General features: G+C 65.2%; 54 protein-coding genes and 1 riboswitch (2 of these 55 running past the window's edge). Of the genes, 12 read left to right on the forward strand and 42 right to left on the reverse strand.

Features of this window, described 5'->3' with window-relative positions; genetic code table 11:
• Together GRB80_RS06225 and GRB80_RS06230 are read right to left on the reverse strand one after the other, a co-directional pair.
• On the reverse strand, positions 1-768 hold the 5' portion of the coding sequence (locus GRB80_RS06225; RefSeq protein ID WP_161422923.1) for a TauD/TfdA family dioxygenase. It extends 468 nt beyond the left edge of the window; only the first 768 of its 1,236 coding nucleotides appear in the window; the start codon lies at positions 766-768; its stop codon lies beyond the left edge, outside the window.
• 80 nt (positions 769-848) lie between these two features.
• Positions 849-1,817: a GlxA family transcriptional regulator gene (locus tag GRB80_RS06230; protein ID WP_202597172.1), complete on the reverse strand. Its 969-nt coding sequence runs from the start codon at positions 1,815-1,817 to the stop codon at positions 849-851.
• A 294-nt stretch (positions 1,818-2,111) separates the two neighbouring features.
• On the opposite strand from GRB80_RS06230, the gene GRB80_RS16465 reads away from it, so the two are divergent.
• Positions 2,112-2,474 carry a GreA/GreB family elongation factor gene (locus GRB80_RS16465; RefSeq protein ID WP_161422924.1) on the forward strand — a complete coding sequence of 121 codons (363 nt, stop codon included), beginning with the start codon at positions 2,112-2,114 and terminating at the stop codon, positions 2,472-2,474.
• A gap of 237 nt (positions 2,475-2,711) precedes the next feature.
• On the opposite strand, the gene GRB80_RS06240 is transcribed toward GRB80_RS16465, so the two are convergent.
• Both GRB80_RS06240 and GRB80_RS06245 read right to left on the reverse strand, forming a co-directional pair.
• Entirely contained in the window at positions 2,712-3,386 is a 675-nt protein-coding gene (locus GRB80_RS06240) for a Fe2+-dependent dioxygenase (protein WP_161422925.1), read from the reverse strand.
• A gap of 121 nt (positions 3,387-3,507) precedes the next feature.
• Positions 3,508-4,101 (reverse strand): hypothetical protein, encoded by a 594-nt coding sequence (locus GRB80_RS06245; RefSeq protein WP_161422926.1) that lies wholly within the window; start codon positions 4,099-4,101, stop codon positions 3,508-3,510.
• A 24-nt stretch (positions 4,102-4,125) separates the two neighbouring features.
• On the opposite strand from GRB80_RS06245, the gene GRB80_RS06250 reads away from it, so the two are divergent.
• A complete protein-coding gene (locus tag GRB80_RS06250; protein WP_161422927.1) occupies positions 4,126-4,740 on the forward strand; it encodes a hypothetical protein in 615 nt (204 codons plus the stop codon).
• A gap of 108 nt (positions 4,741-4,848) precedes the next feature.
• Here the strand turns inward: GRB80_RS06250 and GRB80_RS06255 are convergent, their stop codons facing one another.
• From GRB80_RS06255 to GRB80_RS06270, 4 genes are all read right to left on the reverse strand, one after another.
• Positions 4,849-6,456: a BCCT family transporter gene (locus tag GRB80_RS06255; RefSeq protein ID WP_202597173.1), complete on the reverse strand. Its 1,608-nt coding sequence runs from the start codon at positions 6,454-6,456 to the stop codon at positions 4,849-4,851.
• 166 nt (positions 6,457-6,622) lie between these two features.
• Positions 6,623-7,078: a thioesterase family protein gene (locus GRB80_RS06260; RefSeq protein WP_161422928.1), complete on the reverse strand. Its 456-nt coding sequence runs from the start codon at positions 7,076-7,078 to the stop codon at positions 6,623-6,625.
• Entirely contained in the window at positions 7,078-8,034 is a 957-nt protein-coding gene (locus GRB80_RS06265; RefSeq protein WP_161422929.1) for an L-carnitine dehydrogenase, read from the reverse strand. Before GRB80_RS06265 ends, GRB80_RS06260 begins: the two co-directional genes overlap by 1 nt.
• The gene (locus tag GRB80_RS06270) at positions 8,031-8,939 is read right to left on the reverse strand and encodes a beta-keto acid cleavage family enzyme (RefSeq protein WP_161422930.1); all 909 of its coding nucleotides are present in this window, start codon (positions 8,937-8,939) and stop codon (positions 8,031-8,033) included. The genes GRB80_RS06265 and GRB80_RS06270 overlap by 4 nt, the downstream gene beginning before the upstream one ends.
• Positions 8,940-9,138: 199 nt before the next feature.
• Between GRB80_RS06270 and GRB80_RS06275 the strand changes: the two genes are divergently transcribed.
• From GRB80_RS06275 to GRB80_RS06285, 3 genes are all read left to right on the forward strand, one after another.
• A complete protein-coding gene (locus GRB80_RS06275) occupies positions 9,139-9,906 on the forward strand; it encodes a sulfite exporter TauE/SafE family protein (protein ID WP_161422931.1) in 768 nt (255 codons plus the stop codon).
• Positions 9,907-10,020: 114 nt separating this feature from the next.
• On the forward strand, positions 10,021-11,442 hold the full coding sequence (locus GRB80_RS06280) for a serine hydrolase (protein WP_445351970.1): 1,422 nt from the start codon (positions 10,021-10,023) through the stop codon (positions 11,440-11,442).
• A gap of 112 nt (positions 11,443-11,554) precedes the next feature.
• Positions 11,555-12,430: a DMT family transporter gene (locus GRB80_RS06285; protein WP_132041677.1), complete on the forward strand. Its 876-nt coding sequence runs from the start codon at positions 11,555-11,557 to the stop codon at positions 12,428-12,430.
• A 40-nt stretch (positions 12,431-12,470) separates the two neighbouring features.
• Here the strand turns inward: GRB80_RS06285 and thiE are convergent, their stop codons facing one another.
• The 7 genes from thiE to GRB80_RS06320 form a co-directional block, all read right to left on the reverse strand.
• Positions 12,471-13,085: a thiamine phosphate synthase gene (thiE, locus tag GRB80_RS06290; protein ID WP_132041676.1), complete on the reverse strand. Its 615-nt coding sequence runs from the start codon at positions 13,083-13,085 to the stop codon at positions 12,471-12,473.
• Entirely contained in the window at positions 13,075-13,896 is an 822-nt protein-coding gene (thiM, locus tag GRB80_RS06295; RefSeq protein ID WP_161422933.1) for a hydroxyethylthiazole kinase, read from the reverse strand. Before thiM ends, thiE begins: the two co-directional genes overlap by 11 nt.
• Positions 13,897-13,928: 32 nt before the next feature.
• Positions 13,929-14,027, reverse strand: a riboswitch (TPP riboswitch).
• Positions 14,028-14,115: 88 nt separating this feature from the next.
• Positions 14,116-15,501, reverse strand: a complete 1,386-nt coding sequence (gene nhaD, locus GRB80_RS06300) for a sodium:proton antiporter NhaD (RefSeq protein WP_237561928.1) — start codon at positions 15,499-15,501, stop codon at positions 14,116-14,118.
• Between the two features lie 377 nt (positions 15,502-15,878).
• Positions 15,879-17,264 (reverse strand): ATP-binding protein, encoded by a 1,386-nt coding sequence (locus GRB80_RS06305; protein ID WP_161422935.1) that lies wholly within the window; start codon positions 17,262-17,264, stop codon positions 15,879-15,881.
• The gene (locus GRB80_RS06310; protein ID WP_161422936.1) at positions 17,261-17,941 is read right to left on the reverse strand and encodes a response regulator; all 681 of its coding nucleotides are present in this window, start codon (positions 17,939-17,941) and stop codon (positions 17,261-17,263) included. The genes GRB80_RS06305 and GRB80_RS06310 overlap by 4 nt, the downstream gene beginning before the upstream one ends.
• Before the next feature lie 41 nt (positions 17,942-17,982).
• Positions 17,983-18,489 carry a C40 family peptidase gene (locus tag GRB80_RS06315; protein ID WP_132041671.1) on the reverse strand — a complete coding sequence of 169 codons (507 nt, stop codon included), beginning with the start codon at positions 18,487-18,489 and terminating at the stop codon, positions 17,983-17,985.
• 52 nt (positions 18,490-18,541) lie between these two features.
• Positions 18,542-18,886: a hypothetical protein gene (locus GRB80_RS06320; RefSeq protein ID WP_132041670.1), complete on the reverse strand. Its 345-nt coding sequence runs from the start codon at positions 18,884-18,886 to the stop codon at positions 18,542-18,544.
• Positions 18,887-19,153: 267 nt separating this feature from the next.
• Between GRB80_RS06320 and gloA the strand changes: the two genes are divergently transcribed.
• Complete coding sequence (gene gloA, locus GRB80_RS06325) at positions 19,154-19,687, forward strand: lactoylglutathione lyase (protein WP_132041669.1); 534 nt, start codon at positions 19,154-19,156, stop codon at positions 19,685-19,687.
• A gap of 112 nt (positions 19,688-19,799) precedes the next feature.
• Positions 19,800-20,768, forward strand: a complete 969-nt coding sequence (locus GRB80_RS06330; RefSeq protein WP_161422937.1) for a glycine betaine ABC transporter substrate-binding protein — start codon at positions 19,800-19,802, stop codon at positions 20,766-20,768.
• A gap of 149 nt (positions 20,769-20,917) precedes the next feature.
• Here GRB80_RS06330 and GRB80_RS06335 read toward each other — a convergent pair whose 3' ends face one another.
• The 18 genes from GRB80_RS06335 to GRB80_RS06415 form a co-directional block, all read right to left on the reverse strand.
• Positions 20,918-21,598, reverse strand: a complete 681-nt coding sequence (locus GRB80_RS06335; RefSeq protein ID WP_132041667.1) for a Fe2+-dependent dioxygenase — start codon at positions 21,596-21,598, stop codon at positions 20,918-20,920.
• A 112-nt stretch (positions 21,599-21,710) separates the two neighbouring features.
• Positions 21,711-23,924, reverse strand: coding sequence for a TonB-dependent receptor (locus tag GRB80_RS06340; RefSeq protein WP_202597174.1), 2,214 nt, complete (start codon positions 23,922-23,924; stop codon positions 21,711-21,713).
• 139 nt (positions 23,925-24,063) lie between these two features.
• On the reverse strand, positions 24,064-25,263 hold the full coding sequence (locus GRB80_RS06345; RefSeq protein WP_161422939.1) for a lipocalin-like domain-containing protein: 1,200 nt from the start codon (positions 25,261-25,263) through the stop codon (positions 24,064-24,066).
• 121 nt (positions 25,264-25,384) lie between these two features.
• Positions 25,385-25,876 carry a cytochrome c3 family protein gene (locus GRB80_RS06350; protein WP_161422940.1) on the reverse strand — a complete coding sequence of 164 codons (492 nt, stop codon included), beginning with the start codon at positions 25,874-25,876 and terminating at the stop codon, positions 25,385-25,387.
• 15 nt (positions 25,877-25,891) lie between these two features.
• Positions 25,892-27,766: an FAD-dependent oxidoreductase gene (locus GRB80_RS06355; protein ID WP_161422941.1), complete on the reverse strand. Its 1,875-nt coding sequence runs from the start codon at positions 27,764-27,766 to the stop codon at positions 25,892-25,894.
• A gap of 54 nt (positions 27,767-27,820) precedes the next feature.
• On the reverse strand, positions 27,821-28,363 hold the full coding sequence (locus GRB80_RS06360) for a cytochrome C (RefSeq protein WP_202597175.1): 543 nt from the start codon (positions 28,361-28,363) through the stop codon (positions 27,821-27,823).
• An 8-nt stretch (positions 28,364-28,371) separates the two neighbouring features.
• A complete protein-coding gene (locus GRB80_RS06365; protein WP_161422942.1) occupies positions 28,372-28,896 on the reverse strand; it encodes a methylamine dehydrogenase light chain in 525 nt (174 codons plus the stop codon).
• Positions 28,897-28,963: 67 nt separating this feature from the next.
• Positions 28,964-29,551: a methylamine dehydrogenase accessory protein MauD gene (gene mauD / locus GRB80_RS06370; protein WP_237561929.1), complete on the reverse strand. Its 588-nt coding sequence runs from the start codon at positions 29,549-29,551 to the stop codon at positions 28,964-28,966.
• 16 nt (positions 29,552-29,567) lie between these two features.
• Positions 29,568-30,107, reverse strand: a complete 540-nt coding sequence (locus GRB80_RS06375; RefSeq protein ID WP_161422943.1) for a MauE/DoxX family redox-associated membrane protein — start codon at positions 30,105-30,107, stop codon at positions 29,568-29,570.
• A 10-nt stretch (positions 30,108-30,117) separates the two neighbouring features.
• On the reverse strand, positions 30,118-31,260 hold the full coding sequence (locus GRB80_RS06380) for an amine dehydrogenase large subunit (RefSeq protein ID WP_161422944.1): 1,143 nt from the start codon (positions 31,258-31,260) through the stop codon (positions 30,118-30,120).
• 411 nt (positions 31,261-31,671) lie between these two features.
• Positions 31,672-34,182 carry an FtsX-like permease family protein gene (locus GRB80_RS06385; protein ID WP_161422945.1) on the reverse strand — a complete coding sequence of 837 codons (2,511 nt, stop codon included), beginning with the start codon at positions 34,180-34,182 and terminating at the stop codon, positions 31,672-31,674.
• Entirely contained in the window at positions 34,182-34,868 is a 687-nt protein-coding gene (locus GRB80_RS06390) for an ABC transporter ATP-binding protein (RefSeq protein WP_161422946.1), read from the reverse strand. The genes GRB80_RS06385 and GRB80_RS06390 overlap by 1 nt, the downstream gene beginning before the upstream one ends.
• Before the next feature lie 258 nt (positions 34,869-35,126).
• Positions 35,127-36,239 carry a metal ABC transporter solute-binding protein, Zn/Mn family gene (locus tag GRB80_RS06395; protein WP_161422947.1) on the reverse strand — a complete coding sequence of 371 codons (1,113 nt, stop codon included), beginning with the start codon at positions 36,237-36,239 and terminating at the stop codon, positions 35,127-35,129.
• A gap of 20 nt (positions 36,240-36,259) precedes the next feature.
• A complete protein-coding gene (locus GRB80_RS06400; RefSeq protein ID WP_132041641.1) occupies positions 36,260-37,150 on the reverse strand; it encodes a metal ABC transporter permease in 891 nt (296 codons plus the stop codon).
• Entirely contained in the window at positions 37,134-37,868 is a 735-nt protein-coding gene (locus GRB80_RS06405; protein WP_161422948.1) for a metal ABC transporter ATP-binding protein, read from the reverse strand. The genes GRB80_RS06400 and GRB80_RS06405 overlap by 17 nt, the downstream gene beginning before the upstream one ends.
• Positions 37,868-38,017 carry a hypothetical protein gene (locus GRB80_RS16240; protein ID WP_165927470.1) on the reverse strand — a complete coding sequence of 50 codons (150 nt, stop codon included), beginning with the start codon at positions 38,015-38,017 and terminating at the stop codon, positions 37,868-37,870. Before GRB80_RS16240 ends, GRB80_RS06405 begins: the two co-directional genes overlap by 1 nt.
• A gap of 132 nt (positions 38,018-38,149) precedes the next feature.
• Positions 38,150-39,328, reverse strand: coding sequence for an FAD-dependent monooxygenase (locus tag GRB80_RS06410; RefSeq protein WP_161422949.1), 1,179 nt, complete (start codon positions 39,326-39,328; stop codon positions 38,150-38,152).
• 140 nt (positions 39,329-39,468) lie between these two features.
• Positions 39,469-40,470, reverse strand: coding sequence for an aldo/keto reductase (locus GRB80_RS06415; RefSeq protein ID WP_161422950.1), 1,002 nt, complete (start codon positions 40,468-40,470; stop codon positions 39,469-39,471).
• A 217-nt stretch (positions 40,471-40,687) separates the two neighbouring features.
• Between GRB80_RS06415 and GRB80_RS06420 the strand changes: the two genes are divergently transcribed.
• The 3 genes from GRB80_RS06420 (at position 40,688) to GRB80_RS06430 (ending at position 44,512) form a co-directional block, all read left to right on the forward strand.
• On the forward strand, positions 40,688-41,239 hold the full coding sequence (locus GRB80_RS06420) for an outer membrane beta-barrel protein (protein ID WP_161422951.1): 552 nt from the start codon (positions 40,688-40,690) through the stop codon (positions 41,237-41,239).
• An 89-nt stretch (positions 41,240-41,328) separates the two neighbouring features.
• Positions 41,329-42,558: a YbfB/YjiJ family MFS transporter gene (locus GRB80_RS06425; RefSeq protein ID WP_161422952.1), complete on the forward strand. Its 1,230-nt coding sequence runs from the start codon at positions 41,329-41,331 to the stop codon at positions 42,556-42,558.
• Between the two features lie 172 nt (positions 42,559-42,730).
• A complete protein-coding gene (locus tag GRB80_RS06430; RefSeq protein ID WP_161422953.1) occupies positions 42,731-44,512 on the forward strand; it encodes a hypothetical protein in 1,782 nt (593 codons plus the stop codon).
• Here the strand turns inward: GRB80_RS06430 and GRB80_RS06435 are convergent.
• Together GRB80_RS06435 and GRB80_RS06440 are read right to left on the reverse strand one after the other, a co-directional pair.
• Complete coding sequence (locus GRB80_RS06435; protein ID WP_161422954.1) at positions 44,509-44,718, reverse strand: TOBE domain-containing protein; 210 nt, start codon at positions 44,716-44,718, stop codon at positions 44,509-44,511. The genes GRB80_RS06430 and GRB80_RS06435 overlap by 4 nt on opposite strands.
• A 33-nt stretch (positions 44,719-44,751) precedes the next feature.
• Positions 44,752-45,891 carry a molybdate transporter family protein gene (locus GRB80_RS06440; RefSeq protein ID WP_161422955.1) on the reverse strand — a complete coding sequence of 380 codons (1,140 nt, stop codon included), beginning with the start codon at positions 45,889-45,891 and terminating at the stop codon, positions 44,752-44,754.
• Positions 45,892-46,013: 122 nt separating this feature from the next.
• Between GRB80_RS06440 and GRB80_RS06445 the strand changes: the two genes are divergently transcribed.
• Positions 46,014-46,355: a YbjQ family protein gene (locus GRB80_RS06445; protein ID WP_132041632.1), complete on the forward strand. Its 342-nt coding sequence runs from the start codon at positions 46,014-46,016 to the stop codon at positions 46,353-46,355.
• Positions 46,356-46,360: 5 nt separating this feature from the next.
• On the opposite strand, the gene GRB80_RS16245 is transcribed toward GRB80_RS06445, so the two are convergent.
• The 7 genes from GRB80_RS16245 to GRB80_RS06475 all read right to left on the reverse strand — a co-directional run bounded on the left by GRB80_RS16245 (position 46,361) and on the right by GRB80_RS06475 (position 54,608).
• Positions 46,361-46,558 (reverse strand): hypothetical protein, encoded by a 198-nt coding sequence (locus tag GRB80_RS16245; protein ID WP_202597176.1) that lies wholly within the window; start codon positions 46,556-46,558, stop codon positions 46,361-46,363.
• A 121-nt stretch (positions 46,559-46,679) separates the two neighbouring features.
• Complete coding sequence (locus GRB80_RS06450; RefSeq protein WP_202597177.1) at positions 46,680-47,660, reverse strand: Abi family protein; 981 nt, start codon at positions 47,658-47,660, stop codon at positions 46,680-46,682.
• Positions 47,660-49,444, reverse strand: a complete 1,785-nt coding sequence (locus GRB80_RS06455; RefSeq protein ID WP_161422956.1) for a restriction endonuclease subunit S — start codon at positions 49,442-49,444, stop codon at positions 47,660-47,662. The genes GRB80_RS06450 and GRB80_RS06455 overlap by 1 nt, the downstream gene beginning before the upstream one ends.
• Positions 49,441-50,973, reverse strand: a complete 1,533-nt coding sequence (locus tag GRB80_RS06460) for a type I restriction-modification system subunit M (protein WP_161422957.1) — start codon at positions 50,971-50,973, stop codon at positions 49,441-49,443. Before GRB80_RS06460 ends, GRB80_RS06455 begins: the two co-directional genes overlap by 4 nt.
• Positions 50,974-50,976: 3 nt before the next feature.
• A complete protein-coding gene (locus GRB80_RS06465; protein ID WP_132041628.1) occupies positions 50,977-51,789 on the reverse strand; it encodes an HNH endonuclease in 813 nt (270 codons plus the stop codon).
• A 3-nt stretch (positions 51,790-51,792) separates the two neighbouring features.
• The gene (gene hsdR, locus GRB80_RS06470; RefSeq protein WP_161422958.1) at positions 51,793-54,216 is read right to left on the reverse strand and encodes an EcoAI/FtnUII family type I restriction enzme subunit R; all 2,424 of its coding nucleotides are present in this window, start codon (positions 54,214-54,216) and stop codon (positions 51,793-51,795) included.
• A gap of 68 nt (positions 54,217-54,284) precedes the next feature.
• A complete protein-coding gene (locus tag GRB80_RS06475; RefSeq protein WP_161422959.1) occupies positions 54,285-54,608 on the reverse strand; it encodes an antibiotic biosynthesis monooxygenase family protein in 324 nt (107 codons plus the stop codon).
• Between the two features lie 125 nt (positions 54,609-54,733).
• On the opposite strand from GRB80_RS06475, the gene GRB80_RS06480 reads away from it, so the two are divergent.
• Positions 54,734-55,108, forward strand: partial view of a DUF2235 domain-containing protein gene (locus GRB80_RS06480; RefSeq protein ID WP_161422960.1) — the start only. The gene runs 720 nt beyond the window's last position; only the first 375 of its 1,095 coding nucleotides appear in the window; the start codon lies at positions 54,734-54,736; its stop codon lies beyond the right edge, outside the window.

The raw sequence follows: 55,108 nt of genomic DNA on the forward strand, positions 1-55,108 counted from the left end.
GGCGAAACCATCGAGCATAACCGCCTGGCCGCCGGAGACGCTGTTCTCCAGGCAGTGCAGCATCTGCAGGCCCGGATGATACTCGCGAGTCGGCAGGTCGGTGTGCGGTGGCAGGGCGATGGAGGTGTAGGCGTTGGAGTCCGGGTCGGGCTTGGCCTTGACGTCGAACAGCAGGCCGAAGTTGGTGGGACGTACCGGACCGATGCGCCGGGCGATGGCCTCTAGCGAGCCGGGTTCGGTGGGCAGACCGCGCAGGCGCACCATCCCCTTGCCCAGTACGCTCTCCAGGGCTGGTGCGAGGATCGACTCCTCGGTCTCGCTGTCAGGCGTGGTGTCGAGCAGGCCGCTGGCATCGAGGCTGTCCGGAGCCGCCTCGGGGCCGCCATGCCAGAGCTTCACCGTTGCCAGCGGCGCCTCGGGATCCTCGGCATTGTCGTAATCGTGGGCACGCAGCCAGCCTGGGTGAAAGCGCAGGCGCAGTTGCTCCGGGGCAAAGTCCACGCATAGTGCGCCGGCCGCATCGATCTCGGCGCCGGCGACCTCCGGCCATCCGGGCAGGGCGGAGAGGTCGAGGATGCGCTCCCGGGTGGCGGGATTGATGGTGGAGTCGTCGGCGGCATTCTCACGCAGCCAGATGCTGTGGTAGCGGCTCTCGCGGCCATCGCTCCAGCGCACGGTCACCAGGCGTGGTGAGAAGGTTAGCGTCTCGAGATGCGCCTCGATGGGCCAGGCGTCGTAATCGGGTGTCGCTGGAAGTGCGGTGGTCATCTTGGCCTCCTCGGGGGGTTCGTAACGCCGCCTAGAGTGCCAGTGGGGAGGCCGTGACGCCTGGCGGAGTTCGACACCGACTATGCACGATTCGACAGTTCCTGCCGGCGCAGCTCACTGGGAGTGAGGCCATGCTGTCGCCTGAAGGCGCGAGAGAAGCTCGAGGGTGAAGCGAATCCGCAGGCCAGGGCGATCTGCATGACGCTGTGCGGTGTCACGCGCAGCAGGCGGTGGGCATGATCCAGGCGCCGGGCCAGATAGGCTTGCTGGGGAGAGGTCTCCAGGTGACGCGCGAACAGCCGGTCGAGTCGGCGCCAGGAGATATCGAGTTCGTCGGCCAGCTCGCCGATGCCCAAGGGGGTTTCGAGGTTGGCCTCCATCAGTGCGATGGCCCGCTGCAGCAGCGGTTCCTGGAGGACTACGGGGTCGCGCTGGCGGCTGGCAGGCCGACGGCCCTGGTCGTGGACCAGTTGATCTCGTACTCGAGTCGCCAGGTCCTCGCCGTGCCGGCGCCGAATCAGGTCGAGGCTCATATCGATCGCGGCGCTGCCGCCGGCGCACGAGAAGCCCTCGGAGGTCACCTCGTAGATCGACTCAACCGCATCGACCCGGGGAAAGCGGGAGCGGAAGTCGGGCAGGCACTCCCAGTGCAGGGTCACCGTTTGATCATCGAGCAGGCCGGCGGCGGCCAGAACATAGCAACCGGTATCCATGCCCCCCAGCACACAGCCTGTCGCCGCGCGCTCGATAAGCCAGGCAATCAGCTCATCATCGATGGTGTTGTGTGGCTCGAAGCTTGCGCATACCGTCAGACTTGGCAGCGCAGGGGCCTCGTGGAGCGAGTGGCTGACATTCAGGGTCATGCCGTTGGAGGCCACCACCGGTTCCCCATCACGGCTGATCAGGTCCCACTCGAACAGCCTCTCGCCACTGATGCGATTGGCGATGCGCAGCGGTTCGATCGCCGAGAAGAAGGCCACCATGGCGAATCGCGGTAGCAGCAGGAAGCCGATGCGTTCTGGGCGGGTATCGGGGGGCTGAATTCTCATGGTCAGGATGGCCGAGACAAAGACGTGTTGTCGGTGATTCTCTTCTTCAAATATCTTGCTGGCATGGTGCGCGTAGGGAGAATGATACTACCTTATCGGTGCTTTTGGCGATTCTTGCTGTTTTAGAGAGTTTGTAGGCGTTATTGGCCCCCTGTTTTAAACAGCCAGCTTGGCTTGCCTTTTGTTTTATTCAAGGTATGGTCGTGAGCTTTGGAGGAAAGGAGCCCGTTTTCTATAGCTGGCATGGCAATGTTTTTATTATCATGAGGCATGGCAGTGGCTTTGAGATCTAGAGTGATTTATGCAAATCGTTCGGTCGGCAAGATTTTCTCCAAGGGTATGTGTCACCCTTTCTTCTTTCGAGGGCGCCCAGTCGATTACGCATCTGTCGTGGAGAAAATCGAAGAACTGGCGGCCGGTGCGGGAGGGGATCCGAGCGTGGCATCGATTGACAAGATGATACGTATCGTCGACCTGTCGACGGGTGAGCGGCGTACCTATACCTTGACAGAGCCCGGCAAGGCGAATCCGAGACGGGGGCTGGTGTCGATATTCTCGCCTCTCGGTGCGGCGCTGCTCTCCTCGAAAGTGGGAGAAGTGGTAAAAGTGGTAATGATGGGCCTCGAAAAAGAAGTGCGTATTATTGAGGTTCAATAGCTTTTTTGCTTTTTATGAAATCTCACTGTGGTTGATGTTGCACTGTGTGGGAAAGATTAGGTTTTTATTTTTTAAAAAATATATTAAATATTGGCTGGAATGGGTTGGATGATATTTAAGTAAGGTGGTGAGCAAGAGAGAAAAATAAAGTCTGGGGAAGAGATTACAATGCCCGCTAAACAGCGGGCATTTTCTTACTAGGCTCTCAGGTGGCGAGGAGGGCTACGTTGCCGGTGCTCAAATCTCGGCCCACATCCTCAGCAGATTCGCCAGGCTCTTCGATAGCATGTCGAAGGTGCGGGTCTTGCCATTGGCCTCGAACTCCTGGCGACGAGTGCTATCCAGGTCGAAGAGGATCTCGCGTTGCTGGGGGTCACGCACCTGGCTCTGGACCCAGCCTACCACGGCCAGGCGCTCACCGCTGGTGACCGGCACGACCCGGTGCAGGGTGGAGGAGGGGTAGAGGATCAGGGCACCGGCCGGCAGCTTGTAGGTCTGCTCTCCAGCGGTCGAGTCGATCAACAGCTCGCCGCCATCGTAGCTCTCGGGGTCGTTGAGAAACAGCGTGAACGACAGGTCGGTGCGCATCGCCCCCTGTGGGGTGGCCATGATCGCATCGTCGACATGGTTGCCGTAGCTCATGCCTTCCCGGTAACGGCTGAACATTAGCGGTTTCATGCGCCTTGGGCGTGCCGCCATCTGAAACAGCGGATTGGCCTGCAGGCCCTTGGCAATTTCCTTGTGCAGCTCGGCGATGGCCGGATGACGTCCATCCGCCTGCTGGTTGTGCTTCACCGTGCGAGCATGCCAGCCCGCGGTCTCGCGACCGTCGCGGAAGGCGGCATCGGCCAGGGTGGTCCGGACGCGGGAGAGCAGCTCAGGGGAGATGGCCTGATCGATGCAGAGAATCACGGGGGCTCCAGTCGGTCGAGAAATGAACCTCGATTATAAACAACTGGGAATCGTTTGCATTGAGCTTTCCAAGCCGGCACTCTACGCCCGTGCTCCTATCGGCCTGTAGGGCCACCCCCTGTCAAACGTATAAGCTGTCAAATGTATAAATAAGGAGGTCTGCATGACAAACAGCACCCGCACCAAGCTCTGGGTCGGCGTCGGCGCCAGCGTTCTGCTCGGCACCAGCACTGCCGGCTGGGCAGAGGCCGAGCCCGCTGCCGACTATACCCAGGGTCCCGACAGTCTGCTGCTGGCCCAGGCCGATCACGGCGGCGAGGGTGGTGAAGGTGGCGAGGGCGGTGAAGTCGGCCACCACCACGAAGGCGGTGAAGGTGGTGAAGGTGGCGAGGGCGGTGAAGCCGGCCATCACCACGAAGGTGGCGAAGGCGGAGAAGGTGGTGAAGGTGGCGAGGGCGGTGAAGCCGGCCACCACCACGAAGGCGGTGAAGGTGGTGAAGGTGGCGAGGGCGGTGAAGCCGGCCATCACCACGAAGGCGGCGAAGGTGGTGAAGGTGGTGAAGGTGGCGAGGGCGGTGAAGCCGGTGAAGGCGGTGAGGGTAGTGAGCCCTATGCAGTCTTTGATTATCTGAACGCTTCCGCCGGCGGCGAAGGCGGCGAAGGCGGCGAAGGCGGCGAAGGTGGTGAAGGCGGTGAAGGTGGCGAAGGCGGCCATGCCATCGACGTCAGCAACCCTGGCGTGTATTACACCAACCTGGCGATGATGAAAGGCCATCTCACCGTGGCCCGCGAGCTCTATCAGGCCGGTGAGCAGACCGCCGCCCAGCCACACTTCGGTCATCCCATCCACGAGCACTATGGGGTGCTCGAGCCGGCCTTTGAGGCGCGCGGCGTTGAGGGCATCGAGTCGAATCTGAAAGCGTTGGTCGAGACGATGCGCACCGGTGGCGAGTGGGAGAGCAAGACCGATGCCTACGCGACCGCGCTCGAGGCGATCGATGAGGCGATGCAGGACGTGGATGGCGAGCTGCGGGATGACGTCGCCTTCCAGAGCCGCGCCCAGCTGGTCCTGCTGCGTCAGGCACTGCACGAGTACGAGGAAGCGGTGGACGATGGGCAATTCGTCAATATCGTCGAGTACCAGGATAGCCGTGGTTTTGTGCTGACGGCCCAGGCATTGCTCGAGGCACAGGTCGACCTCTACGCGGAGGACACCTACGCTGAGTTGCTCGCGGCCTATGAATCGACTCTCGAGGCATGGCCGTCCGCGGTGGCCCCGGAGACTCCGGTGATGACTCCCGGCGAGCTCTCGGCGCGACTGTTCAAGCTGGAAGCGACGCTCGGCCGCTACTGAGTCGGGAGGCAGGGCACGGCAAACCGCCGTATCGGAAATGACGAGGCCCGCCCCGGAATGTCCGGGGCGGGCCTTATCATTGGCCAGGGTGTCTTGTGCTCCGAGTGGTCAGTCCTGCTTGATGGCCTGCCTGGCTCGACGGGACTCGCGTAGCAGCGAGACCAGCACGCCGACGGTCATCACCAGGATGACGACACTCAGCGGCAGCGCAGCGGCGATCAGTGCCGTCTGCAACGCCGTCAGGCCACCGGCCACCAACAGCACCGCGGCTACCAGGCCAATGACGATGCCCCAGAAAACGCGGAAGCGTGCCGGTGGCTCGTCATCACCCAGCGACAGGATGGTGGTCAGCACCAGGGTGCCGGAGTCGGATGAGGTGACGAACCAGCTCATCAGCAGGAACACCATCAGCGCCGACAGTATCCAGCCAAACACACCGGTACCCACGATGCCATCGGCAGTAGCAAATAGCGCGGCGGGGAGCTTCCAGGCGTTGACCAGCTCGATGATGCCGGCAGTGCCGGCGCCACCGCTGGCGTGGAGTTCCTGATACATGGCGTTGCCACCGAAGATGATCAGCCAGACGAAGATGATCAGGGTCGGCACCAACAGCACGCCGAGCACGAACTCACGCAGGGTACGCCCCTTGGAGATACGCGCGATGAACAGTCCGACGAAGGGGGCCCAGGCCAGCCACCAGCCCCAGTAGAAGATGGTCCAGCCCTGCTGCCACTCCACCGTCGAAGGCTCGTCCGCGAACCACAGCCCCATGGGGATGAAGTTGATCGCATAGTCGAGCAGGGTCTCGCCGAAGGCGGTGATCAGCCACAGCGTAGGGCCGCCGATCAGGAAGACGCCGACCACGAATACCGAGGTCCAGATGTTCATCTCCGAGATGATGCGGATACCGCGACGCACCCCGGTAACGGCAGAAACGATCGATATCACCGAGATCAGGGCGATCAGGATCAGCTGCGTCGGCAGGCCCGAGCCGATACCGACCAGGCGTTCGAGGCCCACGGCCATCTGGCTGACGCCCAGCCCCAGGGAGGTCGCGACGCCGAACACACAGCCCAGCACGCCGAGGATATCGAACAGATGCCCCAGAGGGCCGAAGATCCGCTCACCGATAAAGGGGTAGAGTGCCGAGCGCAGCGCCAGGGGTAGCCCCTTGCGATAGGCGAAGTAGGCCAGTGACATACCGACGATGACGTAGATGGCCCAGCCGTGGAGCCCCCAGTGAAAAACCGTGACACGCAGCGCGTCGATGGCCCGCTCATGGCCGATGGCGGTGGCTCCGGCCATATCGGCGTGGGGGTTGTTGGGGTAGCCGAAGGCGCCGGTATCGTCGAGATAGAAGATCGGCTCGGCGACACCGAAGAACAGGATGCCGATGCCGATGCCGGCGGAAAAAAGCATCGAGAACCAGGCGAAGTTGCTGAACTCCGGTCGGCTATCGTCGGGGCCCAGCCGCACGCTGCCATAGCGACTCAGAACGATAAACGCGCACACCGTCAACAGCAGCATCACCGTGATCAGGTAGTAGCCGCTGAAGGTGCTTTCGATCCAGGCGCGGGTGGCGCCGAACAGCATGCCGGCGGTCTCCGAGCCGAAGCCGGTGAACAGCACAAAGGCCAGCACCAGCAGGGCGGAGGTAATGGTCATGCCGCGATGCATGCCCTGGAAGAATCCACCCTGGGCCAGCTCAGTGACCATGTAGTCGGTGTCGAGCTCTACATAGGGGGACGCATCCTCGGGCGGAGATGAGGGACGAATGGGGGGAGTGTGATTAGCGATGATCTTATCCTCTTTAACCGGGCCACGGGCCGGCGATCCCGTGGTGCCGCCCAGGGGCGGCACCGTCGTCGAACAGCAGCGAGTGTTAGCGCCGAATGCCGATGGTGCGGCCTGCCAGGGCCGGCCAGGCCGAGGCTTCCGCCTGGGGCAGGCTGGCGATGGCCTCTATCACCTCCGGTGGAAAGGGTGACGGTCGGCCGCTCGCCTGGTTCATGCCCATCAGCATCTGCTCGCTGGTCGCCAGCAGGTTACCCTCCTCGTCGTTCAGCTCCAGGAAGACATGCAGGCGCTTGGCATCGCGATCCAGCAGGGTCACGGCGACGTTCAGTGGCTGCCCTTCATGGGCCTCGCGACGATAGCAGAGGTGAGTCTCCAGGGTGTAGATCGTATAGCCATGGCGCTCGCGTCCTGCGGCGTCCAGGCCGATATGATCCATCAGCGCTTCAAGCGCCAGGGAGAACACCCGGGCATACTCGGCATCGTTCATGTGACCGTTGTAGTCGACCCACTCGGGTGCGACACGGCTCTCCAGGATCACCATCAGATGCGTCCCTCGAGGCCTTCGGCCTCGGGCCAGTACTTCTGCACCAGATCGAGCAGCTCGACCAGGAAGTCATCGCGACGGCGGTCGAGCTCGGCGACCGGCCGGCCGGCGGCCTGGTGCTCGCAGCCCTCGACCACCTTGTCGATCAGCTCATCGGTGAGCTCGGGGGCCTCCAGCTTGGTCCACGGCAGCTTCAGCGCCGGGCCGAACTGCTCGAGCATATGCCGCATGCCCTGCTCGCCACCTGCGAGGTGGAAGGTCAGGAAGGTGCCCATCAGCGACCAGCGCAGGCCGCAACCGTAGACCACTGCGGCGTCGATCTCCTCGGTGGTGGCCACGCCGTCGTTGACCAGGTGCAGCGCCTCGCGCCACAGTGCCTCCATCAGACGATCGGCGATATGCCCCTCGATTTCGCGACGCACCACCAGCGGGCGCATCGCCAGCTCCTGGTAGAGTGCCTGGGCGGCCTCGATCTGCGCGGTCTCGGTAGCCTCGCCGCCGACCAGCTCCACCAGCGGCAGCAGGTAGACCGGGTTGAAGGGGTGGGCGACGATCACCCGGCCGGGCGCCTTGGTGCAATCCTGCTGCAGATCGGTCGGCTTGAAGCCCGAAGTGGAAGAGCCGATGATCGTGCCCGGCGCGGCCGCGGCATCCAGGGCGGCGAGGATCTCGCGCTTCAGCTCGAGTCGCTCGGGGACATTCTCCTGGATCAGGTCGGCACCCTCGACGGCTTCTTCCAGGCTTGCGACGAAGCGCAGCCGCTGGGGGCTCGCGCCGTCGGCCAGGCCGAGCTTGTCGAGCGAGCTCCAGGCGTTGTCGACGAAGGCGCGGGTGCGGGTCTCAGCCTCAGGCGCGGGATCGAAGGCGACCACGTCCCAGCCCTGGGCCAGGGCCCGGGCGATCCAGCCATTACCGATGACGCCGGTGCCGATGACGGTCAGCTGCTGGCTCATGCTTCACCTCCCACGACCTTGCCGGTGCTCGGGTCGCGCAGCTTGAGATGCGCGCGGGTCTCGGCCGGGGTCATGACACGCCCGCCGAGGGTCTCGATAAGATTGCCGGCCTTCTCGACCAGGCCGCCGTTGGTGGCCAGCACGCCCTTCTCGAGATAGAGGTTGTCCTCCAGGCCGACCCTGGCGTGGCCACCCAGCATCATCGCCTGAGCCACCATCGGCATCTGGTGACGACCGATGCCGAAGGCAGCCCAGTTGGCGTTTTCGGGCAGCTTGTTGCGCATGGCCAACATGGTCTCGGGGTCGGCCTCGGCGCCCCAGGGGATGCCTAGGCACAGCTGGTAGAGCGGGTCCCCGTCGATCAGCCCCTCCTGCTGCAGCTGGCGGGCGAACCAGACGTGGCCCAGGTCGAAGCACTCCAGCTCCGGCTTGACGCCGGCCGCCTGCACCAGGCGGGCGTGCTCGCGCAGCCAGTCCGCGGTGTTGATATAGACCATATCGCCGAAGTTGAGACTGCCGCAGTCCAGGGTGCACAGCTCGGGGAGCAGCTCGCCCACCGGCTCGTGGCGCTGAGCCGGGGTCTGGATATCGGTACCCGGGCCCCCACGGGTCGGGTCCTCGACATCGGGGATCCAGTCGCCGCCGCCACCGGCGGTGATGTTCATGACGATATCGACGTCGGCCTCGCGGACGCGCTCCATCACCTCGCGGAAGTGATCGAGGGAGTGGCTGATGCTGCCGGTCTCCGGGTCACGCACGTGGATATGCGCAATGCTGGCGCCGGCACGCGCGGCCTCGATGCAGTTATCGGCGATCTGCTGCGGGGTGACCGGCACATTGGGATTCTTGCCGGTGGTGTCGCCGGCCCCGGTGACGGCGCAGGTCAGAATAACGTTGCGGTTCATGCTCCGCTCCCTGTGATGGAGGATTTGACCCGCACAGTGTGACCATCCATTCGCCGGCAGTATTTTCGAAAGGCGACGTCTTATTGATGAAAAGCGTCCTTTTTAGAGAGGGCGTGGAAAACGCGTCCTCGCGTAGAGGTCCCCGAGGTGCTTTCCCGTTACTCTTGATTGTCGTTATGAATCTGCTCTGGAAGCTACGATGTTGCTGCTCGACTCGCTTTCGCCGCTCTCCGCCGGCATCAATCTGCTGCTGGTCGTGATTTCCGTGTTCACCTCTGCCTTCACCGCGGCGGTAGGGGTTGGCGGCGGGTTGCTGCTGATCATGGCCCTGGCCCAGGTGATGCCGGTGGCGGCGCTGATCCCGGTGCACGGCATGGTGCAGACGGGCTCCAATGTCGGACGGGTAGCGCTGACCTGGCGTCATGTCGATCGCCAGGTGATCACGGCCTTCCTGCCCGGGGTGGTACTGGGCGCCCTGGCTGCGGCCTGGCTACTGATACGCTTGCCGGCCGGGTTGCTGGAGCTGTGTATCGCCGCCTTCGTGCTCTACAGCTGCTGGGGGCCGGGCTTGCCCAAGCGTGCCCTCGGGCGTGCCGGGGTGCTGATGGCCGGCGCCCTGACCACGCTGCTCTCCAGCCTGGTGGGAGCCAGTGGGCCCATGGTGGCCGCCTTCATCAAGCAGGGGCAGGTAGACCGCCTGACCAAGGTGGCTACCTTCTCGGCCTGCATGAGCGCGCAGCACCTGACCAAGGCCTTCGTGTTCGGCATGGCCGGCTTCGTGTTCCGCGACTGGCTGGGGCTGATGCTGGCCATGATCGCATCGGGGTTCCTTGGCACCTGGCTGGGGCTGCGTCTGTTGAGTCGACTCTCGGAACATCGCTTCGACACCCTGTTCAACTGGGCGCTGACGCTGCTCGCGATACGGTTGGTGTGGCTGGGAGCGTCACGGCTGATGGGGTGGAGATAGAGGAGAGCGCCTCTTTTTTTGGCGACTGCCACTGTAAACTGACGCGATGCTGGCCATAATGCCTTTAGAATCCTCAGCTAAAGCGTTTAGGTACATTCGAGGGAGAACACTATGATGACCGCGATCATGGCCATGGGCCGCTCACGGCGATTGGCATTCGGGCTACTAATAAGCCTGGGGGTGCTGCTGGCCGGGGTGGCGCAGGCCAACCCTCGCTATGCGGCCATCGTCGTCGACGTACAAAGCGGCGAGATTCTGCATGCCGCCAATGCCGACGAGACGCGCTATCCGGCCTCCTTGACCAAGATGATGACGCTTTACCTGCTGTTCGAGGCGCTCGAGGGACGAAGCCTGAGCCTGCATCATGCGCTACCGGTCTCTTCCTATGCGGCCGGAAAGCCGGCCTCCAAGCTCTATGTCAAGGCAGGCTCCACGATCCCGGTGGAGACCGCTATCGAAGCGCTGGTGATCAAGTCGGCGAATGATGTGGCCGTGGTGGTCGCCGAGGCGCTGGGCGGCAGTGAGGCTCACTTCGCCCGCATGATGACCGACAAGGCGCGTGAGTTGGGCATGACCCACACTACCTTCCGCAATCCGCATGGCTTGCCCGATGCCAACCAGACCACTACCGCCCGCGATATGGCGACCCTGTCGTTGCGTCTGATGCAGGACTTCCCCCAGTACTATCACTACTTCTCGCGCACCCGCTTCGACTGGAAAGGCAAGACCATCACCGGGCATAACCGTCTGCTCGACAACTATGCCGGTGCCGATGGCCTGAAGACCGGCTTTATCCGCGCCTCGGGGTTCAATGTGGCGACCTCGGCGGTGCGCGATGGCCGTCGACTGGTGTCGGTGGTCATGGGGGGCTTCACCGCGGCCTCCCGCGACGCCCATATGGCGGACCTGCTGAACCGTGGCTTCGTGCGCGCCTCGCTGTTCGGGCGCGGTGACTGGGTCGCCCAGGCCGACTTCTCGGGTGAGCGCATGGATGTGCCCCGGACGGCACCGATGCCCAGCCGCACGCTGCCATCGGCGCCGCCGGCCGTGCAAGTGGCCAGCCGCCAGGAGCCAGAACCCACCGCTCGGGTCACGCGCCGCCTGCAGCCCGAGCCGGCACCGGCGGTTCAAGTGGCTAGCCTGGAGGCGCCTGAGCCGCTGCCCCGTGCGGCCTCGGCGCTGCCAGAGACCGCTCAGGGCTCCGCCAACGACCCGATCCGCGAACTGATCGGCCAGGCCGATGCAGCGGTCACCCGCACCACCCAGCGCCTCGAGCCGCTGGGGCGTAGCGGCAGTTGGGGTATCCAGGTCGGCGCCTTCAGCAGTCCCGATAACGCCCGCAACCTGGCAGGCCGTGCCGCCGATCGACTGGCCAGCGATCTGGCCAATGCCCGCGTGGATATTCATGAGGTACCCGGGCCGCAATCCCTGTTCCGCGCCCGCCTGGTCAATCTCGACGAGAACCAGGCCTATCGCGCCTGTCGCAGTCTGGTTCAGGATGGCATCGATTGCATGGTGGTCAACGCCACCCTCTAGTTCTTGCCGTTTGCCTGCGAACCTTCTAGCCTGATCTCGATACCACCCCGTCGATCCCTGATCGGCGGGGTGGTGCTTTTGTCACGCTTGAGGAGCGGGAAGGGGAGTCGCGATGTCTGAGTCGTTCAAGGGAATCGGCTTCATGTGCCTGGGGGTGTTCTGCCTGGCGCTGGGGGATGCCATCACCAAGTGGCTGGGTGAAGTGCACTCGCCGCTGCAGATCATCTTCTTTCGCACCCTGGTGTCGTTGCCGCTGATTGCGCTGATCGCGCGTTTCAATGGCGGCCTGCGCACCCTGACTACCCGGCGCCCCGGTGTGCATCTACTGCGTGGGCTGATTTTCACCAGCACCATGATCTGCTTCATGTGGGGGCTGACCCTGCTCCCCCTGGCCGAGACGACCGCCATCGCCTTCGCCGCCCCGCTGTTCGTCACCCTGCTCTCGGTACCGCTGCTGGGTGAGCGGGTCGACCGGCCGACGCTGCTGGCCACCACGCTGGGCTTTGTCGGCGTGCTGGTGGTGGTGCGACCCGGTGGAGAGAGCTTCCAGCTGGGCGCCCTGGTAGTGGTGGGCGCGGCGGTGTTCTACGCGCTGATGATGATCACCGCACGGCGCTACGGTAGCCGCGAGCACCTCTGGGCGCTGGTGTTCTACAGCACCCTGGTGCCGCTGCTGGTCTCTGCCACTACGCTCCCCTGGGTGTGGCAGATGCCAGCCCCGCTGCACTGGCCGGCCTTCCTGGTGGCGGGTTTCCTCGGCGTGGGCGCCATGACCGGACTGACCCTGGCCTTTCGCTACGCACCGGCCGCCCTGGTGGCGCCCTTCGACTATACCGCGCTGCTATGGGCGGTGCTGCTGGGGTGGTGGTTCTGGGGCGAGGTGCCGGACATCTGGGTCTTCGTCGGCGGCAGTCTGATCATTGCCAGCGGCCTGGCAATCGCCTACCACGAGCGGCGCACCTCGCTCGAACGGCGTCCGACCGCCTGACTCAGGCATCAGGCGGGGCAGGCTTCAGTCGGGGCATGATTTAGTTGGGATTGAAGGCACGTGCCGCGGCCTCCGGGTCCGGCATGCCGCAGATCGCCGAGATCACCGCCAGCCCCTGGGCACCGGCCTGGCGCACCGCCTCGGCGTGCTCCGCCTTGAGCCCGCCGATCGCCACGCTCGGCAGGGGGCTGGCCGCCACCAGGCTGGCCAACCCTTCGAAGCCCAGGGGAGCCGCATGGTCGTGTTTGCTGGGGGTGGCGAAGACCGGGCCGAGTCCCAGATAGTCGAGACGCTCGACGTCGAGGCGGGCCATCTGCTCCAGGGTCTGCACCGAGAGCCCCAGGATCGCCTGTTCCCCCAGTGCCGCTCGAGCCGCCGCTACCTCGCCGTCGTCCTGACCGATATGCAGGCCATCGGCGCCACTCTCCACCGCCACCGTCAGACGGTCATTGATGATCAGCGGCACGCCGCTGCCGGCAAGCGCTGCCTTCAGTCGCCGGGCCTGGTCGATCAACTCGCCGTCATCGGCGTGCTTGTCGCGCAGCTGGATCACCGTGGCGCCACCGCGCACCGCGGCCACGACGGTCTTCTCCAGGCCATGGTCGGCACATAGGATCGGGTCGGTCACGAGGTACAGGGAAAGATCAAGGCGCATCGGACACCTCCAGGGTGGGCAGGGTGACAAGCTGATCGTGGTCGAGGGCGTAGAGGGCATCGAGGAAGGCCACCGCAAAGCTGCCGGGGCCTGTTGCGGTGGTACCGGCGCGGCGCCCCGCCTCGCCGTAGCAGGCCAGCGCCGCCGTGGTGGCGGCAAAGGGATCCTCGGCGTCCACCAAAAAGGCGGCGACTACCCCGGTGAGGGCACAGCCCAGGGTGGTGACCCGGGGCATCAGGGGGTGGCCGCCCGAGATCCGGGCCAGGCGCCGGCCATCGGTGACCAGATCGATCTCTCCGGTGACCGCCACCACCGCGGCGGTACGGCGCGCGAGGCTGATCGCGGCCTCCTCGGCGGCCTCTATGGGGTCGCTGCTGTCGACCCCACGCCCGCCACTGCCCTGGCGCTCCAGGGCGAGGATTTCCGAGGCGTTGCCGCGGATCACCGTCGGCCGGCGTTCCAGCAGGCGCTGGCCCGCCTCGCGACGATAACGAGTGGCGCCCACCGCTACCGGGTCCAGCACCCAGGGCCTGCCCGCCAATTGTGCGGCCTCGGCGGCCTCCTCCATGGCATCAAGCCAATGGGGCGAGAGGGTACCGATGTTGATCGTCAGCGCATCGGCCAGTGCCGCAAACTCGGCGGCCTCCTCGCGGGCATGCACCATGGCCGGCGAGGCGCCCAGCGCCAGCAGCACATTGGCCATGGGGTTCATGGCCACCAGGTTGGTGATGTTGTGAATCAGCGGCGCCCGCTTGCGCAGGCGCGCCAGGTGGGCGGCGGGGTCGATCGGTCCGCGGGTGGCGGTAGTCATCATTCCTCCCGGGCGTGGGAGGTGCAGCCGCTGGAGCGGGCTGCACGACTCCCTACGCCGGCATGATCCGGGTCAGGTTCCAAGGGTACGTCTCAACCGCGGTGGATGCCGCAGCGCCCCTGTCGTGGGCATCACTATCCCTGCCCCCGACAAGCCTGTAAAGCCTGGGCATCGAGCCTAGAGCCTGGAACCTAGAACCTGGAACCTGGAACCTAGAACCTAGAACAGGGAGTGATTGATCATCAGGTGCGTCGCCACGCTGGCCGCATAGCCCAGGGCGATGGCGGGGGCCCAGCGTAGATGACCGGCAAAGGTGTAGATCCCGCGAGCCTGTCCCATCAGTGCCACGCCGGCGGCGGAGCCCATGGAGAGCAGGCTGCCACCGACACCGGCGGTCAGGGTGATCAGTAGCCAATGGCCCTCGGACATGTCGGGTGCCATGGAGAGCACGGCGAACATCACCGGAATGTTATCGACGACCGCCGAGACGATGCCCAGCACGATGTTGGCCCACAGCGGGTTCCAGCCACCGTAGAGCGTCTCGGAGAGCAGCGCCAGGTAGCCCATGAAGCCCAGTCCGCCCACGCACATTACCACGCCATAGAAGAACAGCAGGGTATCCCACTCGGCGCGGGCGATACGGCTGAAGATATCGAAGGGCACCACGCTGCCGAGTTGTTCGAGCTTCTTCCAGTCGCCGCGTTGAGCATAGCGGGTGCGCTTCCTGTCCAGCGAGCGCGGCAGGCTGCGGCGCAGGAAGTAGCCGAAGAACTGGAGCATTCCCAGGCCGAACATCATGCCCATCGCCGGCGGCAGGCTGAGCATCGAGTGGCACAGCACCGAGATGGCCACGGTGAGCAGAAACAGCAGGATGATGCGTCGAGCACCGCGCTTGAGCCATACCTCCTCGGTGAGCACAGGCGGCTTGCGGTTGCGAATGAAGACGTTCATGACCAGCGCCGGCACCAGGAAGTTGACCAGTGAGGGCGCCAACAGCTGGAAGAAGGCGCCGAAGGGCAGCTGGCCGGCCTGCCATACCATCAGCGTGGTGATATCGCCGAACGGGCTGAAGGCGCCCCCGGCATTCGATGCCACCACCACATTGATGCAGCACAGCCGGATGAAGCGGTCATCGCCTTCGGCCACCTTGAGCACCACCGCGCACATCAGCATGGCGGTGGTCATGTTGTTGGCGACCGCCGAGATCCAGAAGGCCAGGAAGCCGGTGATCCAGAACAGGCTGCGATAGCTGAAGCCCTTGCGCACCAGCCAGGCGCGCAGCGCATCGAAGACTCGGCGCTCCTCCAGGGCGTTGATGTAGGTCATCGCGACCAGCAGGAACAGCAGCAGCTCGCTGTACTCGAGCAGTGTCTCACGGAAGGCGGTTTCGGCCTGCTCGGGCAGCCCGGCGCCGGTATAGGCCCAGGCCACCAGCGCCCAGATCAGACCGGCGGCGACCAGCACCGGCTTCGACTTGCGCATATGCAGCACTTCTTCGGACATGACCAGGGCATAGGCCAGCACGAAGAGGGACACCGAGAGTACGCCGACGCCTGATCCGGTGAGATCGAGGGGGCCGGCGTTGGCCATGGCCAGCGAGGGCATGGCCAGGCAGCAAAGACCAAAAAGGAGAAACGCGCCGAGGCGAGAAGGCGCTTGGCGAAGGGTGTATCGGGAAGATGTCATGGTGGTAGTGAGGCGTCGGGGGGAAAGGGAGGCGACAGGATAGGCGACCTCGCCTTAAGGCTGCCTTAAGAGAAGCCTGAGAATCTGCCCTCAAGGGCTGTTTTAGGCCTTTCAAGAGGATATTTCTGTGCTCAAGGCCATTTTTTGGTGTTTCCTGGTGCTGTTTTCGCAGTTGGGGCTGCTGCACTATGTCGATAGGCGTGTGTTGGGCATGACATTCGGAGGAGGTGAGGCAGCGCCTACCGAAAAGAAGACGCAGACGCTTACGCCTGACGCGTAAGGGTTAGGCTGCGGCGCTAAGGCCTTCGAGGCAGCATCGCCACGATACGCAGCCCACCTTTTGGGGCCTCCTCGAGGCCGAGAGTGCCGCCATGTCGGAATAGCAGACACTCGACGATGGAGAGCCCCAGACCAGCACCGGCTCCGGGGCCGGCGCGATGGAAGCGTTCGGTGACACGACCGCGCTGCCCCTCGGGAATACCGGGGCCTTGATCATCCACGCACAGCCATAGTTGGGCCTCCTTGGCTTCAAGCGTTACTGTCACCCGGCCACCATCCGGACTATAGCGCAGGGCGTTGCCAACCAGGTTCTGTACGATGGTGCCGATGGCACCCGGCTCGGTGGTCAGCTGCCAGTTATTGGACTCATCGGCGACGAGATCCAGGCTTAGGCCCCTTTCGATGGCCAGTGGTGAGAGCTCGGCCAGCGCCTCACGTACCTCGACCAGCAGATTGCCTTCGATGCGAGGTGCCGACTCCTGCCCCACCGCCTCGGGTTCCAGGCGCGCCAGGGTCAGCAGCTGGGAGACCAGCCGGGTGGCTCGGGCCACGCCGCCGCGTAGCTCCTGCAGCGCCTCGTGGCGGTCGGCGGGGTCCTCGGCGGCCAGGGCGTTCTGGGCGTGCAGGTCGAGCACCGCCAGGGGAGTGCGCAGCTCGTGGGCGGCATCGGCGATAAAGCGCTTCTCGCGCACCCGCAGATGCCGGATGCGCTCCAGCAGGCGGTTCAGGGCGCCGACGATGGTGTCCAGTTCCCGGGGCAGGGGGTGCATCACCAGCGGCTGCAGGTTGTGAGGGTCGCGCCGATGGATCGCCGCGGCCAGCCGCGATAGCGGACGCAACCCCCGGCCGGTGGCCCACCACAGCAGCAGCGCCAGCAGGGGCAGACCGATCAGGTCCGGCAGCAGGGTGCGCAGGGCCACGGCGCGGGTCAGCTCACCGCGCACGTCGTCGCGCTCGGCGACCATTACCCGCCGCGACGACTCGGGCAGATCGAGTATATAGACCCGCCAGTCATGACCCGCCTGCCGGCTGTTGGCATAGCCGGGGGGCGCATCGGTGAACGGCTCGGGCGGGGCGCTGGCCGACCGCAGTACCAGCCGATCATCTTCCCACAGCTGAAAGGCCAGCCTGCTCTCGTAACGGTGGCCGGCCAGGCGCTTGTCCGACTGCTCGGCTCGCAGCAGGGCACTCTCGAGGCTGGCCAGCAGTGCCTGTCGCTGCCCCTCCGGCAGTGGTGCCTGGATCAACCCTTCCAGCAGGCGGGCATTCTGGGCCAGGCTGGCATCATAGAGCTCCTCGATCTCGTGGGAGGCGTAGCGGTAGCTGACCAGACCGATGGCCAGCATGCTGACGCCGAATACCAGCAGTACCAGTCCCAGGGTACGGCGACGAATGGAGCTCACGCCCCGGCCTCCTGAGGCGCATGGTCCAGCACATAGCCGATGCCGCGTACCGTGCGGATCAGGCCGGGGAACAGCTTGCGACGCAGATGGTGGACATGCACCTCGATGGCATTGCTCTCCACATCCTCCTCCCAGCCGTAGACCAGGCGGGTCAGGGTATCGCGGGTAAAGACCCGCCCCGGATGACTCATGAACTCCTGAAGCAGGGTGAACTCACGGCGCGACAGGGTGATCTCCTGGCCCTGGTAGCTCACCTGTCGTCTGGTGGAGTCGAGCTGGATGCCGCGGCACTCCAGCAGCGGTGTGGCCTGGCCCTGGCTGCGGCGCAGCAGGGCGCGCAGCCGCGCCTTGAGCTCGGCGACCTCGAAGGGCTTGACCAGGTAGTCGTCGGCGCCGGCATCGAGGCCTTCGATGCGATCATCCACGGCATCCCGAGCGGTGAGCACCAGCACCGGCACCCGGTTGCCGCTCCGCCGCACGGCCTCCAGCACCCGCATGCCGTCGAGTCCCGGCAGGCCAAGATCGAGAATCACGGCATCGAAGGGCTCGTCGCCCTGCAGGGCGGCGAGGGCCATGGCCCCATCGGCAAGGTGGTCCACGGTGTAGTGTTCAGTCTTGAGGGCTAGGCGGATACCCGAGACCAGGCTTGGATCATCCTCCACCAGCAGGATGCGCATGAGGTCTTCTCTCCTTACGTGCTGGCTTGCGAGATGGGGGCTCAGGGTGCCAGGGCGGCGGCGCCCAGAAAGCGCTCCTGCCAGTAGGCGATCTCCACCGGCGAGGTCTCCACTCTTCGGCCACGACCGGGGGCGTGGATCATCTGCCCATTGCCGCGATAGATGCCGACATGGCTAGCCTTGCCGCCTCCACTGGTGTCGAAGAACAGCAGATCCCCCGGGCGGGCGCGGTCCACCTTCGGCAGCCGACGAAACTGGTCGTCGGCGGTACGTGGGACGGCAAGGCCCGCGGCCTGGTAGGCCAGTTGGACCAGGCCCGAACAGTCGACGCCGGTGGGCGAGTTGCCGCCGAAGCGATAGGGCGTGCCGAGGGTGCGCTCGGCCGCGGCGAGTATCAGTACGCGATCGATGGAGAGCCCTTCGCCAGGCGGCGGGTCTTCCACCGCCAGTTGCTTGCCGGCACAGCCGGTAAGCAGCATCAGGGTCATCAGTAGAACGACCAGCCGTGTCGATATCGGAGGCAGGTGAGCGGAGAGGGCAGGGGGCATTCGGGCTCCATGCGGGCGGCAAGTTTGCCCCTAGCCTAGACCGCCGGCTTCATTAACGGAAGGCGATGCGCGTGCCATAGGCAAGCATTTCATCGGGAGTCACGGCATGGCCGGGCACTCCGATCATCTCGTCGCCGCACTGATCGGACCAGGTCAACACCCCATGACTCAGCCCCAGGCTGCCAAGCAGGTCGCGAATCTCTCCGGTCCCGAGAAAGGTGCGGGTGTTGCCCTCGGCGTCGGCGAGCTCACAGACGCCTGTGCTGTGATGAAAGCGCACCGTATAGATGCCGTCCATCGATTCTATCTCGACGACAGGTGTGAAGCCGTGACTCAAGGCGTTGGCCAGCTGTTTCAGGGTGATACGGTCGTGAAGGTCGTAGGCGTGGGCGTTCATGGGCAGGCCTCGAAGGTTGATCCAGCCGAACGGCTAGTGGAAAACATACATCCCTGTATAGGAAGTGTAGAACTATTGTGGCGCCATACAAGCAGGATTTGGCCATTCTCTGGCAATTTTCGGAGGGGAAGCATGTAAAAGTAATGCGTTGTATAGCTTTTATATACAGTGCTGATGTATCGCTGCTTGTTCCGCGTGATTCGGGTGGAAACCTGCCGTCGTCGCCCCCATGTCTATGCTCACATTCGCGCAACACAGGAGAGACCCATGAGCTTTCAGGGTGAGCAGCATCCCGGGGTAAAGGCCCCCGCGGCCGAGACCGATGGCTTCCGCCTCAATCACACCATGCTGCGGGTCAAGGATCCCGAGAAGGCCCTGGCCTTCTACTCGCGGGTGTTCGGCATGTCGGTGGTGCGCCGCCTCGATTTCGAGGAGATGCAGTTCTCGCTCTACTTTCTGGCGCGGCTGGAGAAGGACGACGTCGTGCCCGAAGAGGCCGGCCAGCGTACCGTCTGGACCTTTAGCCAGAAGGGACTGCTGGAGCTGACCCACAACTGGGGCACCGAGGAGCAGCAGGACTTCGCCTATCACGACGGCAATGCCGAGCCCCAGGGCTTTGGACATATCTGCTTCAGTGTGCCGGATCTCGAGGCGGCCGAGGCGTGGTTCGACGCCAACGATGTCGAGTTCATCAAGCGCTCCGATCAGGGCAAGATGAAGAACGTGGTGTTCGTGAAGGACGCCGATGGCTACTGGATCGAGGTGGTTCAGGCCGACCGTCTTGCCGCGATGGGCGACTGAGGTCGCGCCGGCGGAGGGGCGCTTCGTGGAAGTTGGCGTTTTTGCCCTCCACGTTGGAGGGCGATAAGGTAAGTTCATGACCATTCATGGCATGATCTGCCAAGGAGTATTGATGAATCTGCCACGTCGTCCTATCACCCTTGCCCTGGCTGGCGCCTTGCTGACCGCTCCGCTGGCCATGACTGCTCAGGCCGAGGAGCCAGCCGCGGTACGCTTCTCAGTGCCGCCCTGGCCCGGGGTGACGGTCAAGACCGAGCTCGCCTCACAGCTGCTGAATGCACTGGGGTACGAGAGCCAGTCACAGGAGGTGGGCTCCACCATCACCTATCAGGCACTGGCCCAGGGTGAGCTCGACGCCTTCCTGGCCGCCTGGCTGCCGGCCCAGCAGGGCATGTACGACACCGCCATGCAGAGCGACAATCCGCTGGTCGACCTGGGCACCAACGTCGACGGTGCACGGCTGGGCTTCGTGGTACCCACCTACGTCTATGACGAAGGCTATACCTCGGCCGAGGATCTCTGCAGTGAAGAGCTGCGGGACAAGGCCGGCGGTACGCTCTACTCCATCGAGGTGGGCTCGGGTACCAGCGAACTGCTGGCCGGGATGCAGGACAACGGCACCTACTGTCTCGATGAGTGGCGTCTGTCCGAGACCTCCACCACCGGCATGTTCAGCCAGGCCAAGGCGAGCATGGATAGAGACGAGTGGATCGTCTTCTATGCCTGGACGCCCCACTGGGCAAGCATCGAGTATGACATTCGCTTCCTCGATGACCCTGAAGATGCCTGGGGGCCGGATGGTGGCCGCAGCGACGTTATCTCGCTGGTTACCAGCCGCTTCGCTGAAGGAAACCCCAATGCTACTCGGCTGCTCGACCAGCTGGTATTCAGCGCCGATGACCAGAGTGCGATGATCTACGGCTTCAGCTACGAGGAGCGTCCGCCCGAGGAGGTGGCCCTGGAGTGGCTGCGCAACAATCCCGAGCGGGTCAAGGCCTTCCTGGAGGGCGTGACCACCCGTGATGGGGAACAGGACGCCTGGCCGGTGGTTCAGGAAGCGCTGGAGATTCCCGACGCCTGAACCGGTCGCTGAGGCGCTGCCCATCGTTGCCGTATCGAGGCCGCCTACGGGCGGCCTCGATGCTTTGGAAGCATCGTGAACCAGCGTCACGCCGTTCGGCGACGGTCCTGGCGCGCGGCGGGAGTGCCTGATCCGATGGGCTTACACAGCTAGAGTGCCCAGCGACGCAGCAGGTTGTGGTAGACCCCGGTCAGCTGGATGCTGGTGGCGTGGTCGGCCCCGAGCTGCTGGTGGGTCTGCTGGATGGCCGTGTCCAGGTCAAACAGCAGGCTGCGTTGGCCCTCGTCGCGCACCATGCTCTGAATCCAGAAGAAGGCGCCGAGGCGTGCGCCACGGGTCACCGGGGTGACCCGGTGCAGGCTGGAGGCGGGATAGAGGATCAGATCCCCCGCCGGCAGCTTGACGCTGTGCGCGCCATAGGTGTCCTCGACGACCAGCTCGCCGCCGTCATAGCTGTCGGGGTCGCTGAAGAACAGCGTTGCCGACAGATCGGTGCGCAGGTACTCGCCGCGCTGGCGATCCATGCGCATGGCGTTGTCCACATGCAGTCCGAACGACTGCCCGCCCTGATAACAATTGAACAGCGGCGGAAATATCTTGGCCGGCAGGGCGCCGGCGACAAACAGTGGATGGCGCTCCAGCGCTGCCACCACCACCCTGCTTAGCCGCTGGGCCACCTCGGCCTCCTCCGGCAGCTGCAGGTTGTGCTTGGCCAGTGCCGACTGGAAGCCGGCGGTGGACTTGCCATCCTGCCAGGGCGCCTGGAGGAGCAGCTCGCGGCACTCGGCGACCTGTGTCTGATCGAGCACCTCGGGGATATGCAGCATCATGAGTCACGGCCCTCTTGAATGAAGCGTGCCCGACCCCTGAGCGGGGTCGGGCGAGGAAAGACAACGGGCGTCACGGCCGGTTGATCAGAAGCGCTGGGTCAGAAGCGCTGGGTCAGAAGCGATAGTCGAGCGTCAGGATACCCGCGCGACCGTCGCCGATCTCCACCGCCGAGCTGCGCGACGCGGTGCCGGGGCGCGGGCGCACGCGCTCGACATACTCCTCGTCGAGCAGGTTGTTGACGTTGAGCTGGGCGCTGAGGTTGTCGGTCACCCGATAGGCCAGCATGGCGTTGTGCAGCCAGTAGCTATCCACGGTGGCGGCCACGTCGGAGGCAACCTGGCGCTCGCCCACATAGCGTGCGCCATAGCCCAGCTGGAGGTCCGGAGTGACATCGTAGGTCGTCCACAGATTGAAGCTGTGATCCGGCGTGTTGCCCAGGGAGTGACCGGCGGGGTCGCGGCCGTTGGTCTGAGGCTCGGCGATCGACTTGCGTGTCTCGCTGTCGAGGTAGGTGTAGTTGGCATAGACGCCCCAGGCATCGGTGAGCTGGCCGGTGACACCCAGCTCGACCCCCTGCACCCGCTGCTCGCCGGCCAGCCGGAGATCGTCGTTGGCATCCTGTTCGCGCACGTTGTCCTTGTCGACTCGGAACAGCGCCCCATCCAGGCCCAGCCGACCCTCCATGAACTCCCACTTGGTGCCCAGTTCCCAGGTCGAGCTCTCCTCGGACGACAGGTTCTCGCCACCATTGCCGCGGGGCAGGCCGCCGGAGGTGGCCAGGTTTTCAGCAGAGGGAGCAAAGGAGGTGCCGTAGGCCAGATAGACGCGGCCGTTATCGGCCGGCTTGTAGACCACCCCGGCGCGTCCGCTAAGCTCCTTGTCGCGGGTGGAGCTGCGCTCGTCGCTCTCCTTGTCGATCGCCTCGCCGTCGATCCAGTCGTGACGCAGGCCCAGGCTCAGGTCCCACTGCGGGTCCAGGGTGATGGTGTCGAATACATAGAGCGCCTGGTTATTCAGCGTGGCCTCGTTGGCGCCGCGCGGCGTATAGGTGGTGTCGCCATCCCAGCGCCCCGGTGGGTTGGAGAGGTCATAGCCGTCGTCGGGATAGGGGTGCGCCTTGCCCAGTCCCAGGTTGGAGGCCGTGCGGTCGTAGGTCTCACGGGAGACCTCGGCGCCCACCAGCAGCTCATGCTCGAAGCCCGCGGTATCGAAGCGAGTGGTCAGGTGGGTCTGGTTGATCCACATCTCGGTGCTCACATCGCGACGATAGGCCTGGGGGCCGGCCGGCTTGTAGCGTCCCGGCGCCAGGCCGTCGCGATCGACGTGCGACGCCGAAATCGTGGTATCCCGGTCGAGATGGGTGTAGCGCGTCTTGTTCTCCAGCCGCGTCCTGTCGCTGATATCGTGCTCCAGGGTGAGCGTGGCGATATTGCTCTCGATCCTCTCCTCGTCGAGGTTGCGCCAGCCGTAGTAGGCCTCGTGATCGACACCGGGCAGCACCTTGCCGTTCTCCGCGGGCAGGCCGTAGTCCGGCAGGTTGTCATCCTCCTGGTAGACATAGCTCAGGGTCGCACGGGTGGCGTCGCTCAGCCCCAGGGTCAACGAGGGCGCGATGCCAAAGCGCTCGCGGCCGATATCATCGCGGCCCGGCACATTATTTTCATGGGCCATCAGGTTGAGGCGCAGGGCACTGTCTTGACCCATGCCCTCCAGCGTCTGGTTGGCATCGAGGGTCAGGCGGCGGTAGTCATCGCTGCCCAGTCCCAGGCCGGCATCCACGAAGCTGCGGTTCTTGGGGGTCTTGCTGACCATATTGACCACTCCGCCGGCGGTACCCGCGCCGCCGAATACCGAGCTCGGGCCCTTGATCACCTCGACGCGCTCGGTGTTGAACATGTCGGTGCGGTTGTTCTGGCTGCTGTCGCGCAGGCCATCCACCTTCATGTTGGCGTTGGCGCTGAAGCCGCGAATGTTGATCTTGTCACCCGAGCCGCCGCCGCCCTCGCCGGCGTCGAAGGTGATGCCCGACACGTTGGAGAGCACCTGGCGCAGGCTCAGCGCCTGCTGCTCCTCGATCACCTGCTCTGGCACCACGCTGACCGTCTGGGGGGTATCCAGCAGCGGCTTGACGTACTTGCCGGATGCCGAGCGTTCGGCCTTGTAGCCGGTATCGCTGTACTCGCCGATCACCGTCAGCGAGTCGAGCTCTATCGCTTCACTGGACTGGGCCATGGCGGGGGCGGCGGCCGACGCCATGGCGAGGCCGGCCGCAGAGGCCAGGAGGCGATAGGGGGGGCGTTGGGCAGAGGTGATGCCAGGTTTCACTGTGCACTTCCTTGTCAAGGGAGGTTGATGAAAGAGAATTGTTATCAGAAAGTGTGGAATTCTCATTTGCATCGGGGTGCACAGTCAATCACTTTTTTTCCATATTCCCGGTTGGGTCTTTGGGTAGCCGAAAGGTCGCTCAGTAGCCGGTCATCTCCAGATAGCCCACTCCCAGTCGCTCGCCGCCATCATGGTCGCGGGCGACCACCTCGCCCTCCCAGTAGGGCACCGTGGTCTCCATCCAGCGCTCGGCGTGGGGCGCCTCGACGATCAGGTCGAGGCCGCGCCCGGGCACTTCCAGTCGCCAGCGGGTGGGCATCTCGCGGCCTGCCACGCGGGCGGTGGCCAACGGGGTCATCGCCAGCTCCTGCGAATCCAGCGGATGGGTGGTGCCATCCGCCAGGATCCAGCTGCCGGAACGGTAGTCATCACCGTCGTTTCCGCCGCCACGCAGCCGGAAGGCCATCAGGCGGTGGCCGCTATCGATGTGCAGCGAGAACCAGTCCCAGCCCGTCTGATCGGGGCTCAGCAGCTGGCTGCTCCACTCGCGGTCGAGCCAGCCTCGGCCGCTGACCTCGCGCGTCTTGCCGGCCAGGGTCACCTCACCCTCGATATGCCAGAAGGGCTGGCTGTAGTAATGGGAGCCCTGACCGTCGGCCGACTTCTGGCTGAAGCCGTCGTCGCCATGTCGTACCAGGGGACCCTTCGCCGTCAGCTCGAGACGATAGCCGAAGCGCTTGTCGCCTTCACCATCGAAGGCGGCGAGCCTCAGCCGCTCGAAGGTGTCGGCCTCGGGGTCGCTGACATCGCTGGCCAGCACCCAGTCATCGATCCAGGCCCGGAAGGGGTGGGCGGACGCACCGGCCTGGCTGGCCGCCTGCCTGGGAGAGGTCGTCGAGTGGCTGCGCGCGAAGCGCTCGCTGACGGCGTGCTGCTCCCCCTGGGAGACGGCCATATGCGCCATCCATAGCTGGTCGGCCACCCAGGGGGCCGGCTCGGGGGGCGTCTCCCTGGGTGGCGCTCCCGGCGGCAGCAGCGCCTGGCGGAACAGGGTCCACTGCAGCCCCAGCGGCTCGCCCTGCTCATCCTCCAGGTTGGCGGTGAGATACCACCATTCGATGCGGTAGCCGGGGTGTGCACCGTGATCCGCGGGAAAGTGCAGCGGCGTGTCGGGGCTGGCCTGCATGTAACCGCCATCGCTCTCGCCCAGCCCGGCGAAGCCGGCGCTCGAACGCTCGGGTGGGGCGTCGTCGCATCCGGCCATGGCCAGAAGGGCCCCCAGCAGTGATCCCAGCAACAATACCGGTCGCCAAGACCGCCAGATAGCATGAACCGGCATGCGTATCGCTCCTCGAGGTAGATGCCCCCTACAGTAGCGCCGTCGCCTGCCGGTGGGAACGGCCTGGCGGCTCGCTGTAATCGAGGGGTGCCTCTTAGCCCGGAAGCGGCGCAACGCCCGGCTAGTCAGCGGGCCTGGGCCGGGAGATGACCCGGTCATGATAGCGGTGGCAGCTTGCGCAGCTGTTGAAGTCGAGCCCCAGGTGATAGTCGTGTTCGGTGACCATGCCGGCATGGCATAGCGTGCATTGATCGGCGGGCAGCGCGCTGGCGAAGCCGTCACCGGCGCGAACATGCCCGTTATGGCAGTCCAGGCAGCCATCCGGTCGGGTGTGCCAGGGGGAGTCACCGCGGCCAACGACGGAGAGGTACTCAGGCGAGTGGGCTCGCTGCTCGCCGAGCACTTCCTCGTGGCAGCCCTGGCAACCGATGCGCAGCGTGGCCTGGCTGCTGTTGATACTGAGGTGACAGTCGGCGCACTCGAGGCCGACATGGCCCCGGGAGAGCGGTGCCGGGCTGGCGGCGCGCTGCCATTGCCCCAGCATCAGCAGGGCGGCGCCGGCCAGCAGGGCCAGCAACAGCCTGATAAACAGAAGGCGTTGGCTGGAGATCATTGTCGGTAGCCGCCCTCAATATTGATAGATGAATACCAGATGCAGCAGCGTCGCCACCAGCAGGAGCAGCGTGGCGACCCGATGGCCAAGACGCAGCAGGAGCGGCCGCCGGTGCAGCATCACCAGGGCACCGCTCAGTACGACCAGCAGCATCAGTGCGACGAGCCCGGCGTTCAGTCCGGCACCGCTGGAAAGGCCACCCAGGGCGTGCAGGGGCATCAGCAGCAGGGCGCTGCCCCCCAGCAGGCCATGCCACCAGTAGCGACGGGGACCTCCGCGGATCACCAGCGTCAGCAGGATGGCGAGGAGCAGCAGATAGCCGCTGAGCTCCCGGACGATGGCATCGGTCATCAGGCGGTAGGCCGTGAAGACATGCGTCGGGAGCACGCTGTCGGGAACCGGCCAGACCGGCAGCGCCCCCAGCACGCCGACGAGGAGTAGCGTCGTCACTGCCATCGACCAGCGCATCAGGCGGCTGCGCCACGGGCGGCGGCCGGCCAGGCCGGCGATCTCATCGAGGCAGTTGCCGCAGTAGTCGCCCGCTCGGGTGGCCTGGCGGATCATCGCAGGGTCGCTGCCATGCTCGGCGATGGCCGCCCGAAGGGCCGAGTGGCGAACACCGGCGCAACGACAGACCAGGGGATCAGAGGGACGGCGCGGCGGTAGCCAGGCCAGCCAGCGCAGTCCCACCATGTCCGTTCGGCTGAGTGCGCCATGGTCTGACCAACGTTCGGTGAGCCGCCTGGCCTGAGGGGAGGGCAGCAGCGCCTCGAAGGCAACGATGCGCTGCTGTTGTAGCGTCGCGCGCAGTACGCGTGTTCCGCGTCGCACAGTGAGCGCCTCTCCCTCCGTGGGTGTAGCGCTTGAGGTCGAGACCGAAGGCGGGTGCGGCCCGGCCACGACCAGCCGGGTGTCATCCCCCAACCGGCACTCCCGAAGCAGCCCTTCCGGGGGCGGTGGTGGCGGCTCGCCAGCGGCCGCGGCGAGGGCCAGATCGGCGAGGTAAAGGACCTGAACGATATTTCCCCGCATCGATGGCCAGGGCGGCTGGGCGCAGTCGCCCACGGCGAAGATCCTGGGGTCACTGGGGCTACGCATGTCGGCATTGACCAGAATGCCCTCGTCGGTGGCGAGCCCCGCCTCCCCGGCCAGTCGCGTATTGGGGGTGATGCCGCAGGCCAGCACGACGCGTCGTGTCGTCAGGGATCGGCCGTCTGCCAGCACCACGCCGGTCACCCTGTGGCGGCCCAGCAGGCGATGCGGCGGCGCCTGCTCCAGTACCCGGACACCGCGTATCTCGAGATGCCGAACGACGCTGGCGCCGATGTCGGGGCTTAGATAGCGCCTCAGTAACCGGCGACGTGCGATCAGGGTGACGCTGGTGCGTCCCGCCGCCAGGGCGGCGAGTTCGACGGCGAGCAGGCCGCCGCCCACGATCAGCAGAGGTTCCCGATGATCCAGGGCGTCTAGCAGGATGTTGAGCTGGCGGCGGGTATAGAGGGTCTGCACTCCGGTGAGCCGGCTTCCGAGTAGCGTGGGCCAGCGGGGCGAGGCGCCCAGGGCGAGGAACAGGCGAGAGTAACCATGGGCCTGACCGGTCTCATCGATGACCCGGTGGTCATTCCGATCGATCCGCACCGCCCGGCGCCCGGAAAGCAGACGGAGCCCTGTTGTCGGCGGCAAGGGGCCGGGGTTCGTGGGCGTGCCCGGAGACACGCGAGCGGAGTGGGAGGGATCGAAGGACAGAGGGGCGAGCAGTTGCGGACGAGCCTCGGTGGCCTGGGGGCTATCGGGGTCGGCGTCCAGTACCAGCACCTCCTCGTGCCGGGCCAGCCGGCGCGCCAGGTGCATGCCGGCTGGCCCGGCGCCGATGACTATCGGCGTGGCCACGCGTGAGCCCCCTGTTGCCGGCCTGGGCAAGGGTTGCCCCTTGCGGCGTTAACGCTAGGGGCGATCCTTGAGGCCATCATGAATGGCAATGTCCTTGGCCCGCATGCGGTCGAGCAGCACATCGCGGGTCTCCTCGACCTTGCCGAGGGGCTGGGCACGCAGTGCCGCCACCTCCTCGGCGGTGTAGGGCGTGAACTCCTCGGGTTTGCTGGTGCCGGCGATGCCGTCGGTGATAATCCAGTTGATCAACTCGGCCAGCTGGTCGTCGGCGAAGCTCGAGTAGGCCGAGCCGGGCACCTGGACGAGAAACTCCCGACCGCCTTCGACCGACAGGAAGTGGCCGACGAAGTCCTTCATGCGGGGAATGTCGTTCTTGCGCTCGCCTTCGCCATCGGCCAGGTGGCAGCCGCCACATTCAAGCTGATAGTAGACCTCGGGGCGGTAGACCATCTGGTGTGGTGGGGCCGGTCGTATCTCATTGCCCGGTGCCGGCTTGGTGTTGGGCATGGGCAGGCTTTGTGCGGCCAGCGAGCTGGCCGCGATCAAACTGAATAGTCCCACCAGCGTTCTGGCGCCGTTGGAAATACGTAGCGTCATCATGGCAATCAGGTGGCTACTCCTTGAATGACCGTGATGGTGCAGACATAGGTGTTGCTCTCCGCCCCGATGCACCAGTTGATATCGTTGTTGTTGAATGGCCGGTAGATCGGCTGCTCGCTGTCGTTACGGTTACAGGCACACTTGCCGCACGGCTGGTTTCCACAGCAGTCGTTGTAGGAAATGATGTAGTCGCGACCGTCCGCCGGGTTGCGACAGGTGCCCACCCAGGCCACTCGGGAAATATCGGTGCCCGGGGGGCAGGAGGTCTTGCTGCCACCGCAGCAGCTGCACAGGTAGCCGTCGATGGAGCAGTAACGCCAGTAGTCGCACGACGTGGGATCGCCCGGGTCGCCGGGTTCGCCCTTCTCGGCCGCATGGGCGTTGCCGGCGCTGCGGTCGATGGGCAGGATCAGCGGCAGGGCGCTACCGGCTACCATCCAGGAGCCCAGCTTGAACAGGGTGTTGCGGCGGGAGGTGGAGTGGGCCACACGGCGTGAAGTACGTTCGAAGAGACGGTCGAGTAGGCTCATGTGAGCGGTCCTCCAGTTGTTGTTGTGCTTGTTGTTGTGTTCATTGCTGTGTGCGTTGTTGAGCTTGTTATTGCGTCGCCGCGGTCTGCTGGCGCATGTATTCCTGCAGCGTACCGACGCCCATCGCCTGGGCCTCGAACAGGCTCTCCAGATGCTCGCGGTTGTTGACGAGTCCCTTGGCCTTGAGCACGCCCTCGGCATCGATCAGCACGGCATAGGGCAGCTTGCCGATCTGATAGGTCATGCCGATCTCCGGCCCGATGACATAGCGGGCATCCTCGAGGTGATGCTGCTTGATCAGCTCCATCTGCTGTTCATGATCACCGTCACTGACGTAGATCACCTCGAGCTCCTGGCGATAGCTCTTGCCCAAGGAGCGCAGCGTCGGCAGCAGCGACTTGCACACCGGGCAGGTGGGTGACAGGAAGAACAGCAGCTGGCCGCGCTCCCCCTTGTAGCCGACGTTGACCGGCCTGCCGTGCCGGTCGGCGGAGGTCACCTGTGGGGCGGGGTTGTTCACCTCGACACCCTTGTCCAGGATCAGGGCGCCGGCGGGGGCGATGCGGGCGTGAAGCACGCCGATTTGTCGTACCAGTGCCACCACCACCAGGGCCAGGGCGATGAGGCCGATCCAGAGCAGGATGTGCGAGATCATGTTGGCATCCATAGCGTTATTTTCCTTGTAGTGCATTGAGACGTGGCCGATTGGCCAGGAGACCCTCAATCGAGGTGTAGATCATCAACCCCACCAGGCTACAGGCCAGGATCAGGAACAGATCGAAGCCGCCGAGGGGATGCGGGAGGGTAGGCAGGGCCGCCAGCAGTGCCATCAGCACCAGCAGGCCATTGCGCCACAGCAGGGCCGCGCTCAGCGGGCGCTCCATCCCCGGGCCACTGCAGCCACAGTCGATGTCGCTGCGCCCGCGCCACAGGTTGATGGCCATCGCGCCGGCATAGCCGCCCAGCAACAGCGCCGTGCCAAGGGCGCCTACCACACGCAGGGCAGGGATCAGCAGCAGGATGGCCAGGGCGATCTCGAGCGCCGGTACGATGCGGGCAACGACCCTCAGGCTGCCTGGGGGCAATAGCGCATAGTCATCCAGCTGTCGCCGAAAGCGTTGGGGGGCCCGCAGCTTGTGCATCGCGGCGCTCAGCAGGATGACGGCCAGGATGGCCGAGAGCGCCAGGGTAAAAACGGGATAGAGTGTCATGCCGTCCCCCTTAGTGGCTCAGCATCAGGATGGGGGTGCCGGCGATCTCTTCCATGGTGGCCACATGGCTATCCTGGGCGAGGTCGTAGACCTCCATATCACCCTCTACCGTGCCGCCGAGCAGCAGCGGCGACTCATCCTTGGTGACATGAATGCTCCAGACGTGGTTGGGAAGCGTGATCTCGTCGACCTTCTCGCCACTCTCCAGGTCGTAGGCCCAGACGGTATCGCTGGGGTCTTCCCATTTGCGTGGCTCATGGTCAGGGTGCACCAGCGCATAGAGGCGGTTCAGGTGAGGGGAGGCGGCCAGTAGTTGCCAGCCACCGACACCCCAGTTTTCCTGCTGGTGATCTTCACCGAACAGCGACCAGCGCTCGCCGGCCTGAAGCTCGCCATCGACGATATGCACCGGCTGGATCACGCCATCGGTGGTGGTGAAGTAGTAGGTGTCTCCGTTGAGAATGGCCCGTTCGTTCATCAGCTCTTCGTCGGGGTCGAAGAAGCGTGTCTTGCTACGACTGACCTCCTGCCCCTGGTCGTCGATCACTACCTTCTGCAGGGTGCCATCGCCGCAGATGGAGGCGAAGGCGCGATCGCCCACCGGGTAGTTGAGCATGCAGCCCGGGATCTCGATCTCATTGACCATCTCCTGGTTCTTCACATCGACGACGGTGATCGAGGTCGCCGGCGTGAAGTTGTAGGCGTAGACGAAGCGGTCGTCATCGCTGATGGTCAGCATATACAGCTCGGTCAACATGTTGGCGAGCTTGGCGGGGAGTTCGACTTCCCACAGGGGGTTCAGTGTTTGTGCGTCCGTGGCGGTCAGCACATCGGTGCGCTCGCCGCGGGTGCTGCGAGCGTAGAAGATATCGGCCGTATATATCGTGCTTTTATCGTGAGACAGCACCATGGGAGCCATATAGCCCGTCGATATGGTGCCGAGAAGCTTCTGCTCGTTGGGGTCGACGACGCGAATGCGGGTGGAGAGTGCATGGGTGAAGTTGTTGTCGACGATATAGGTGCGATGCTGATCCGGTTCGTCGAGGGTCTCGATCGAATAGCTTTCTTTCGCCAGCTGGGCCCAGGCGGTCGATATGAGCAGGGAGCTTAGCGACACGGCCAGCCCCGTGCGATAGAGGGACTTCTTGAGCATCCTGTCTTCCTTTCTTGTTGAATTATTAAGCGAACGACTGCCGATCAATATCTCTTCCGTATCGAGATGGCGGTCGCCGGCATGACTCAATTGATGGCATATGCTGTTCCGGCCTTTTTTTATATTAGTTTTATTGCCTTGCAGCCTCTGGTATAGCAAAGGGCATCACTCAATACTGTTGCAGCAGGGAATGACATTGTTGCCATGGGGCAATAGTGAGGAGAAGGGCAGCGGCAGTGACGTTGCGTCATCTACCAGTGCCCCGAATCGGGGGATTGGACCTAGGTGGCATGGTGATTTCGTGGTTTTCTACTACTGCCGAGGGCAGACCAGGACTCTCGCCGTGGGCAGGCCAGGGCTATCGCGGAGGCGCCCCCCCAGTGTCAGGATGAGTGCCCGGGCAAGCGTCACTCAAGACGCCTGCTCCTCGGCCAGCAGCGCCCGGGGTGGCGTGCGCCACAGGCGCAGTGCCGGCAGCGTCGCGGCGAGCAGCGCCACCACCACGGCGGTGGCCAGGGTCAGGGCGATCTCTCCCGGGAAGAGGTGCAGTGGCAGCCGCCAGCCGAAGGCGGCCACGTTGATCACCGCCACCAGGCCCCAGGTGATGGCGATGCCCAGCGGCACGGCTACCAGGCCCACCGCCAGTGCCGCGCCGCCCAGCTGAGCGAGCTGGACCCGCAGCAGCCGGCCCCTCGGCACGCCCAGGGCCCACATCGGCGCCAGCCGCCGGCGTCGCTCGCGGGCCTGGGCGAGCAGGCTGGCCAGCAGCGCCAGGGCGGCCACCGCCAGGGTCAGGGCGTTGAGGGCGCGGGTGATGGTGAAGGTGCGCTCGAAGATGCCGGTGGCGATGCGCTTGACCTCGGCCTGGTCGCGCAGGGCATCACGGCCCAGGGCGAACTCGCGGGCCAGCGCCGCGGCGAGGGCCTCGGCATCGGCGCCGTGGGTCAGCACGATGCCGATGGAGTCCGCCGAGGCGGCGAAGCGCCTGCCCAGCTCGTCGGCGGTCATCAGCACCTCGCCGCGCGGGTTGCCGTAGTCGGGATAGATCGCCGCCACATGAAGGGTCTCCCGGCCGCGGGGTGAAGCCAGGTCCAGGCGATCCCCGGGGGCGAGCCCCTCGGCGATGGCCAGCTGCTCGTTGATAAAGGCGGCCCCTTCTCGCAGCGACGCCCAGGCCGTCGTCACATCCTGGTGGGTCTCCAGCAGCGGCCAGGTCGGGGTCAGGTGGTTACCCGGGGTCAGGCCGAACAGCGAGACCGGCAGCGCCAGGGGGCGCTCCCCCGAATCGCTTTTCACCGCCAGTAGGGTGCTCTCGCCATTGCGGGTGGCCAGGCGCTCGTCCACCTCCGCGCGCTCGTCCAGCCAGGCGTGCACCGCGTCGAAGCGTTCCGCCGGTGGGTCCAGGTAGAGGTCGGCCACCAGCCGCTGATCGAGCCACTCCAGGAAGGTCAGGCGGAAGCCGCCCACCATGCTGTTGACCCCCAGGCTTGCCGAGAGCGCGATCAGCAGCGCCATCAGCGACAGCGACAGCCGCGGTAGCTGCAGTTGCAGGTCGGCAAGCGCCCACTGGGCCAGCGGGCGCCGGCGGGCCAGGCGCGCAAGCCCCGCCAGGGCCACGGCCAGCAGCGGTGGCAGCCAGAGTGCCCCCAGCAGCAGCATGGCGGCCATCAGGGCAAACCCCGCCGCCAGCCCCTCGCCGGCGGGCTGTCGCGAAAGCCAGGTCCATAGCGCCAGGCCGCTCAGTGCGACTAAACAGCCGGCCAGGGTCGTGCGCCGCAGCTGGCGCTGGTAACCGGTGCGCCACGCCTGGGCACGCCCCAGATCGAGCACCGACAGCCGGGCGGCCCGCCACAGCACCCCGGTGCCGGCCAGCAGCAGCCCCCCCAGGGTGACCGCCAGGCCGCCGAGCCAGTAGTGCCAGGGTAGGCGCAGCTCCACACCCACCCCGGCGCCGTAGAGGCTGCCCAGGGTGGCGGCCACATCGGGCAGCAGCGCCCGGGCCAGCCACACCCCGCCGGCGATGCCGGCCAGGGCACCGATGACGCCAAACAGCAGCAGCTCCAGGGCCAGGCCGGCCACCAGGGTGCGACCCGACACTCCCAGGGCGCGCAGGGTACGCAGCATCTCCAGGCGCTGCTCCAGGGCCAGGCCCAGGGCCGCCTGGACGATAAACAGGCCGACGATCAGCGCCAGCAGGGCCAGGGCGGTGAGGTTGAGATGGAAGCTCTGGGTCAGCTGGCCCGGCGAGACCAGGCGGGTCGAACGGGTCAGGGTGAGGCCCGCCGGGGCCACCTCCAGCGCCCCCGGGGCGCTGACCAGTCGGCTCAGGGTCGCGCCGCTCTCGAGCAGCCTGGCCGCCGCGGCGATATCCATCACCAGCGTGTGGGGTGGCAGCGAGGGGGCCAGAAAGAGCGGCGGCAGTCGCCCCGTCTCCAGGGGCGGCGTCGCGCCCGGCGCTTCATCGAGTGCCAGGCCCAGGGCCGGCAGGGTGTCCGGCGCGATTCGCGTCTGCCAGGGTGGCGTCAGAAAGCCGGTCAGCTCACCGGTGTTGTTGGCGGTGGCGAAGGCACTGTCGCCGGGCAGGGTCAGGGGATCGATGCCGATCAGCGTCAGTTGGGTGCCGTCGGGTGCGGTGAGCTCACCCTCCAGCAGCGGGGAGACCGGCAGGCCCTGGCGGCGCAGGGCGAGGTAGTCGTCACGGGTCAGGGGAGCGCCATCGAGTCTCTCCAGACGGTCGAGGCTGGTGGTGAACAGCGCTTCGGCCCGGGCATAGCTCTCCTTGGCCGAGGCATTGATCGCCTGCACGCCGCTCCACAGGGCGCTGGCCACCCACAGGCCCAGCAGCAGCATGGCCAGCTGGCCGGGGTGGCGGCGGTAGTGGGAGAGCAGGGTGGCGAGTAGCGTGGCAAGCGGGGTGGCCATCACGATGTGGCCTCCTGCGCGGCCTGTTGCGACGAGGTCAGCCGGGCGTGCGAGAGCACCAGGCGGCGATCCAGAGGGGCGGCGATTCTCGGGCTGTGGGTCACCATCAGCAGTGCACAGCCGGTGTCGCGGACCAGCTCCAGCAGCAGTGCCAGGATAGCGTCGGCGCTGCCCTCATCCAGGTTGCCGGTGGGCTCGTCGGCGAGCAGCAGAGAGGGGCGTGGCGCCAGGGCGCGGCCGATGGCCAGGCGCTGTTGCTGGCCGCCGGAGAGCTGCTCGGGATAGCGCCCCTCCAGACCGGCCAGCCCCAGCCGCTCGATCAGCTCCCTCGACCAGGCACTCTTCTCCACGCCGGCCAGGCGCGCCTGCAGGCGCAGGTTGTCGATCACGCTGAGGCTGGGCACCAGGTGAAACTGCTGGAAGACCAGCCCCAGCCTCTCCCGGCGCAGCCTTGCGCGCTCGGGTTCGCCGAGCGTGGAGATCGCTTGGCTCCCCAGGCGTACCTCGCCGCTATCCGGCAGGTCGAGCCCGGCGGCCAGATGCAGCAGGGTGGACTTGCCGCTGCCCGACTCGCCCATCAGCGCCAGGCTCTGGCCCGCCTCCAGCGTCAGGTCGACGCCACGCAGCACCTCGAGGGGCCCCTGAGGGGTGGTATAGGCCTTGTAGACCTGGCGAAACTCGAGCATGGCGGCCTCCCGGACGCTGGAGTGAGCGGATGCAGTCTAGCCAGGAATGGTGGCACAGAACCCGTGCCAGCCCCAGACGACGGTGGGAGAAGGCGCCACTCAGAATGAATTGGCAACACGCCCAGCCAGGAGGCTCCGGTGCTGGGCCTTGGTAGGCGGCGAACGAGCGCTGATTGATTCCCTGAAGTGGAACGGAGACCCCAATAACGCAAAGAGGCGCCCGAAGGCGCCTCATGCTGGCTGCTCGAGCTTGCTGGCTCAGTGGTCGTGACCATGATCCTCGTGATCGTGATCGTGATCGTGATCGTGATCGTGATCGTGATCGTTATGCCCCGGTTCGGCCAGGGCGTCGTGCAGGGTGTGAGCGTTGTGGCGCATCATGCCCAGCCAGGTGCTGGCCTCCCCTTCGCTGGCCAGGGCATCGGCGTAGAGGGTGCCGGCGATGGGCAGCCCGGTCTCCTCGGCCAGCTGCTCGAGCAGGGCGGGGCTGGTCATGTTCTCGTGGAAGAGGGCGCGTACATCCTGCTCGTGGATCACCTCGATCAGGCCGGCCATATCGGCGGCGCTGGGTTCGGCGTCGGTGGAGAGCCCCTGGAGTGACATAAACCGAAGCCCGTAGGCGTGGGCGAAGTGGCCGAAGGAGGCATGGCCGGTGATGACGCTGGTGGTGGCGGGTATCTCGCCGATCAGCGTGCGGACCTCGTCATCGGCCGCGTCGATCTCGTTGAGATAGCGTGCCGCGTTGGCGGTATAGGCATCGGCGTTCTCCGGGTCGGCCTCGATCAGGCCGTCGCGGATATTGGCCACATAACGCTTGCCGGCGATCAGGTTCTGCCAGGCGTGGGGGTCCTGGTCGCCATGGTCGTGCGCATCATGGCTGGCGTGATCGTGTGCTTCATGCTCTCCATGATCGTGTTCTTCATGGTCACGCGCAGCATGATCATGGTCGTCATGGCTGGCGTGATCATGCCCATCATGGTCGCTGTGGCCGTGATCCTCGTGCCCTGCGTGCTCCTGCCCTGCATAGGCCAGCGCCTCGACGCCCTCGGTCGTGATCACCAGTGGTCCGGTGTAGTCGCTGGCTTCCACCAGGCGCTCCATCCAGCCCTCGAACTGCAGGCCGTTGAAGACCACCAGATCCGCCTCGGCCAGGGCTCGGGCGTCGGTGGGCCGCGGTGAATAGACATGGGCATCGCTGTCGGGGCCCACCAGGGAGGTGACCTCGACATGGTCGCCACCGACGTTCTCGACCATGTCGGCGAGGATGCTGAAGCTGGCCAGCACCTGCACGCGCTCCTCGGCATGGGCGGTGGGCAGGGCGAGCAGGGCGGCCAGGCCCAGGGCGTTGATGGCGGGGGACAGCGGACGCATGACAGGGGATCTCCGTTGAGTCATTCGGGTTCCGGGGCGCCCAGCGGCGTGGCGCGGCGACGCAGCCGGGCGAGCAGGCTGTGGTGGCGACCCACCAGGGCCGAGAGCAGGTAGCCGCTCCCGGCGAGCAGGATGATCGAGGGGCCCGAGGGCAGGTTGAGATGATAGGAGAGCAGCAGTCCGCCGCTGCTGGCGATCAGGGCGACCAGGATAGCGATGCCGATCAGCCCCTCGAGGCGCTGGCTCCAGAAACGGGCGGTGGTGGCCGGCAGCATCATCAGGCCCACCGCCATCAGGGTGCCCAGGGTCTGGAAGCCGGCCGTCAGGTTGAGCACCACCAGGCCCAGGAAGACGCCATGGATCAGGCTCACCGGGCTGCCCTGGCCACGCAGGAACAGCGGATCCAGGCACTCCACCACCAGGGCGCGGAAGATCACCGCCAGCACCACCACGATCAGGCTGCTGATGGCGGCGATCAGCAGCAGGGCGGTGGTGTTGACGGCCAGTATCGAGCCGAACAGCACATGGGTGAGGTCGACGCTGCTGCCGCCCATGGAGACCAGCATGACGCCGGCGGCCAGTGAGATCAGGAAGAAGCTGGCCATCGCCGAGTCTTCACGATGGCCGGTCATCTGCGACACGCTGCCGGCCAGCACCGCGACCAGCAGGCCCGAGAGGATGCCACCCAGGCTCATCAGCGGCAGCGAGAAGCCGGCGGCCAGGAAGCCCAGGGCCACCCCGGGCAGGATGGCGTGGGCCATGGCATCGCCGATCAGGCTCATGCCGCGCAGCATCAGGAACACCCCCAGCGGCGGGGCAGCCAGCGACAGCGCCAGGCCGGCCACCAGGGCGCGCTTCATGAAACCGTAGTCGAGGGGGGCAAGCAGCCAGGCGTCAAGCAGTTCCAGCATCGAAGGTATCCGGGAAGGTGAGGGGCAGGCGGGGGGCACGGGGCGGCTGTCCGGCGTAACGCTCCAGCAGCGAGGCGGGGGCCGCCCAGCGCCCATGGCCACCGGTCAGTATCAGCACGTCGTCGGCCAGGCGCGAGAGCTGTTCCAGATCGTGGAGTACCACCACGATGGTGGCGCCATCCCGGGCCATGTCGCGCAGCACGTCCATCAGCACGTCCACCGTCTCGATATCGACGTTGGCGAAGGGCTCGTCGAGCAGCAGCAGCTCGGCCTCCTGCATCAGGGTGCGGCCGATCAGGGCGCGCTGACGCTGGCCGCCGGAGAGCTCACCCAGCTGGCGATGGGCCAGGTGCGAGATGCCCAGGCGCGCCATGATCTCGCGGCCGCGGCGGTAGTGGGCCGCACAGTACCCCTTGAGGGCGCCATGGCTGGGCCAGCTGCCGGTCATGATCAGCTCTTCCACGCTCATCGGGAAGGTGAGATCCAGGGCGAGCTGCTGGGGCAGCCAGGCGCGACGCTCCTTGGGCACCTGGTAGGCCACCCGGCCGGAGATCGGTCGCAGCATGCCCATGATGGCGCTGATCAGGGTGCTCTTGCCGGCCCCGTTGGTACCCATCAGGGCGGTGATGGCACCGTCCTGGAAGCGACCCTCCAGGTGCTCCAGCACGGTGCGCCCGCCACGGGCCAGGGTCAGATTCTCGAGCTGCAGGCGTGACATCACACCCCCCAGCCGGCGGCCCAGGCCACCGCCAGCCACAGGGCCACCAGCGGCAGTGCCGCCAGCAGCAGGCGGCGGGTGGCCGACAGCGACATCAGCGAGAAGTGGCAGGGGCCCTCCGGACGGTGCCGGTGTCTGCGGTGTGCCATGGGATCCTCTGGACAGTAGGCGGCGGAAAGCGGCAAAAGTTATAACATAACAAAATGCCGACTGACCAGTGCCTATATGCTGACGGGCCCTGCCTGAAGCGGTCGCCGCGCGGGCTTCGTAAGGAGTGGGCTCTACAGTCCCAGGGCGTGACGCATTACCGCGCGCTTGGCACCCTCCAGGCGCTCGGCCACGGCCATGCCGGCGGCACCGGCGTGGCGCAGCGGGGCGGCGCCGGTGAAGACATGGTGGAAGGTCTCCATGGCGGCGATCATTGCCAGGGTCTGGGGGCGCCGCTCCCGGGCATAGCCGGTGAGTGGCGCCCGGCCGCCGGAGTCCTGCTGCGACCGGAAGGCAGTGATCACCCGCCGGCTCAACGCCTCGGCGTCCTGCATGCCCAGGTTGAGTCCCTGGCCGGCCAGCGGATGGATCACATGGGCGGCATCGCCCACCAGCGCCAGGCGCGGGCGCACATAGCGTTCGGCGTGGCGACGCCGAATGGGGAAGCTGGCCCGCCCGAGCACCTCCTCCACGCCGCCCAGCCGAGCGGGAAACTCGTGCTCGATGGCCAGGCGCAGCGCCTCGTCATCCAGCGCCTCCCGGGCCAGGGTGGCCTCGGCAGTGTCGTACCAGATCAGCGAGGCGTGGTGACCGGGCAGCGGCAGCATCGCCTGGGGCCCCTGGGGAGCGAAGCGCTGCCAGCTGACATCCTGCTGGGGCAGCCGGGTACGCACGTTGGTGATCAGGGCGCGCTGGCCGTAGTCCTCGTCGCGGGTGGCGATGCCGGCCAGCTCCCGGGTGTGGGAGCCGGCGCCGTCGGCCCCCACCACCAGCCGCGTCGCCAGCAGGCGGCCGTCATCGAGCTCCAGCAGGCAGCGGTGCCCGCCGGGCACCCAGGCTACCGGGCCGGCGTGGCAGAGCGTGGTGACGCCAGGCAGCTCGGCCAGGCGCTGCCACAGGGCGCGACGGATCACCCGGTTCTCGACGAAGAAGCCGAAGTCGGGCAGTTCGAGATCGACGGCACTGAAGCGGATATGGCGCTTCTCGGTCGCGTCGCTGGCCTCGATATGGCGGAAGGGGCAGCGCCGCGACTCGGGAATGAAGGACCAGGCGCCGACCTCCTCCAGCAGGCGCCGGGAGGCGAGGTTGAGCGACGACACCCGCAGGTCGAAGGGGGCGTCATCGGGAATCGCCGCCGGTGGAGCGCCGCCCTCCACCAGCGCCACGCGCATGCCGGCCTGACCCAGCGCCGCCGCTACGGCCGCCCCGACCATGCCGCCGCCAACGATGACCGCATCCAGGGTGTCGTCCATGCCTCTCTCCACGTCACATTTTCCAGGGGGGCTACTTTCCAGGAGCTATTGTCGGGTGCTTGTCGCCAGCTGCCAAGCGAGTCCGCCTTCAGCTCAGGGCCAGTGCCGATCGCGTCACTCGTTCGGGGCCGCTATCGCCCTCACTCGAACTGCTCGGTGTCGACCTCGGCCTGCGGCCCTTCGGCATAGCGTGCGCCGGCGATACGCGGCGGGGCGAACAGCGCATCCAGGCGTGTTACGTCGTCGGCGCCCAGGGTCAGCTCCTCGGCGGCCAGGTTCTCGCGCAGATGGGCCACGCGGCGGGTGCCGGGGATGGGCAGGATGTCGTCGCCCTTGGCACGCAGCCAGGCCAGGGCGAGCTGGCCAGTGGTGGCTTCCCGCTCGTGGGCCAGGCGCTCGAGTTCGGTCAGCAATTCCAGGTTGCGAGTGAGGTTCTCGGTGGTGAAGCGGGGCATGCCGAGGCGTACATCGCCCTCGACCAGACTCTCCCGCTCGCGGACCGACCCGGCGAGGAAGCCACGCCCCAGCGGGCTGAAGGCCACGAACAGGGTGTCGGCCTCGCGACACGCCTCGAGTACCGCGATCTCGGGATTGCGGGTCCATAGCGAGTACTCCGTCTGCACCGCTGCAATGGGGTGCTCGGCGCGCGCCCGACGCAGGGTGGCCGCGGATACCTCGGAGAGGCCGATGGCGCCGATCTTGCCTTCCTCCACCAGTCGACCCAGCTCGCCCACGCTCTCCTCGATGGGCACCCCCTGGTCCCAGCGATGCAGGTAGTAGAGATCGAGGTGGTCGGTCTGCAGGCGCTCGAGGCTCGCCTCGCACTGGCGGCGCAGGGTGGTCGGTCGGCCATCGATCACCTTACGGCCCAGCTCGGGGTCGATGGCCATGCCGCACTTGCTGGCCAGCAGTATCTCGTCACGCTTGCCGGCGAGCGCCCTGCCTACCAGGCGCTCGTTGGCGGTGGCGCCATACAGGGTGGCGGTGTCGAAGTGGCGATAGCCCATCTCGAAGGCTTCCTCCAGGGCGTGTAGCCCCTCGGTCTCCGAGAGCGAGTGACCGTAGCCGTGGGAGAGGTTCATGCAGCCCAGGCCGATGGCGGGGGAGGCGACGGCCTTGAGGCGGGCGGTCACGGGGTTCATACGATCTCCTTTCACGTTGGCTCCTTCACGTTGGGTGGCACGGAGGGCGTCGAGTCTTCGGTTCCGTTGGCCGGATCCGGGGCCGAGAATATCAGGTTGTGTCGATATCGTTGGGGGCTTCGCGCCAGGACCAGGGCGTCATCCTGTGAGATGACTAGGGCTCGGCTCGCGCCTCGGGTAGACTGCCCAACCTTTTTTCGATCACAGGTAGAGCCTTATGACACGGACAGTCTTTTCCCGCACGCTGCTCACCGCTGGCCTGGCGGCCGGCTTGACGATGGCGGCCGGTAACGCCGCGGCCACCGGCAGCACCGGCCCCTACCTCGGCGTCGGTCTCGGGCAGCTTGGCGGCGGGGGTGCCTTCGACGACGATGCCGAGCACTGGAAGCTCACCGCCGGCTACAACCTTGGCTGGCTACCGTTCCTCGATCTGGGCGCCGAGCTGGCCTATGCCAACGGCGGCAAGCTCGACGGTCGGGTCGACGGCCGCAATGCCACCCTCGAGGTGGAAAGCTTCCAGGCGATGGCGGTGGCCGGGCTGAGTTTCGGCCCGCTGGGCCTCTTCGCCAAGGCCGGTATGGCCGACTGGGATGCCGAGCAGCGCGGTCGCGGCGTGAATCGCAACCACTCGGGCACCGATCCGATCTACGGCCTGGGGGTACGTGCCGGCCTGTTCGGCCTGAGTGGCCGGCTGGAGTACGAATACCTCGACACCGACGGGATCGAGGCCCTGGACATGGTCACCACCAGCGTGGTTTATACCTTCTAGGGGCGTGGCGGCCTAGGGCGCCGCGCCTGAGTCGACGGCGGGGCGACCCGCCGGTGCACCACGTCATCAAGGATCTCGGAGCGCCAGGCATGGCCAAGCCCTTTCTACTCCTACCGCGCTACCGCGTGCTGCTGGCCGGGCTGTTCAGCCAGCTGCTGTGTGTGGGCGTGGCGCGTTTCGCCTATACCCCGCTGCTGCCGGTGATGCAGCAGCAGACCTGGCTGAGTGACGCCCAGGGGGGCTGGCTGGCCGCCCTCAACTACGCCGGCTATATGCTCGGGGCACTGGCAGCGGCCTCCATCGGCAGCATCCGGCTCAAGGATACGCTCTACCGCCTCACCCTGGTGCTGGCGCTGCTCTCCACCGCCGGCATGGCGCTGGCCGACAGCTTCTGGCTATGGGCGACGATGCGCCTGGTGGCCGGCTTCTCCAGCAGCGGCGCCATGCTGCTCGCCTCGGGACTGATCCTGCACTGGTTGATCAGCCACCGGCAGCGCGGTGAGCTTGGTATTCACTTCGCCGGGGTCGGCCTGGGCATGCTGCTGGCGGCCCTGGCGGTCGAGCTGATGCTGCGGCTATCGTTCGACTGGCAGGCTCAGTGGTGGGGCTTCGCCGCCCTGGCCGTGGCGCTGCTGATTCCCGCCTGGTGCTGGCTGCCGAGACCCGCGAAGCCGGCACCGGGCAGCGGGGGAGAGCAGCGCCCGGCCCAGCCGCCCAGCCGTACTTTCATGCGGCTGATGCTGGCCGCCTACTTCTGTGCCGGCTACGGCTATGTGATCAGCGCGACCTTTATCGTCGCCATCGTCGAGCGCGAGCCGCTGCTGGCCGGGGCCGGCAACTGGACCTTCGCCCTGGTGGGCCTGGCGGCGGCGCCGGCGGTCATGCTGTGGGATCTGATCGCGCGTTGGATCGGCTATCTCGGCGCGCTGATCGCCGCCATGGGCCTGCAGGTGGTGGGGATCGTGCTGCCGGCGGTGACCGACAGCCTGGCGGGGGTGCTGGCGAGTGCGGTGCTCTACGGCGGCACCTTCCTGGGCTGTGTCAGCCTGGTGCTGACCATGGCCGGCCGGCTCTACCCCCAGAGCCCGGCGCGCATGATGGGGCGCATGACCCTGGCCTATGGTGCGGCCCAGATCATCGCCCCGGCGCTGACCGGCATGCTGGCCGAGGCCACCGGCCACTACGATATCGGGCTGTGGCTGGCCGGTGGCTTCGTGGCGCTGGGTGCCGTGCTGCTGGTGTGGCTGCGCGGGGTGGACCAGACCGCCCAACGGCTGGATGCCGAGGCCAGGGCGCCCGCCCAGGGCGAGCGTACATAAACCAACTCTTATCCCCGAACTGGCTGTCTGAGCAGGAAGGGACAGTCCCCGGCCGGGCCAGCGGGGCGGTCTCTGTGCTCTTGGCCAGCAACGGTACCACCGGCGGGGACTGTCCCTGGAGGCTAGTGGCAACAAACACCGGATGAACGAATTGGGTTAACAGTTAACAGCAATGCACACCAGGAACGAGTTTCACCAAGAGATTCAGGCCCTTCTGGCGCCCCTTTCCGCGGAACAGCTGCGCACGGTGATCCAGCGCTGGGCCGAGGAGACACACCCCAGCCAGCGCCAGGCGTTTGTCGAGCGCCTGCGCCACCACTGCCTGGTCGATGAGGCCGGCTCCGCCAGCGTCGATCGTGACGGCCTGTCGTCACGCTTGGCCGCGATGCAGGCCCGGCTGGATGCCATCGCCGAGGTCGAGCCGGAGTGGGGCGATATCGATGATGAGGAGGGCTGCGGTCCGTTCGAGCCGGTGATGGCCGATCTGTTCGATCTTCTGGAGGCGGCAGGGGCGTTGCTGCACGACGCGGATCCCCAGTCTGCTCGAGAGACCTATGAGGCGATCTGGGAGATGGTGGATATCGAGAACGACTATGGCCACTCTCCCAACCTGGAGGAGGTCGATCACGCTATCACCCGTGAGCATGTGGCGCGCTATCTGCGGGCGACCTATCTGGCCACGGCGCCTGAGCATCGGGTTGAGGCGCTGCTGGAGGCGGCCAGCGGGGTTGGGCTTTCCGGGAGCGTGTCGGCGTTCACGGTGCACTACTGTTCGCTCCGGGAGATCGCGGGTGCGGCGCCGCCGCCGCTGCCCTCCTGGGAGGAGTTCGAGGATCGACTGGTGAGCAGCTTGCAATCTCCCCGATCCATACTCGAGCTGGCATGGCTGCGCGAGGCTCTCGCCAGCCGTCAGGGCCTGGAGGGCATTGCCACCATGGCCAGGCGGACGGGGGCGGAAATCCCGCGGCTGTGGCTCGATTGGGTGGGTGGAGCCATTAGAGAGGGTGATCTGCCAGAGGCAGCGGTGGCCTGGCAGGCGGCGCAGGGGCTCTTTTCGCGTGGAGCCGGGATCTGGCACGAGTTTGCCACCTGCTTTCAGGAGGATCCGCGCTGGCTCGAGCTACCCGAAGCGGCAGCCATCGCCTTCGAGGCCCTGTTGGCCAACCCGGGGCCGCGGTGGCTGCTGGCCCTGCATGATGCCAGTCCGGAAGGGAGCGTGCGTTATCGTCGGATCAGCGAGGCGGCAGCCTGGTTGGGGGCGGTGGCCCAGAAGGGCCGAGTCGACGAGGGCGGTATCAGCAGCGCGCCGGAAGCAAACGCGGATCCCCGGAGGGAACGCCTGGTCAGCATGGACAGGTGGTTGGTGCGGCCCGCGTCCTTTGCCCCGTGGGGGGCCATCGCCGTGCTGGCCTGGTGTCTGATCGGCGAGGTGCAGCAGGCCCAGGCGGCACTGCCCTCCCGGCCGGATAGCCTGGGTTGGTCGCTGGGCGACAGCCCGAGCCAGGCGCTGTTCGCCTGTCTGCCAACGCTGCTGACTGCGCTGCCCGTTCAGGAGATCGGCTCGGCGTCTCACGCCATGTGGCAACGGCTGGTGGCTTCACGTCCTGGCGACAACGATGCCGTCATGGCGGATCGCCTGAACCAGGCCATGCGGCTGGCGATTCAGCAGTCGCCGCTTTCGCCAGAGGAGGGCAAGTCCTGGCTGCTCTGGTGTTGCGAGACGGCAGCCGAGCGGTGTCATTCGATCGTTTCCGGTCAGCATCGCAAGGCCTATCCCAGGGCGGCCGCCTGCGTGGCGCTATGCCAGGAAACGGCTGTTGCCATGAGGCGGCCGGCGCTGGGAGAGAACCTGGTTCGAGAGGTGAGGCAGCGCTATCCGCGGCATTCCGCCTTCCAGCGCGCTATCGATGAAGCCCTTGCTGTAGGTCGCAAGGACTTCGAGGTGGGGCGTTAATCGATGCCGAGCATCACATCCGAGGCCTTGATGATCACCTGAACCTCGCTGCCCACGGCAACGCCGAGCTCCTCGATGGCGTCGCTGGTGATCATCGACTTGATGGTGTTGCCGCCGCCGATGTCGACGCGGACCTGGCTGTTCACCGGGCCTTCCTTCACTTCCAGCACGGTGCCCTTGATCACGTTGCGTGCACTAATCTTCATCCCTGTTCTCCTGATCGCGGGGTGGGTGAGGCGTCAGCCTCGGTCGTGGGGCGTGCCGCGGGCGCGCCTGCGCACAAGATGCCGACGCAGCTGCTCGCTGGCAAGGCCCGCCGCCAGTCCCACCAGCGCGCTGCCGAACAGCGTGGCCACCGCGGTGACCGCGATCACCGGGCGACAGTCGGGCCGGGCGTCGAAGAGACGCTTGCCCAGCATCAGCTCCACCCCGGCGAAGGCCAGCAGGGCGCCCACTACCGGCGTGGGAATTGCCGCCAGCCAGCCGATCACGGTGTCGCCGTGCAGCGCGGCCGCAGCGCAGGCGATTGCCATGGTCAGCGGTGCGATCAGGCTACGGGCGCCGAAGCGGTAGTGGGCGGCCATGCCGCCTGCGCCGTGGCACATTGGCATGGCCCCCAGCGGCGTCAGCACCAGGTTGAGCAGCCCGCTGGAGGCCGCCAGGCGACGTTCGCTGATGCGCGGCGCGGCGGCCGGAAACAGCGAGCGCGACACGGCGGTGGCCACCACCACGGCATTAAGCAGTGTCAGCGGCAGCTGGGCCAGGAGCCCGCCCGCCACCGATGAGAGTGAGATGCCTTCGCCCGCCGGCGTCGAATGCCCCGCCTCAGGCAGCATATCGGCCGGCGCCAGCCAGATGGCGACGATGACCACGACCAGCGCCCAGGGGCCCCTCGGCCAACGCCAGGAGAGGCCCAGGGCGGCCACGGCCGGCAGTGCCAGCCACCAGCCTGCGGCCATCATCTCGAACGCGAGTGCCATCAGCATCAGCCCCAGGCCGGCCTGCAGGCCGACCGTCACGGACTGCGGCAGCGCCCGGGCCGCACGGCCAAGATAGGGAGTGGCGGCCAGCGCCAGCAGGACCAGGCCAAGCGTGGTACCGGCCAGGGCCGTTTCACCGGCGGTGAGGCCGCCGACGAGGATCATCGCCCCCAACGCCTTCATCGGCTGCACGGCGATGGGCGCGCGGTAGAGCAGAGCCACCAGCAGATAGCCGATGGCGAGGCCGACAAACACCGGTCGCGGCGACAGCACGCCCAGAGCAGTCGCGGCGATCACATAGGGCAGCAGCGTGCCCAGGTCGCCGAAGGCGCCGGAAACGTCGCCGCTCAGCGCCGCCAGGGCCTGCCGGCGAGGTCGCCATGGGGAAAAGGAAGACATACCCTCCACTGTAGCGCCTTGGCGCAGGAACCGAACTCAGGCGGCCTGTTCGCTATCGCCGTCGCCATATCAGTTGCCACAGTAATCACCACAGCAATCACCACCCCAGGAGTGACCCGACCATGGCTGAACGCGTGATCCTGACCACCTCATCGCACCTCGAGGGCTACCGAGTCACCGAGCATATCGACATCGTCTCCGCCGAATGTGTGTTCGGCATGAACGTTCTCAAGGACATGTTCGCCGGCTTCCGCGACTTCTTCGGCGGGCGCAACAAGTCGTCCCAGAACGCGCTGCGCGATGCCAGAAAGACCTGCCTGGACGAGCTGCGAAAGGAGGCGGAATCCGTGGGCGCCAATGCGGTCATCGGCATCGACCTCGATTACAGCGAGATCTCCGGCGGCGGCAAGTCGATGCTGTTTCTGGTGGCGACCGGCACCGCGGTGAAGGTCGCTAGGGGGTGAGGTGGTCACCGATTCGCCACACCTGCTTCAGGCGTTCCACGGTGTGAGACCACTTGGGTGTGGCCGTTGAGGTTGGGGGTGATGCGCTCGCTGCTCGCATCGAGCGCCAGCAGGCTCTCGTCCGCGAGCCCCGTGGGCCGCAGCTTCTGCGGAGGCTCGCCGGCGTTGCCCGCCAGTTTCCAGATCCCTTGTTCGATGGCCATGAAGGCTCCTTGTGTATCGGGCGCAACTGTTGCGCATCTTGGCCTGGTGGCCTACTATGGCCGCAACACGACCCCGGCCTCTTGGTTGCCTGCAACCTACGCTGGGGTTCTTATTTTGCGCTCACCACCAGTCCTTCCAGTCTTCCGTAATCCCCATGCCGCTCAGTTCCAGCTTCCTGGATGAATGCTGTTGCGGGAATCGCTCCAGATGCTCAGCCAGCCGGTTGTGCCACCGGGTGTTCGGGCAAATCGACTTCACCAGCATGCGAGTGATCGCCAGCAGCAGGAACGGCTTGAAGCGGGTGTCTTCGTTGCCGATGAACGAGTCGCACCACGCCACTTCGCCCCGTTTCGGCAGCTTCGGCTTGGTGGTGATGTTTCGGTTCCAGAGGCGGCTGTGGTGCGCCACCAGGTTGCGCAGGTAGCTCAGGCTGAACAGCCAGCTCTTGAACACCTTCCAGTCGCTCACCCCGTAACGGTTGGCAATGGCCCGTTGGTCTTTCACATTCAGCATGCTGAATAGCTGGGAGATGGCGCCAAAGTCCAGCACCTCCACCGCCACCCATATTGGTAATTCATCGCCGTGGTTGTCGTGGTAGTGGCGGACGAAATCTTCCTTGGAGCGGGCGACCAGTACTCGATACTTGCTCAGCCAGGCCTCGAAGCAGGACTGTTGGCTACCCCGGTGGAAGGGGCGGCCAGCAAAGCCGGGGTGGAAGTGTGCCTTCGTGTTCTCTACGTGGGCGAATGGGCTGCGCTGTCCCAGTATGTGAGACAGGTCTACCCGCAGGGAAATTTCGATCCGCTCCAGCGCATCGGCCAGGTACAGGCGGAGTTTCTTGTCGAACAGGTAAAGATCAACGGCATCCACGAACTGGGTGTTCGGATGAAACCTATCGGTTGCCTTGGTAGCCAGCTTTCCAGTACTTGCGTTCTGCACTACCTCGAATAGACGGAACGGATACCAGTAGCCGCTCAGCCGGTAGTAGCCGATGCGCTCCAGGTAATCCAGGGCGGCGGCCTCATCGGTGATCTCCATCCCGCGCGCTTTCAGCAGCGCCAGCTGCTCCTCGAAGGACTTCCATGGACGATCGTAGGCCATCAGCTTACTGCCTGTTCCACCACCGCCTCGGCGAGGTGAGTGCGGGTTTCGCCGGCCTCGCCTAGACGGGCCTTGAGCTGGTCGCAGAGGGCCATTAATTCGTCGACCTTTTTGACGATACGGTGTTGCTCTTCTGTTGGCGGGAGAGGTACAAGAAGCTCTTGTATCTGTTTTCTTGAGACATTTTTCATTGAGCTGCTTGTGCCACCGGAAACACGAGAATAGTAGTCGCGTGAGAATTTGCTGTTGTTAAAGAGGTTTATATATAAAGGACTTGCCTGTCTGGAAAAAATGAACCTGATAATCTTGTCGCTCATCATAAGGTATTGTGGCGCACCCTTTGGAACAACGGTGGAGCGGGCAACGAGGTCTGAAGTGTTGGCCCTGGAGATCAAGAAGTCATTAGGTTTGACTTCAAGCTCAGTGCGTGGCGTTAAGCTGGCTGGTAAGGCTTTGTTCTCATTAGGGTTGAACGATCCCCAAGAGACGGCGCTAACCTTTAATACGCCCCAATTACCCTCGCTACGAGGGAAACTATCGCATTGCGGGCTCCAGCCGGATTCTGAGTGAAGAGATAGGCTTTCTAACCTGCACCATTTCCAGCTGCTTGGAATCTGGAAAGGTAAGTCTTTCGCCAGTGGGGTTTGAGCTGCTTTCGGTTTTTTGACCTTTCCTTCCTTGACCAGCAGCGCCTTCTCCTCTGCGATACGTTCCAGCAGCACACTGGCGGGTTCGTCGTCAGGGTCCTGCTCCACCAGCCGCCCCATCACCGCCAGCTGAAGTATGGTCTGCTTGAGCTTGTCGATGCTGGCTTCGGTGGTGAAAAGGGTATCGAAATGCTCGGCGATGCGGGCCCAGTTCTCGGCTACTTCGGCGGCGTCGGTGGAGCGGGTCAGGGCGTCGAGAAGGGTATCGACCAGCACCTCATGGACTTCCAACTGGTCGCCGACCTGCTGTTCAAGCCGGTCGCAGAGAGCCATCAGCTCGTCGACTTTTTCGGCGATGTGTTGTTGCTCGCTTTCTCCTGGAAAAGGAATTAAGAATCTACTGAAATAAGCGCCTGATAAGTTAGGCTGGGCTGTACCATTGTCATATCGCCTTATCATGAGCCCTGATATGGGTGCCTTGAGATAAATCTCGATGTAATTAATGAGAAGTGAAAGAAATGGACGGGCTATGATTAGAGATGATGCGACTGCACCCCTTTCGATATTTCTTACTACTCCGAACTTCCCAAGAGAACCCCGAAGGCAGAATAGAATATCTCCATCTCGGAATTTTCCACTGCGAAGAAGGTTGAACTTTTCTTCTGTGATAAAGCTTAGGTCGCTGGTGTTTATCGAATGGTTTTGCAAGTGCCCTGCGTTGACAAATGGGATCCCCGTTTCCACAAGAGATGACTTGTTTGGATAGTTTTTACTCCTGTCTCCGTTCTCCAGTTCGCAAAGATCACCAAGCCGTACCCATTTCCAGCTATTAGGCAGCTCAAACGGCTTCTCTTCCTCGGTAATCTCCGGCAGCTTCTTCGGCTTCTTGATCTTCCCTGCCTTGACCAGCCGGGCCTTCTCCTCCGCAATACGCTCCAGCAGTACGCTGGCGGGCTCTTCATCGGGATCCTGCTCCACCAGCTTGCCGCGCACGGCCAGCTCCAGGATCAGCTTGCGCAGCTTCTTGATGCCGGTGAGCTCGATCTTGCCATTGCGACCGCGGCCCGCTGTCGATCTGGTGGTGACGGCGCCGGTCCAGAGGTCGAGGTGGTCGGTGATCAGCTCTCGTGCGCTCACGCCTTGTCCTCCTGTGTCTCGCGGCTTTCCTCGGCGCTGCTGTCTCCGGTGGTGGCATCCTGGCCTGAATGACTCAGCGCATCGCCGAGGATCTGCTTGAGCTGGTCGCGCAGCTCCTGGATCTCCGCCTGCTGCTGGGCGTATTGCGCCAGCAGCTCGTCGGGATCGTGGCTGACCTGCTCGCCCTGGTGGGGGTTCTTGATATCCAGGTTGTAGTGGCGCGCCTGGATCTCCTCGATGCCGACCTTCCAGGCCTGCTCGGTCTCCTCCCGACTGGCGAAGCCGTCGCTTTCCTCGCCCCACCAGTCGATCTCGGTGGCGAACTCGGCGAAGCGCATCGGTCGGGTCTTGCTGTAGTTCTTGTAGCCCTCGGGGTAGGGGTGCTCGTAGTACCAGATCTGCTCGGTGGGCCGGCCCTTGGTGAAGAACAGCAGGTTGGTCTTGATGCCGGTGTAGGGGTTGAACACGCCGTTGGGCAGGCGAACGATGGTGTGCAGGTTGCACTCAGTGAGCAGCTTCTCCTTGAGGCGGGTCTTCATGCCCTCGCCGAACAGGAAGCCGTCCGGCAGCACCACCGCGGCGCGGCCGCCGTCCTTCAGCAGCTGAATAAACAGCGTCATGAACAGATCGGCGGTCTCGCGGGTGCGGAAGGCCTGGGGGAAGTTGGTCTCGATGCCGTCCTCCTCCATGCCGCCGAAGGGCGGATTGGCGACGATGACATCCACCCGCTCCTTGGGGCCCCAGCTGATCAGCGGGCGGGCCAGGGCGTTGTCGTGGCGGATCTGCTCTGGCACCTCGATGCCGTGGAGGATCAGGTTGGTGGTGGCCAGCAGGTGGGGCAGGGGCTTCTTCTCGATGCCGCGCAGGCTGGCCTGCAGGGTCTGCTCGTCCTCCGGCGTCTTCACGTAGCAGCTGCGCTTGTGCTCGATGGTGCAGGTAAGAAAGCCGCCGGTGCCACAGGCCGGGTCCATCACGATCTCGTCGAGCTTCGGGTCCACCCGGTTGACCATGAACTCGGTGACCGCCCGCGGGGTGTAGAACTCGCCGGCATTGCCGGCGCTCTGCAGGTCCTTGAGGATCTGCTCGTACATGTCGCCGAGCTGGTGGCGGTCGTCCTGGGTGTTGAAGTCGATGCCATCCTGCAGCCGGTTGATGACCTGGCGCATCAGCTGGCCGGACTTCATGTAGTTGTAGGCGTCCTCGAAGACATTGCGGATCACCACCGCACGGGTGTCGTCGCCGCGGGCCTGAAGCTGCTGCAGGCCGGGGAAGAGCATATTGTCGACGAACTCCTTGAGCTCGTCGCCGGTCATGCCTTCGGGGTCGGCGGCCCAGCGGCGCCAGCGCAGTGGCTCGGGAATCGGCGAGCGGTAGTCCTCATTGAACATCTCCCACTCCTGCTCCCGGTCGTCGAAGATCTTCAGGAACAGCATCCAGACGAGCTGGCCGATACGCTGGGCGTCGCCGTCGACGCCGACATCCTTGCGCATGATGTCCTGGATGGACTTGATGGTGGTGGAGATGCTCATGGGCTAATTCCTGAAAATATGGTCGCGGTGGTATTGCAGAAAGTGTTGCTGTGCCGATGAGAGAGGTTTGCTAATCGCGAGGTCGTTGTGGATGCCGGCGGGCAGTGCATCAGCGGGCTTCAGCTGAGGACTGAGTTGAATCGCACCGTCGTCTCGGAAGCTGATAAGTCCCGCATCGAAAGCAGCATCCAGGCTGGCCATCAGTAACAGGCCATTGTTCGGGTCCAGCCGTTCACGGTTACTGCTGTAGCGCCAGGGCTTGATATGGGAGGCTCGAAGTAAGGCAGACTGCTTGACCCCGGTCACACAACAGCGGGTATCCCAAGCTTTTTCCAACTCGGCACGGAAGATACCCTGGCCGCGGCGTGCATCGATGACCTGCTCGCGCGTAGTTTCATCAAGTCCGTCCAGCTGTTGATCCGCCGCCTGAATATCTCCGTAGATGTCATTCGACTCAGTACCCATAAGAAGGGTAAGGAGTTGTTGCAAAGCAGCTGTCGTGGGCACATCGATATCAAGCCCATGAGTGATTGGATTTGCACCAGTGTGCAAGGTCTTCGGGTAGCCAGTGAGGTTGCTGTTGTGGAACTTCTCGCCTGACCTGACTCCGGTAGCATCGATATCCTGACACCTGTTGAGATTGTCAGGATGTATCACCAAGGGGGCCTTGCTTACCGGGTGTCCTGCAGCGCTGGTTTTAACGTAAACACGGGTTTGGGTAGCGGGGTGCAGCAGGCCCTTGATACGAGCGTTGTCCTTATCCAAGACAAAGCCCAGTTTCTGCAGCTCTGCGGCTATTTGGTGTGAGTTGAGCATCTGTTATCCGTATAGCTGACGTTCTAGGTCCTGCAGCGCTGTGAGGTAGCCACTCTTGCCGCCGAAGGCCCTGACCAGCTCCATGGGAGCGCCGATGCTACTGAAAGGGGCCAGGGTAAGCACCTTGGGATCTTCAAGCGGCTCGATGCCCGCATCGGCGTACTTGTCGACCAGCGTCTCCAGTACCTGGCGCGCCTGCCCCTCGTAGCGGGTGAAGATATCGCGCTTCTTCACCTGTTCGGCGCGCTCGCGGCGGGTCAGCGCCGGGCGGTCGAAGGCGATATGGCAGATCACGTCGAAGGGGTCGGGCTCGTCGCCCCAGCGCTTGCCCAGCTCGGCCGCCAGCTCTTCCCACAGCACGCCTTGTTCGGCCAGCTCATCTAGGATGGCCTGCTTGCGTTCGGCGTCATGCCAGCGGCGCAGGAAGTCGTCGAGTGAAGCGAACTGCTCCTTCACCTTCTTGCGCGTGTAGTCGCGCAGGCTCTCGGTGATCAGCTTGCCGTCGGGGCCCAGATACTGCACCCGCTCGGCCACCACGCAGACTTCCACATCGTCGACCACGTACTTGACTCGCTTGCCGGGGCCTTCATCGCTGCCCAGATCAGCGCCGCCGAAGGTGTCGTCATTCTGCCAGGTGGCGCCTTCCTCTACCTCATAGTCGCCATGGGCCTCTTCGATGCCCTCGGCGCTGTCGCCGGCGGCAACCTCGTCCTCGGTTAGTTCGTCATCCGGGGCGATGGGGTCGTTTGGCTTCGGCTGGTAGACCTTGACCGGGTCACCGTCGAAGTCGGGGTCGGCAAACAGCTCGGTGGCCTTCTTGAAGTCGAGGATGGTGAACCAGTGCTTGTTGTAGTCATCGTTGATGCGGGTGCCGCGGCCGATGATCTGCTTGAACTCGGTCATCGACTGAATGCGCTGGTCGAGCACGATCAGCTTGCAGGTCTGGGCGTCGACGCCGGTGGTCATCAGCTTGCTGGTGGTGGCGATGACCGGGTAGCGCGCCTCGGGGTTGATGAAGTTGTCGAGTTCCGCCTTGCCTTCCAACTCGTCGCCGGTGATGCGCATCACGTACTTGCGGTTCTCGGCCACGCGATCTGGGTTGAGGTTGACCAGGGCCTGACGCATGCGCTCGGCATGGTCGATGTCCTCGCAGAAGACGATGGTCTTCTGATAAGGGTCGGTGCTTGCCATGAATTCGGTGATCTTGCGTGCCACCAGCTCGGTACGCTTTTCCAGCACCAGGTGTCTGTCGAAATCCTTCTGGTTATAGATGCGGTCCTCGATCAGCTCGCCGTGCTTGTCGGTCTGGCCTTTGCTTGGCCGCCAGCCCTGGAGGTCACGGTCGATATCCACGCGCACCACCTTGTAGGGGGCGAGGAAGCCATCCTCGATGCCCTGCTTGAGCGAGTAGGTGTAGATCGGCTCGCCGAAGTAATCGATGTTGGAGACCTCTTTTGTCTCCTTGGGCGTGGCGGTAAGGCCGATATGGGTGGCCGACGAGAAGTAGTCGAGGATCGAGCGCCAGGCGGAGTCCACCGCCGCACTGCCGCGGTGGCACTCGTCGATGACGATCAGATCGAAGAAGTCCGGCGAGAACTGCTTGTAGATGTTCTGCTCCTCCTCGCTGCCGGTGACCGCCTGGTAGAGCGAGAGATAGATCTCGTAGGACTTGTCCACCGTGCGGTTGGTGACCTTGGTCATGGCCTGGCCGAACGGCTTGAAGTCATTGTTCTTGGTCTGGTCGACCAGGATGTTGCGGTCGGCGAGAAACAGAATTCGTTTCTTCTGCTTGGCCTTCCACAGCCGCCAGATGATCTGGAAGGCGGTGAAGGTCTTGCCGGTGCCGGTAGCCATCACCAACAGGATACGATCCTGGCCGCGGGCGACGGCTTCTACGGCACGGTTGATGGCGATGCGCTGGTAGTAGCGCGGGCTGCGACCGCTGCCGTCATCGTAGTAGGGCTCTTCGACCACCGGCCTCGCGGCGGAGCCGATGCCCTTGTAGCGGCAGTAGCGTTCCCAGAGCTCATCGGGGGCGGGGAAGTCGTCGAGGCCGAGCGTGGTTTCGGTCTGCTCGCCGAGGCCGGTGCGATCGTGGAACAGGAAGCCATCGCCGTTGCTTGAGAACACGAAGGGCACATCGAGAGCGTCGCTGTAAGCCAGGGCCTGCTGCATGCCGTCGCCGAGACTGTGCTTGTTGTCCTTGGCCTCGATCACCGCGATGGGCTGGTTCTTCTGGTAGCTCAGCAGGTAGTCGGCGCGGCGCCGCTTGCCGCGGGTATGCAGCCGCCCGCGCACGATGATGCGACCGGCGGTGAACGACACCTCTTCGCGCACCTGGGAGTGGATGTCCCAGCCGGCGCGCTCCAGCGCTGGGGTGATGAACTTGGTACAGATATCCCGTTCGCTGAGGGCTTTCTTGTCCATGGCAGCATCCTGCTTGTCGATGGCGGGCGGGTAACGCTTGTTACCCAAGCTTACGCCACCGGAGCAGGCTAAGCATCTGGTGAGTCCGGCGGCATCACCACCCACTCTGGCTCCTCGAACTCGCCGATCACGCGGATCTCGCAGAAGGGGGCGGCGCTCTTGATGATCTCCTTCACCTTGGGCGCAGGCTGGGCCTCCATGGCGTCGCGGCTGGCCTTGCTGTCCCAGTGGGCGATGGCGATCAGGGTCTTGGGGTCGCCGATCTTGCGATGCAACTCGGTGCCCCGGGCGCCGGGGGCCTGCTGGATCAGTTCGCTGGCGCGCACCCAGGCGTCGGCATACTCCTCTGCGGTGTGGCCGTCGCGGATCGTCACTTCGAAGAGGTATTTCATGGTGTCTCCTCCCGGCGGGTGGCGTGTCGGTCTACCTTGAGGGTATCCAATGATGCAAGGTTTGCCCGGGCTTGAGCCGCCGCCGATGGGGCGGGCGGCCGAGGGCAGGGCATCAGGGAGCGGCCATGACTCACCCTTCTCAGCGTTTGATCCTGTTGTTCGACGGTACCTGGAACGATCCTCAGGACCGAACCAATGTCTATCGGCTGGCGGGGGATATCCACGACCTCGATGCTCACGGCGTACGCCAGCGCTTCTTCTACGAGCCGGGGATCGGTACCCGGCAGTGGGAGCGCCTGGTCGGCGGGGCCTTCGGAGTGGGGCTGAGTCGTAACCTTCAACATGGATATGACTGGCTGGTGCGCCACTATGTGGAGGGCTCGGAGGTCTTTATCTTCGGCTTCAGCCGCGGGGCCTATATCGCCCGCAGCCTGGTGGGCATGATCCGCAAGTGCGGCTTGCTGCGGGTCTCCACGCCGGCCCTGGTCAAGCAGGCGGAG

It is taken from the genome of Halomonas icarae (assembly GCF_009901955.1).
Classification (GTDB): Bacteria; Pseudomonadota; Gammaproteobacteria; order Pseudomonadales; family Halomonadaceae; genus Halomonas; species Halomonas icarae.

What these genes read in the sequence shown, in the direction of transcription:
- GRB80_RS06280 (WP_445351970.1), top strand. Translation starts at nt 10,021, where the DNA reads ATGACCGCGATCATGGCCATGGGCCGCTCACGGCGATTGGCATTCGGG.
- GRB80_RS06400 (WP_132041641.1), bottom strand. Translation starts at nt 37,150, where the DNA reads ATGCTGGAACTGCTTGACGCCTGGCTGCTTGCCCCCCTCGACTACGGT.
- GRB80_RS06270 (WP_161422930.1), bottom strand. Translation starts at nt 8,939, where the DNA reads ATGAACCGCAACGTTATTCTGACCTGCGCCGTCACCGGGGCCGGCGAC.
- mauD (WP_237561929.1), bottom strand. Translation starts at nt 29,551, where the DNA reads ATGATCTCGCACATCCTGCTCTGGATCGGCCTCATCGCCCTGGCCCTG.
- thiM (WP_161422933.1), bottom strand. Translation starts at nt 13,896, where the DNA reads ATGACTACCGCCACCCGCGGACCGATCGACCCCGCCGCCCACCTGGCG.
- GRB80_RS06450 (WP_202597177.1), bottom strand. Translation starts at nt 47,660, where the DNA reads ATGGCCTACGATCGTCCATGGAAGTCCTTCGAGGAGCAGCTGGCGCTG.
- GRB80_RS06330 (WP_161422937.1), top strand. Translation starts at nt 19,800, where the DNA reads ATGAATCTGCCACGTCGTCCTATCACCCTTGCCCTGGCTGGCGCCTTG.
- GRB80_RS16245 (WP_202597176.1), bottom strand. Translation starts at nt 46,558, where the DNA reads ATGGCCATCGAACAAGGGATCTGGAAACTGGCGGGCAACGCCGGCGAG.
- GRB80_RS06310 (WP_161422936.1), bottom strand. Translation starts at nt 17,941, where the DNA reads ATGCGCATCCTGCTGGTGGAGGATGATCCAAGCCTGGTCTCGGGTATC.
- GRB80_RS06415 (WP_161422950.1), bottom strand. Translation starts at nt 40,470, where the DNA reads ATGAACCCCGTGACCGCCCGCCTCAAGGCCGTCGCCTCCCCCGCCATC.
- GRB80_RS06375 (WP_161422943.1), bottom strand. Translation starts at nt 30,107, where the DNA reads ATGACACTCTATCCCGTTTTTACCCTGGCGCTCTCGGCCATCCTGGCC.
- GRB80_RS06380 (WP_161422944.1), bottom strand. Translation starts at nt 31,260, where the DNA reads ATGCTCAAGAAGTCCCTCTATCGCACGGGGCTGGCCGTGTCGCTAAGC.
- GRB80_RS16240 (WP_165927470.1), bottom strand. Translation starts at nt 38,017, where the DNA reads ATGGCACACCGCAGACACCGGCACCGTCCGGAGGGCCCCTGCCACTTC.
- GRB80_RS06335 (WP_132041667.1), bottom strand. Translation starts at nt 21,598, where the DNA reads ATGATGCTGCATATCCCCGAGGTGCTCGATCAGACACAGGTCGCCGAG.
- GRB80_RS06420 (WP_161422951.1), top strand. Translation starts at nt 40,688, where the DNA reads ATGACACGGACAGTCTTTTCCCGCACGCTGCTCACCGCTGGCCTGGCG.
- GRB80_RS06385 (WP_161422945.1), bottom strand. Translation starts at nt 34,182, where the DNA reads ATGGCCACCCCGCTTGCCACGCTACTCGCCACCCTGCTCTCCCACTAC.
- GRB80_RS06350 (WP_161422940.1), bottom strand. Translation starts at nt 25,876, where the DNA reads ATGATCTCCAGCCAACGCCTTCTGTTTATCAGGCTGTTGCTGGCCCTG.
- GRB80_RS06245 (WP_161422926.1), bottom strand. Translation starts at nt 4,101, where the DNA reads ATGGCCGCCTTCGCCACCTTCACCGCCTTCACCACCTTCGCCGCCTTC.
- GRB80_RS06285 (WP_132041677.1), top strand. Translation starts at nt 11,555, where the DNA reads ATGTCTGAGTCGTTCAAGGGAATCGGCTTCATGTGCCTGGGGGTGTTC.
- GRB80_RS06445 (WP_132041632.1), top strand. Translation starts at nt 46,014, where the DNA reads ATGGCTGAACGCGTGATCCTGACCACCTCATCGCACCTCGAGGGCTAC.
- GRB80_RS06435 (WP_161422954.1), bottom strand. Translation starts at nt 44,718, where the DNA reads ATGAAGATTAGTGCACGCAACGTGATCAAGGGCACCGTGCTGGAAGTG.
- GRB80_RS06475 (WP_161422959.1), bottom strand. Translation starts at nt 54,608, where the DNA reads ATGAAATACCTCTTCGAAGTGACGATCCGCGACGGCCACACCGCAGAG.
- GRB80_RS06425 (WP_161422952.1), top strand. Translation starts at nt 41,329, where the DNA reads ATGGCCAAGCCCTTTCTACTCCTACCGCGCTACCGCGTGCTGCTGGCC.
- GRB80_RS06315 (WP_132041671.1), bottom strand. Translation starts at nt 18,489, where the DNA reads ATGCCCCCTGCCCTCTCCGCTCACCTGCCTCCGATATCGACACGGCTG.
- GRB80_RS06275 (WP_161422931.1), top strand. Translation starts at nt 9,139, where the DNA reads ATGTTGCTGCTCGACTCGCTTTCGCCGCTCTCCGCCGGCATCAATCTG.
- GRB80_RS06260 (WP_161422928.1), bottom strand. Translation starts at nt 7,078, where the DNA reads ATGGTGATCCTGGAGAGCCGTGTCGCACCCGAGTGGGTCGACTACAAC.
- GRB80_RS06255 (WP_202597173.1), bottom strand. Translation starts at nt 6,456, where the DNA reads ATGGTCACTGAGCTGGCCCAGGGTGGATTCTTCCAGGGCATGCATCGC.
- GRB80_RS06460 (WP_161422957.1), bottom strand. Translation starts at nt 50,973, where the DNA reads ATGAGCATCTCCACCACCATCAAGTCCATCCAGGACATCATGCGCAAG.
- GRB80_RS06265 (WP_161422929.1), bottom strand. Translation starts at nt 8,034, where the DNA reads ATGAGCCAGCAGCTGACCGTCATCGGCACCGGCGTCATCGGTAATGGC.
- GRB80_RS06395 (WP_161422947.1), bottom strand. Translation starts at nt 36,239, where the DNA reads ATGCGTCCGCTGTCCCCCGCCATCAACGCCCTGGGCCTGGCCGCCCTG.
- GRB80_RS06345 (WP_161422939.1), bottom strand. Translation starts at nt 25,263, where the DNA reads ATGCCGGTTCATGCTATCTGGCGGTCTTGGCGACCGGTATTGTTGCTG.
- thiE (WP_132041676.1), bottom strand. Translation starts at nt 13,085, where the DNA reads ATGCGCCTTGATCTTTCCCTGTACCTCGTGACCGACCCGATCCTATGT.
- GRB80_RS06230 (WP_202597172.1), bottom strand. Translation starts at nt 1,817, where the DNA reads ATGAGAATTCAGCCCCCCGATACCCGCCCAGAACGCATCGGCTTCCTG.
- GRB80_RS06465 (WP_132041628.1), bottom strand. Translation starts at nt 51,789, where the DNA reads ATGCTCAACTCACACCAAATAGCCGCAGAGCTGCAGAAACTGGGCTTT.
- GRB80_RS06405 (WP_161422948.1), bottom strand. Translation starts at nt 37,868, where the DNA reads ATGTCACGCCTGCAGCTCGAGAATCTGACCCTGGCCCGTGGCGGGCGC.
- GRB80_RS06365 (WP_161422942.1), bottom strand. Translation starts at nt 28,896, where the DNA reads ATGAGCCTACTCGACCGTCTCTTCGAACGTACTTCACGCCGTGTGGCC.
- GRB80_RS06360 (WP_202597175.1), bottom strand. Translation starts at nt 28,363, where the DNA reads ATGACGCTACGTATTTCCAACGGCGCCAGAACGCTGGTGGGACTATTC.
- GRB80_RS06390 (WP_161422946.1), bottom strand. Translation starts at nt 34,868, where the DNA reads ATGCTCGAGTTTCGCCAGGTCTACAAGGCCTATACCACCCCTCAGGGG.
- GRB80_RS06410 (WP_161422949.1), bottom strand. Translation starts at nt 39,328, where the DNA reads ATGGACGACACCCTGGATGCGGTCATCGTTGGCGGCGGCATGGTCGGG.
- GRB80_RS06430 (WP_161422953.1), top strand. Translation starts at nt 42,731, where the DNA reads ATGCACACCAGGAACGAGTTTCACCAAGAGATTCAGGCCCTTCTGGCG.
- nhaD (WP_237561928.1), bottom strand. Translation starts at nt 15,501, where the DNA reads ATGCCCTCGCTGGCCATGGCCAACGCCGGCCCCCTCGATCTCACCGGA.
- GRB80_RS06320 (WP_132041670.1), bottom strand. Translation starts at nt 18,886, where the DNA reads ATGAACGCCCACGCCTACGACCTTCACGACCGTATCACCCTGAAACAG.
- GRB80_RS06440 (WP_161422955.1), bottom strand. Translation starts at nt 45,891, where the DNA reads ATGTCTTCCTTTTCCCCATGGCGACCTCGCCGGCAGGCCCTGGCGGCG.
- hsdR (WP_161422958.1), bottom strand. Translation starts at nt 54,216, where the DNA reads ATGGACAAGAAAGCCCTCAGCGAACGGGATATCTGTACCAAGTTCATC.
- gloA (WP_132041669.1), top strand. Translation starts at nt 19,154, where the DNA reads ATGAGCTTTCAGGGTGAGCAGCATCCCGGGGTAAAGGCCCCCGCGGCC.